A 57,671-nucleotide genomic window follows, 5' to 3' on the forward strand; every position below is an offset into this window, starting at 1 on the left:
TATGGCGAGGACGAGGTCGTGCGGATCGCCGTGATCCAGCGCAGCAAGGCCGCGGGGATGAGCCTCGAGCAGATCGCGGTGCTGCTCGACGACGGGAGCGCCGGAAGGCACCAGGTGCTGCAGCAGCACCTGGACGACATCGACCGGCGCATGGAGGAGATGCGCCGATCGCGGGAGATGACCGAGCACGCGATGGGGTGTCGCGCGCACGACATCGCCACGTGCCCTCGTTTCCGAGCCGGTGTGGACGACGTCCTGGCGCGGTTCTGAGGCTTCGTCAGACGCCTCCGTTTCCATCTCGCGCATAGGAAGCTCTGCGTAAACTCGGAGTCGTGCCAAGCGATTCGACGGTCCGTCCGATCCGCAGCGGCCGCTCCTCCCGCACCCGGCGCTCGCGTCGTGCGGTCGGTGCCGCGCTCGCTGCGGTGCTCGCCATCGGTCTGAGCGCGTGTGCTCCCGATCCGGTGAGTGAATCCTTCCTGAACGGCGAGAACACCGGCTATGTCGCGGCCGACGGCGCGATCGTGGAGATCCCCGCCGCCGACCGTGGCGAACCCGTGACGTTCGGCGGTGTCACCGAGACCGGCGAGAAGTTCGACAGCGCAGACGTCGCCGGACAGGTCACGGTGGTCAACTTCTGGTACGCCGGCTGCGCGCCGTGCCGCCTCGAAGCCGCCGACCTGGAGGCCGTGTGGCAGAAGTTCGCCGACGAGGATGTGTCGTTCGTGGGCATCAACACCCGCGATCAGGCCGACACCGCCGTCGCGTTCGCCGAGGAGTACGGCATCACCTACCCGAGTCTGATCGACGTCGACACCGCTGAGGCCAAGTTGGCGTTCGCCAAGGTCGTGCCGATCGCGGCCACACCCACCACACTCGTCCTCGACAGGCAGGGTCGTGTCGCCGCCAAGATCATCGGTCCGATCGACGGCCCGTCGATCCTCTCCACGCTGGTCAAGGACGCGCTCGCGGAGGACTCGTGAGTACCTCGGGAGCGTTGTGAACCCCGACGCGATCATCGGCTCCGGAGCCCTCTGGCTCGCGATTCCGGTCGCGATGCTCGCGGGACTCGTCTCGTTCCTGTCCCCGTGCGTCCTCCCGCTGGTCCCCGGTTACCTCGGGTTCCTGGGCGGTGCGGTCGCGCCCCGGTCTTCCACGATCGCCGGTGCGGAGGCGCAGACGACGACCCAGGCGACGGCGACCCGCGGTCGTCTCGTGATGGGCGTGCTGCTGTTCATCCTCGGCTTCACGATCGTCTTCATCGCCTACACGGTGCTCGGTGGAACGGTCGGTGTCTTCCTCCTGCAGTGGGGTGACCTGATCACCCGCATCCTGGGCGTGGTCATCATCGGGATGGGATTGGTTTTCCTGGGCCTGTTCGGGTTCGCGCAGAAGGAGTTCCGCTTCCATGTCGACTCGCGGGCCGGCATCGTCGGAGCCCCGCTGCTCGGTATCGCCCTCGGCATCGGCTGGGCCCCGTGCATGGGGCCGACGCTCGCCGCCATCATCGCCCTCTCCTTCAATGCCGGAGATCCGGTGCGTGCGGGCTTCCTGGGCCTCGCCTACTCGCTCGGACTCGGCATCCCGTTCCTCCTCGTCGCGCTCGGGTTCGGGTGGGCGACGAAGGCAGTCGGCTTCCTCCGTCGTCACATCCGCACGGTGAACGTCATCGGCGGAGTGATGCTGATCGTCCTCGGCGTCCTGATGGCCACCGGCCTGTGGACCGAGATCATGTCCCGGCTGATGGCGGTGATCGGCAGTGTCATCCTCCCGCTCTGATCGCGCCGCGAAATCCACCAGCCCCGAGAAGAACCCCCGCACAGAGAACACCATGACCGAGAACAAGGGTGCCGTGAACAGCGACTCCAGCGACCCGCTCCGCCCGTCCGACCACGTCGACGGCGACGACACGATCACCCAGCCGCGGCTCGGGTTCGTGGGTTGGCTGCGGTGGGGGTGGCGGCAGCTGACCTCGATGCGCACGGCTCTCATCCTGCTGCTCGTGCTCGCGATCGCGGCGATCCCCGGCTCGATCTTCCCGCAGCGGATGGCCGACCCGAACGGCGTCACGCAGTGGGAGCGCGACAACCCCGACCTGTTCCCGGTGCTCGACGGACTCAAGATGTTCGACGTGTACCTGTCGCCATGGTTCTCGGCGATCTACCTGCTGCTGTTCGCTTCGCTCGTCGGCTGTGTGATCCCGCGCATCAAGCACCACGCGAAGGCGCTGCGCGCACGTCCGCCGCGCACTCCCGCACGGCTGCAGCGGCTCGAGGACTACCGTGCGGTGACGCGAGACCCCTCTGCGGACTCCGGGACGAAGACCGGTGATGCCGATGCCGAGGCCGCCGCATCGATCGAGGTCGCGACGAAACAGCTCAAGGCACTCGGCTATCGGGTCGAACGCTACGACCGGGGCCGCACGTTCTCGGTCTCCGCGGAGCGCGGATACTGGCGTGAGACCGGCAACCTCCTATTCCACCTCGCGCTCGTGGGCGTGCTCGTCACGGTCGGCATCGGCGGCGGGTTCTCGTACACAGGTCAGCGCGTGCTCGTCGAGGGCGAGACTTTCGCGAACACGCTCCTCGACTACGACTCGATGAACCGCGGTCGGTTCGTGGGCGACGATGCGTTCGCTCCGTACTCGATGCGCCTCGACTCGTTCGACGTGACGTATCAGCCGTTCGGCGAGCCGGGTTCCGGGCAGGCGGGCGACTTCTCGGCGAACGTGACCGTGCAGGAGAACGGTGAGGAGCGCACCGGCGCGGTCAAGGTGAACGAGCCGCTCGCGGTCGCCGACGACGACGTGTTCCTGCTCGGCAACGGCTACGCGCCGACCGTGACCGTGCGTGATCCCGAGGGCAAGGTCGTCTTCACGGGCAGCACGCCCTTCCTCCCGCAGGACACCAGCATGACCTCCCTCGGAGTTCTCAAGGTGCCGGACGGACTCGCCGAGCAGGTCGGCCTGGTCGGGTTCTTCTATCCGACGACGGGCGTGCTCGACACCGGTGCGTTCTTCTCCGCGTACGGCGACCTCACCAACCCGACGCTGACGCTCGACGTGTACACCGGCGACTTGGGCATCAACGAGGGCGTGCCGCGCTCGGTCTACGTGCTCGACACCACGGGGATGACCAAGCTCACCGGCCGCACCACGGACGTCGAGTCGATCGAACTCACCCCCGGACAGACCGCGCAGCTGCCGAACGGCCTCGGTTCGGTCACCTTCGAGGACGACTCTCCCGCAGGTGCGACGGACGCCTCGCAGTCGGTGAAGCGCTTCGCCTCGCTGCAGATCCACCGTGATGAGTCCGGCGTCTGGGTCCTCGGCTTCGCGCTGCTCGCCCTCGGCGGTCTCATGATCGCCCTGTTCGTGCCTCGTCGACGCGTGTGGGTCAAGGCCACGGCACGCGACGGCGAGATCGCTCTGGAGTACGCCGCACTCGCCCGTGGCGAGGACCCGACTCTCGCTGCCGCCGTGGACGACCTCGTCGCAGGGCACACCCGACTGCTCGACGCGGCCGGAGGAACCACGGCGCGCTCCCCGATCGATGACACCGCGGACGAGTCCGCCGAGCCGGAGACCCCGGCGCCTGAAACCCGGAAAGTAGACTGACACCATGCTCGAGCTCAACGTGATCTCGCCGGTCCTGCTTTGGACGGCGATCGCGATCTACGCGGCGGCCTTCGTGGCCTACGCCTTCGATCTCGCGCGGCGCTCGCAGGCGACGGCCGACGCGCTCACCGTCCGCGAGCAGGTGCTCGTCGGAGCCTCTGGGGGGAGCGTCCCGGCATCCGGCGAGGCCTCCGGTGCGGTCGCCGCCCCGCAGCGATTCGTGATGGCGCGGATCGGCACCTCGCTGACGGTGCTCGGATTCCTCTTCCAGCTCGCCGCCACCGTCACCCGCGGCATCGCGGCGGGGCGCGTGCCGTGGGCGAACCTGTACGAATTCGCGATGATGGGCACGTTGCTCATCATCGCGGTGTACCTCGTGGTGCTCACCCGCATCGACCTGCGGTTCCTCGGCACTTTCATCACAGGACTCGTCGTCGTGCTGCTCGGCCTGGGGGCGACGAACTTCTACGTCGATGTCTCTCCGTTGATGGACCCGCTGAAGAGCGTGTGGCTCGTCATCCACGTGTTCGTGGCCTCCCTCGCGACGGCCTTCTTCGCCCTCGCGTTCGCGCTCTCGGTGATCCAGCTCATGCAGTCGCGTCGTGAGAGACTCGTCGGCGAAGGTGCCACGAAGACCGGTCCCGGCTTCCTCCGGACCTTCCCCAACGCGGTACGCCTGGAGAGCCTGGCGTACATGTTCACGATCATCGGCTTCATCCTCTGGACGTTCACCCTCATCGCCGGGTCGATCTGGGCCTACTACGCCTGGAGCCGTTTCTGGGGCTTCGACGTGAAGGAGACCTGGACGTTCGTGATCTGGGTCCTCTATGCCGGCTACATCCACGCCCGTGCGACCCGCGGCTGGCGCGGCAACCCTTCGGCGTGGCTGGCGATCGTGGGCTTCTCCGCCGTGATCTTCAACTTCACGATCGTGAATGTGTTCTTCAAGGGCCTGCACGCGTACTCCGGTCTGAGCTGACCCGACTCTCGTAACGACACCGAGACCCGTCCGCGGCACCATCCGCGCGGACGGGTCTCGTGCGTCCGGAGTATCGCCCCCGGTGCACCGATGCGCAGTTGTATGCTCATCGCAAGGGAGCGCCCACGGCAGGAGTCCCACATGCCCGTCCTCGTCGGAATCGTTGAAGATCATCCCGCGATGCTGTTCGGGATCGTGACCATCCTCAACCGCAGCGGCGGCATCCGTGTCGCAGCCAGCGGTGCGACCGCGAACGAGGTCGCGCGCCGTGCACGGAGGCTCGATGTGGTCCTGCTCGACCTCGCCCTCTCCGATGGTTCGACCCCGGCGGAGAACATCCGGACGCTCCAGTGCCTCGCGGCGAGCATCCTCGCGTACACCTCGGGGGACGAGTCGCAACGGCTCCGCGAGGCGGTGCGTGCGGGTGCCTCGGGGATGATCGCCAAGTCGGACTCGCTCGAGGTCATCACCGCGTCGGTGCGACGCGCTGCTCAGGGGCAGGTCGTGGCGACGACCGAATGGGCGGCAGCGCTCGATGCGGACCGCCGGTTCGTCGCTGCGCATCTCAGCCCCCGTGAGTCCGAGGTGCTGTCGCTGTACGCCTCCGGGCAGACCGCCGAGCAGGTCGCACAGGCCCTGTTCCTGTCGCGGGAGACCGTGCTCGATCACATCCGTCGCATCCGCGCGAAGTACGCCGCGGTCGACCGGGCGGCGCCGACGAAGGTCGACCTCTTCCGTCGCGCGGTGGAGGACGGACTGGTCCTGCAGCCCAGCTGATCCCGGCGGGAGGCGGTCAGCCCGTGAACGGCCAGATCAGGGGGACGTAGAAGACGGCGACGCCGAAGAACAGGATCATCAGGGGCCAGCCGAAGCGCGCGTAGTCCCCGAAGCGGTAGCCGCCGGGTTCCATCACCATCAGGTTCGCCGGCGTCGCGACCGGGGTGAGGAACGAGGCCGCACCCGCGATCGTGAGGGCCATCAGGAACGGCAGCACCGACGCCTCCATCGCGGCGGCGAGAGCGACCGCCACCGGGGCCACGATGAGCACGGTCGCGGTGTTGCTGATGAGCTGCCCGAGCACCAGCGTGATGAGCACGATCACCGCGACGGCGGCATGCGGGCCGGCCGTGCCCAGGAACGAGCGCAGGCCGTCGGCGATGAGCTGCGCGGCGCCGGTCTCCTGGAACGCGGTTGAGAGCGGGATCATGCCGGCGACCAGGATGACCGTCGTCCAGGAGATCGCCCGGTACGCCCGGGTGATCGACACCACCCTCGTCAGGATCAGGGCACCGGCTGCGAGGAGCCCCGCGATCGCGGCGGGCACGATGCCGGTCGCGAGCAAGACGATCATCGCGAGCAGGATCACGGCCGTACGCTTGGCACCGACTCCGAGCGGGACCGAGCGGCGCAGGGTGAGCGGCGCATCGACGACCAGAACTTCGTCGCGCTTCGAGGTGTGCCGGTGCAGGTCGTCCCAGGACCCGTCGAGGAGCAGCGCATCTCCCGCCTGCAGGTCGGTGCCCGACTCGTCGAGCGCCTCCTGCCCTCGTCGCACTCCGAGCACGACGAGATCGCCCGACGGCGTGCACATACCGGGGAAGACATGCAGGCCGATCAACACGGAACGCGGCGGCACCACGACCTCGGCGACCCCTCGCGACGCCGAGACCAAGGCGCGGTCGGGCGAGATCGCGTAGTCGGATCGCAACGTCGAGGCGAGGCGTTCGAGGTCGATCGGTGCCGACGCCGGGGTCCGTTCGGGCAGCAGCCGGTTGCCGAGCAGCAGGATGATGGCCAGTGTCCCCACCAGAAGCGGAAGCCCGGCGAGGGCGAACTCAAAGAACCCGAACGGGCGGGCACCGCTGTCGGCGGCGACCTCGGACACGATGATGTTGACCGGTGTGCCGGTGAGAGCGAGCATCGAGCCGGCGTGCGCGGAGAACGCGAGCGGCATCAGCATCTGAGACGGGCGGATCCCGGCGCGCGCCGCGACGACCACGACCAGGGGCAGGAGCGCGGCCACCGATCCGTTCACGCTGATCACCGCGGTCATCGCGGCGGCCAGCAGCCCGATCGTGAGGAGCAGGCGCGCGCGGCCGGTTCCGGAGCGGGCCACGACCTCCTGTCCGGCCCAGGCGATGATGCCCGTCGACTCCAGAGCCTCGCTCACCACGAACAGGGAGGCGATGAAGAGCACGGTCGGATCGCCGAACCCGGCGAGGGCGGAGGTCAGATCGAGCACCCCGGTCAGGTAGAGGGCGACCGAGACCCCGACGGCCACGACGCCGAGCGGGATGCGATTCGAGACGAACGCGATCACTGCGCAGAGCAGGATGACGAACGTCGCGATGATCGGGTCCACGGCCCCACGATAGGGCGACGCTCGCATCGCGGCGACCCCCCTAGTTCTAGGGGGTGGTCTTGTGGGAGCTTCTCGCTCGACAGGATCATGGGGACTATGGCTACGGAGAAGTCGTCGAGCACCCCCGATGCCGGGGACAAAGGGTTCCTGAACTGGATCGAGAAGGTCGGCAACAAGGTGCCGGATCCGACGATCATGTTCGTCTACCTGATCGGCCTCATCGCCGTGCTCTCCGCGGTCCTCGCGTGGATCGGGGTGTCGGTCACCGACGATGTCGTGATCCCCGTTCCGAAGGAAGAGTTCTCCCAGGTCAACGAGCAGTTCGGTGGCAACTGGCAGATCTATGACACCACCACCGGGATGCCCGCCGAGATCCCCGACTACACGATCGAGGAGCGCACCTTCGAGGTGCGCAACCTGCTCTCGATCGACGGCATCCGCTTCTTCTTCTCCTCCTTCGTCGACAACTTCGCGGGCTTCGGTGTGGTCGCCGTCGTGCTCATCGCGATGGCGGGCGTCGGTGTGGCAGAGCACGCGGGGTTGATGGGCGCGATGATCCGTCGCGTCGTGAAAGTGGCCCCGCGCCGTTGGCTCGCGTTCATCCTGATCTTCGTCGGTGTGCTGTCGTCGGTGGCGACGGATGCCGGCTACCTGATCCTCGTGCCGCTCGCCGCCGCAGCCTTCCTCACCGTCGGGCGGCATCCGCTGGCCGGCCTCGCCGGCGCATTCGCCGGTGTCGGCGCGGCCTTCGGGGCGAATCTCCTGATCACGCCCAGCGACAGCATGCTCACCGAGATCACCAATGAGGTGCTCGTCAGCGCCGGGATGCAGCCGATCGAGGTGACGCAGAACTTCTACTTCGGGATCGTGTCGACCTTCCTGCTCGCCACGGTGGCGCTCCTGGTGACGGTGTTCGTCACCGAGAAACGTCTGGGCTCCTACGACCGCAGAGACATGACGATCGCGGATGAGGCCGAAGGCGTCGACCACGATGCCGAGGCCCGCGGGCTGAAGTTCTCGTTCTGGGCGCTGCTGGGGTTCGTCGCCCTGGTCCTCGCGCTGACCCTGCCACCCGGCGCACCGCTGCGTGACCCGGAGACCGGCGCGATCATCGGCACGACGCCCTTCATGGCCAGCCTGGTGTTCCTCATCTCCCTCGCCTTCCTGGTGTGCGGCGTCGCCTACGGCGCGGGGGCGAGGACGCTGCGAGGCGGAACGGCCACCGTCCGTGCGATCGCCAAGACGTTCGCGAGTCTGGGCGGTCTGCTGGTGATGTTCCTGATGATCGCCCAGTTCATCGCGCTGTTCAACTGGACCAATCTCCCGACCGTCGCCGCGGTCTCGGCCGCCGAGCTGCTGGAGCAGGCGAGTGTCCCCGCCATCGTCCTGCTGCTCGCGTTCATCGTCGTGATCGTGATCCTGGACTTCATCCTCCCGGGGCTCGTGCCCAAGTGGGTGATCTTCGCGCCGGTGTTCATCCCGATCTTCGCGTCGCTCGACGTGGCACCGCAGACGCTCCTCGCCGCCTACCGGGTGGGGGACTCGCCCGTGAACGTGCTCACGCCGCTGATGGTCTACCTGCCGTTCATGGTCACCGTGGCGCAGCGTTACAAGAAGGAAGCGGGTATCGGCACCATCATCGCCCTGATGATCCCGTATGCGGTGTGGATGCTGCTCTCCTGGACGGCGCTGTACGTGGTCTGGTTCCTCCTCGGCATCCCCTGGGGCCCGGGCTCACCGGTCGACATCGCCGGCTGACCGACATCGCCGGCGGACGACGTATCCGAACAACCGCACAGAAGGAGCAGACCCCATGGACCGCAGACCCAACAAGCTGATCCCCGCCGATCTGAAGACCACGCCCGGGCTGGATGCCGTGGACACCGTGGATCTCCGGGTCGGTGAGATCGCCTCCGACGTCGAGGCGATCGGAGTCGGGGTGTACACCGACGGGGACGTTCCGGGTGAGCTCGGGTTCGACCGCGCCGGCCTGGAGGATGCGGGGTTCACTGCCGAGCCGGGGACCTCTCTGGTGCTGCCGCGCGCGGGTCAGCCGGATCTCGTCGCCGTCGGTCTGGGCGATCGGGCGGATGTCGGGCCGCGTGGCCTTCGCGATGCAGCGGCTGCTCTCGCTCGCGCCGTCCCCCGTCGGGCGACCCTGGGGCTGCGGATCGGCGACCTCGCGGGGGTGGAGGCAGGCGAGGCTGTGCGAGCGCTCGCCGAAGGGGCACTCCTCGCGCGCTACCGGTACACGGTGCTGAACGCGTCGTCGAAGCACGTCCCGCTCGCCGCCTTCACCGTGGATGTGCCGGGCGCGGACGGCGGGCCACTCGAGGTCGCACGCACGGCTGCCCGCGCTGGTGTCGTGGCCCGTGATCTGGCGAACACCCCGCCCGGTCACCTGACGGCGGTGAACATGGGCGAGATCGCGGTGGAACTCGGAGCGCGTTTCGGATTCGAGGTCGAGCTGTTCGACAAGCAGGCGCTCATCGATCTCGGCTGCGGGGGTCTGCTCGGCGTCAATCAGGGATCCGTGGAGGAGCCGCGCATGATCAAGCTCGTCTACACGCCCGAAGGTGGCGGCTCCGGCCACCTCGGCCTGGTGGGCAAGGGCATCATGTACGACTCGGGTGGCATCAGCCTCAAGCCCAGCGACCCGATGCATCTGCTCATGAAGATGGACATGGGCGGTGCTGCGGCCGTGCTCGGTGCCTTCGTCGGGCTGCGCGACGCCGGAGTCTCGACCAAGGTCTCGGGCTGGCTGATGTGCACCGACAACATGCCGTCCGGTACCGCGTACAAACTCGGTGACGTGCTCACGGCGCGCGGCGGCACCACGATCGAGGTGAAGAACACCGATGCCGAAGGGCGTCTCGTGATGAGCGATGCCCTCGTGCTCGCGACCGAGGACGGGGTGGACGCGATCGTCGACATCGCCACACTCACCGGTGCCGCATTGGTCTCTCTCGGCTCCGCGACCGCGCCGGTCTTCGGCAACGACCAGACGATGGTCGACCGGGTGCGTGAGGCCGCGGCGCTCGCCGACGAGCCCGTGTGGCAGCTGCCGCTCGAGCAGAAGTATCGCAAGCAGCTCGACTCGGACATCGCCGACATCGCGAACCTCGGTGGTCCCTTCGCCGGAGCCACGACGGCGGCGCTTTTCCTGCAGCACTTCGTGGGCGAGACGCCGTGGGCGCACATCGACATCGCCGGGACGATGCAGACCGAGAAGGACGACTCCTGGCGCACCGCGGGTGCCACCGGTTTCGGTGCGCGACTGCTGTTGGAGGCGGCCCGGAGCTTCACGCCGACCTCGTGAGCCTCAGCCGCCGAGGGGGATGCGAAAACGGAGACCGAAACACTCCGGCCCGGCGAGTCATGAATCGACGCGCCGGACCGGGAGCGGATGGTCTCCGTTTTCGCAGGGTGCTCAGGCCGTGGCGATGACCGCCCGCGCCGAAGTGGTCCGTCGGAGGGCGACGGCGAGGGTCGTGGCCACGAGCGACAGCACGCCCCACACGACCAGGGCTGCGACCGCGGAGCCGCTCGCGGTGATCAGTCCTGCGAAGGCCGGAGCGGTGGGCAGGACCGCGCCGAGTCCGGCCAGCCAATCGGGCACGGTGGAGATCAGACCCGTGGCGACCGCGAGCACACCGACGAGCGCCGAGATCCAGCGCCCCACACCGCCGAACAGTGCGACGAGTGCCTGGTTCACAGCGGCGAACACCACGCCGGCGAGCACGGCTGTGCCGGCGAAGGCCCACCAGGCGGGGGCGTCGTAGCTCGCGACGATCTGCACGATCAACGACACCAGTAGGCCCTGCCCTGCCCCGATCAGAGCAGCGGGTGCGAAGGCGCGCAACGTGAGCGTGGCAGACGAGCGTCGTGAGGTGAGGGTGCGGGCGGTGTGGGCGCGCATGACGAGGAAGGTCGCGAGTCCGCCGAACCACAGCACGACCGCGGCGAGCAGCGGGATCGCGGTCGGGCCGAAGATCGTGTCCATCGACGAGCTCGACGACACCGGATCGGCGATCACCGAGGCGAGGGACTTCGACTCGCTGTCGCTGAACGAGGGGAGTGAGTCGGAGGCCGTGCGCAGCCCGCCCGCGAGATCACCCGTACCGGTGGCCAGCGTGTCGAGCCCGGTCGAGAGCTCGGTGGCACCGTCGGCGAGGGCGGTGGCGCCGGTCGACAGCTGGGTGGCTCCGGAGGCGATGCCCCGCGCGCCCGTGGCGGAAGCGCTGATGCCCTGATCCGCGAGCTGGGTGAGCCCGGACGACAGCTGCGTGACACCGGCGCCGGCTTGGGACATCTGCCCGGCGAGGGTCGAGAACGTCCCCGGAAGCGCGGCGACTCCGGCGGCGACCTTCTTGCTGTTCAGGATGCCGGAGGCCGTGCCGGCGTCCGTCGCCACGGTTCCTGCCTCCGCGGCCAGGTCGGAGAGCTGCTGGCATTCCGCCGGGTCCGAGACCGGGGGCGTGCAGGCCGCGGCTGCTGCGGCCCCGAGCTTCTGAGCGAGGTCGGCCGAGCCGCTCGCGGCCGCTTGCGCCGACGAGGACGCGCTCTGAATCGCGCCGACCAGTTGCTTCGAGTCCTCGGCTCCGGACTGGAGCTGAGATGCCCCGGCTGTCAGCCCCGACCCGATCTGCGCAGCACCCGCGGCGGCATCCCGCGTCTTGCCCGCGATCGTGTCGAGTCCCGTGGCGAGTGACGATGCGCCGGTGCTCAGTTCTCCCGCACCGGAAGCGAGTTGGGTGGCGCCGTCGGGGATCGCGGCGGCTCCGATCGCGGCATCCCGCGCTCCGTTCGCGAGCTTCAACGCACCATCCGCCGCCTCGCCGATCTGGTCGCCGATCGTTGTGAAGCCGACCAGGATGTTCTCGGTCGTGGCCTCGGAGAGCATGGTGCCCATGCTCGAGGCGGCGACGTCGGCGATCTGGCCCGTGATGAGGTCATCGGCGACGAGGCCGTCGTCGGGTGTGGTCACGGTGATCGTGGCCTGCTCGGCCTTCCCGCCGCCGTCCGAGATCGCGGTGCCCGCGGAGGTGGCGGCTGCGGAGAACTCCTCCGGGATCGTGATGACGGCCTGGTAGGTGCCGTCGGCGAGTCCGTCGGTGGCGTCGTCCTGGTTGGAGATGACCCAGGTGAGGTTCGAGTCCAGGTCGTCCGATCCTTCGACCAGGCCCGAGGCGAGCTGGCGTCCGAGCGGGGTCACCTGCCCGTCGATGGTCACCGGATCGTCGAGGTTGACGATCGCCGCGGTCATCGAGTCCAGACGCTCGGTCGGGTTCTGCAGGGCCGCGACCAGGATGCCGCCGACCGCGGCAGGCAGGAGCAGCACTCCGAGAATCGTGAGCCACGTGATGGGTTTGCGGGAGCGGGCGCGCTCGATGGGGAGGGTCATGCGGTCACCTCGGTGGCTTTCGTCGTGTCGTCTTCAGGCCGAGGCCCCCGTTCTTCGTCGGCACCCCCGTCTGGATGCGGTGACTCGAGGGGGTGTCGACGCTCGGCGGGGGTGTCGACGGAGAGAAGCTCGGGGGCGGGACGGCCCGCGGCGGCGAGGAGGTCGCGCGCGACCTCGGGCGCGGTGGTCGTGAGGATCACGGCGATCGCAGCATCCGCATCCCGGAGTCGGGCGGCGATCTGATCGCGAGCGGCGAGGGGGAGCCTCTCGACGCCGTCGATCACGACCACCGCGGGTCGATCGCGCAGCGCCTCGGAGAGCTCGGATGCCGGGACCCCGGCATCCGTCGCGATCAAGGCGCCGACGTGTGCGCGCACCCAGGCCGCGCGTCCTGGCAGCAGATGCCCCGCCACCCGGAGGCGTCCCGCGTCAGGCGTCACCCGTCCTGCGATCGTCAGCGCCAGCGCACGCAACGCGGCACCGGAGCTCCCGGTCAGCAGCAGCGCTCCGCCCGGACGGACCCGGAGGTGCAGTCCGTCGATCCCGGCCTCCGTCAGCACGAGGTCGTCGGCGGCGACGATCGAACCGTCTCCCGGCCAGGCAGCGAGGTGCCGCTCGCGTTCCACCGCCTCGCCCTCGACGTCGACGCGGGGGAGGACCTTCTCCAGCCAGGCCGGGAGCTCCCAGGCGCGCTCGCCGAGGATGGCCATCAGCGCGGGGATCAAGGTCATGCGCACCAGGAAGGCATCGATCGCGATCCCGGCCGCGAGGCCCAGGGCGATGGGTTTGAGCGACGAGTCGCCCTCGGGGACGAACGCCACGAAGACGGCGAACATGATGAGGCCGGCCGCCGTGACCACCTTCGCCGACCCGGTGAACCCGCTGCGAACGGTGCGCAATGCGGCAGCGCGCCGCGTCGCCCGGTCGGGGCTCTTGGAGTCCGGGTCGTGCACGAAGTCCTCCCGCATGCGCGAGACGAGGAAGACCTGGTAGTCCATCGCGAGTCCGAACAGCACGCCCATCAGGATGATCGGCATGAAGCTGATGATGGGCCCGACCCGGGCGACGTGCAGGAGGTCGGCGAACCAGCCCCATTCGAACACGGCCCCGACGACGCCGAACGCCGCCACGATCGAGAGCAGGTATCCGGCGGCCGCGGTGATCGGCACCCACAGCGAGCGGAACACGATGGTCAGCAGGATGAGGGAGAGGCCGATCACGAAGATGCCGAACGGCAACAGGGCATTGCCGAGCTGATCGGAGATGTCGATGCCGACGGCGGTGAAGCCGGTGACCTTGAGGTCGATGCCGAACTCGTCGAACCACTCGTCGTGATGGCTGCGCAGTTCGCGGACGAGGTCGGCGGTCGCCGGGTCGTCCGGCGCCGTCTCCGGGATGATCTGGACGATGCCGGTGTCAGCGGTCTCGTTCGGCGTCGCGAGGGCGACTTCCTTGACGCCGGGCACCTTCGCGACGGCATCCCCGAGGTCTTCCATCAAGGTGAGCGGGTCGGTGGACGTGACGATCGTGCCCGTGAGGATCAGCGGGCCGTTGAATCCGGGTCCGAATTCCTCAGCGACGAGGTCGTAGTTCTGACGCGCTTCCGAGTCCTTCGGCAGCACCCCGGCGTTCGGGAGGGCGAGGTTCAGGCTGAGGGCGGGGATGGCCACGATGCCGAGGCCGATCACCACGGCGAGGGAGACGAGGAGGGGGCGCTTGGTGACACCGTTCACCCAGCGGGCACTGCCCTTGGCGCGGGCGGGAGCCGCGGGCGCGCTGTCGGGGTCGTCGCTCGCGTCCGTCTTCTTGGGCTTCGGTGCGCGCTTCGGCCGACCGGCCACTCTGCCCTTCATGAATCCGAGGAGCGCGGGGGTGAGGGTGACCGCGATCGCGACCGCGACGGCCACGGCGACCGAGGCGGCGATGCCCATGGTCGTCAGGAACGGGATGCCGGCGAAGCCGAGTCCGATCAGGGCGATGAGCACGGTGACGCCCGCGAACACCACGGCGGAGCCAGCCGTCCCGACGGCGCGCGACGCGGACTCCTCCGGATCGACGCCCTCGCGCACCTGATCCTGATGCCGCGCCATGATGAACAGTGCGTAGTCGATGCCGACCGCGAGCCCGAGCATGAGCGCCAGCAGCGGCGTGGTGGAGGAGACCGTGGCGAAGGCCGTCGCCGTGAAGATGCCTGCCATCGAGATGCCGACGCCGAGGATCGCCGTGAGGAGGGGAAGACCGGCGACGACGAATGAGCGGAAGGTGACGATCAGGACCAGCAGCGCGATGAGCAGACCGACCGCCTCGGTGAGCGTGACGCCCGGGATCGAGATCGCGAAGAGGTCGCCGCCGAGGGAGGTCTGTGCGCCGTCCGGGAGCTCGGAGTCCAGGTCGCCCACGACGGTGCGCAGTGCCTCTTTCGTGTCGTCCGAGACATCCGTGGACTCACCGTCGAACTGCACACGAACGATCGCCGCGGTGTCGTCGTCGTTGATCATCCCGCTGACCATCTCGTCGTACGGCGAGGTGGCCGCGAGGACACCGTCGAGGTCCGCGAGTTCGTCGACGGCCTCTTCGATGTGGTCGCGGTAGTCGTCATCCGTGACCTGATCGCCGTCGGCGGCCACCACGATGAACTGCGCGTTCGTGCCGCTCACCTGGGGGAAGGACCGGGAGAGCTGCTCCAGACCTGCCTGGGACTCGGTTCCGGGGATGGAGAAGGTGTTGTCCGTACCTGCGCCGAGCACGAGGGCACCGGCACCGGCGATGCCGAGCGCGAGGAGCCAGGACACGAGGACTCGCCACGGGTGACGGAACGACCAACGTCCGAGTGAGGACAGGAGTGTGGACACGCGTTCCTCCGAAGGGTGCGGGGTGGATACACAGGTGTATCCGATACATAGATGTATCGTAAGGTGACCCGCGCGGGTGAGTCTGTGTGCGGGGTGTGAATCGTGCGAGAGTGAAGGGTCAGGAGGTTTCGATGTCGACACCCGCAACCCGTAGTCGCGAGAACACGCGTGCCCGTCTACTGGAGGCGGCGGCGCAGGTCTTCGCCGAAGTCGGACTCGACGGTGCCTCCGTCGAGGCGGTCTGCGAGCGTGCAGGGTTCACTCGCGGCGCGTTCTACTCGAACTTCGAATCCAAGGACGAGCTCTTCCTGATGCTGGCGGCCAGCGTCTCCGAGGTGCGTGTGAGCGCGGTGCGTGCGCGTGTCGAGCAGCTCACCGCGGACGGCGCGCTCGCCGAGGGATGCGACCCCATCGAGCTCGTCCAGCAGATCATGGAGCTCGGAGGCGATGACCGCCTCGGCGTGATGCTGATGAGCGAGATCCGTATCCGTGCACTGCGTGACCCGGAGTTCGGCGCGGCCTATCTCGTTCAGGAGAGCGAGATGGTCGGGAGCATCGCGCAGATCATCGAGGACATCGTGTCGGCGGGGCCGTTGCAGTTGCGTCTGCCTGCGGAGACAGCGGCGCGGATGCTCATGATCCTCTGGGAGGGCATGACCGTGCGCGGTGCGATGGCAGGGCTCGACGACGCGCAGCTGCGGCATTCGGGCAGCGAGCAGCTCGGACGGCTCGTGCAGCTGTTCATCGAGTTGTAGCGGTCCCGGCCGCTCGTTCAATCCTCGGCCGACACGCCAGATGCCGGACCGTACCCGCGGAAGCGCCCGAGATCTGGCGTGTCGGCGGTGCCCCGGGTCAGTGCGCGGCGGCGGACAGCTCGTAGTGGCAGCGGGCGAGGCGGGCGAGCCACCATTCGCGTCGTTCGTCCGAGGCGGCGAGGCGGCTGAGTGCTTCCGCGTCCGGGGTCACGCGTCCGACCGGGATCGAGCCATCGACCGGACGCAGGTCGGCCACGTCGTCGAGGAACAGCGACGCCGTGCCGAGCCCGCAGTCATAGTCCAGCGTCGGAAGGGCGGCGGCGAGCGCGGCTCCCTGGGACAGGCCGATCGCGGTGTCCAGCGCGCTCGAGACCACGACCGGGAGCCCAGCAGCCGTGACGATCTGCAGGGCGTGCGTGATGCCGCCCAGCGGCTGGGCCTTGATCACGAGGAGGTCGGCGGCACCGGCGCGGGCGACCGCGAGTGGATCGGAGGACTTCCGCACGCTCTCATCTGCTGCCACCGGGATGCCCATGTACTTCACGCGCGTGCGGAGTTCCGTGAGCTCCGGAACCGTCGCGCAGGGCTGCTCGACGTATTCCAGGTCGTATTCACCGAGGGCGTGCACCGCGTGCTCGGCCTCGTCGACGTTCCAGGCGCCGTTCGCGTCGACCCGGATGCGTCCCTCGGGCCCCATCGCCTCGCGCACCGCCCGGACGCGTGCCACATCCTCGGTGAGGGTCTGCCCCGGCTCGGCGACCTTGACCTTGGCCGTGCGGCACCCCGTGAACCGCGACAGCAGCTCAGCCACGCGGTCGGCCTCGATCGCCGGGACGGTCGCGTTCACGCCGATCCGATCACGGAGCGGTTCAGGCTGGGGGCGCCAGGCGAAGTCGATCGCCGCGGCGAGCCAGGTCGAGGCCTCGACGTCGTCGTACTCGACGAACGGTGAGAACTCCGCCCAGCCTTCCGGTCCTTCGAAGAGGAGCGCTTCTCGCACATCGACGCCGCGGAAGCGACTGTGCAGGGGGAGGGCGACGACCCTGGCCGAGTCGAGCAGGTCTGCGAGCGGCGGGATCATGTGCCCATTCTGCTCCGTGGAGCATGCGGGCCGGTGTTCGTCGTCCGGGTGAGTCGTCAGGTCGGCATCGCGCTTCGATTGTCGATGTGCCATTGCCAATAGTGTGCGTCACACAGTAATGTGTTCGACATGAACGAGACGCTCGATACGCACCTGCAGGAACTGAGGCGCGGCACGGTGGTGCTCGCCTGCCTGCAGCTGCTGCGTGCGCCGGGGTACGGCTACTCGCTTCTCGAGCAACTCGAGCGCCGCGGCTTCGCGACGGACGCCAACACGCTGTATCCGCTGCTTCGCCGTCTGGAGAAGCAGGAGTACCTCACGAGCGAGTGGAACACCGAGGAAGCCAGGCCGCGCAAGTTCTACCGCACCTCCGAAGCAGGCATCCGGCTGGCCGACACCCTCACCGACGAATGGCGGTCACTCACGACCGCGATCACCTCTCTCACCACAGAGGAGAACTGACATGACCACGACGACCACGCTCACGGAGCGGTACATCAGTGCCACGATCCGCAGTCTCCGTCCCGACGCCCAGGACGACGTCCGTGCAGAGCTCGAGGCCTCCATCGCCGATGCGATCGAGGCGCGGGTGGACCAGGGCGACGCACCGGAGGATGCCGAGCGCGCGGTGCTCACCGAGCTCGGCGACCCCGGCGTCCTCGCCGCCGGCTATGCGGATCGCCCGCTGTACCTCATCGGTCCGCGGTTCTACCTGACCTGGTGGCGGCTGCTCAAGCTGCTGCTGATCATCGTTCCGGTCTGCGTCTTCGGAGCGGTCGCCCTCGGGCAGACCATCGCGGGTGCTCCGGTCGGCGAGATCATCTCCTCATCGATCCTTGCCGCCGGGGGCGCGATCCTCCACATCTGCTTCTGGACCACTTTGGTGTTCGTCATCCTCGATCGCACCGACAGCGCGACGGCGATCGAGAAGTGGGACCTCGACCAGCTCCCGGAGCCGAGCGAGAACGGTGTGGCGGGGCGGAACGATCTGATCGCATCGCTCGTCTTCCTCGGGATCTCCGTCGGCGCGCTCCTCTGGGACCGTTTCCGAGGCTTCGTCATCGTGGACGGCACCGTCGTGCCGATCGTCGATCCACAGTTGTGGCCCTGGGGGATCAGCGTCCTGTTCCTCCTGATCGCCGCGGAGGCGGTGTTCGCCGTCGTGCTGTTCCGCACGAGACGGTGGACGATCGGCCTGGCTGTGGTGAACACGATCCTCGCGCTGATGTTCCTTCTCTGGGTCGTCGCCCTCCTGCTCACGAACCAGCTCGTGAATCCGGACTTCCTCGCGCGGATCGCAGCTGCGGGCGGCGAGGGTTTCGCCGCGGGGCAGGCGGCATCCGCCGACGAGGGTGGCGTCTTCCGCATCCTCGCCGTGCTGTTGGGGTTCGGCTTCGCGATCGGTGTCGGCTGGGACATCGTCGACGGCTGGATCAAGACGGTTCGCGCACGCCGCGCCTGACATCACGGAATCCCGTACCGAGCGGGCCGAGGAATAGGCTGGATGTCGTGACCAGTGCATTCGTCTCCGACCTCTTCGACCCGGCCGAATGGGTGCTCGCGCCCGGGGCCGAAAGCTACACCGACATCACTGCGCACGTCTCGCACGACGGCGGAGTCGCACGCATCGCCTTCAACCGTCCGGAGGTGCGCAACGCGTTCCGCCCGCACACCGTCGACGAGCTCTACCGTGCCCTCGACATCGCCCGGCAGGATGCCCGCATCGGCGCGGTGCTGCTCACCGGAAACGGCCCGAGCCCGAAAGACGGCGGCTGGGCGTTCTGCTCCGGTGGCGACCAGCGCATCCGCGGTCGTGACGGCTACAAGTACTCGGACGCCGAGACGGCGGTCGTCGACGGTGCGAGTCGTGCCGCGGTCGGTCGTCTGCACATCCTCGAGGTGCAGCGCCTCATCCGCTTCATGCCCAAGGTCGTCATCGCCGTCGTCCCCGGGTGGGCAGCAGGAGGCGGGCACTCGCTGCACGTGGTCTGCGACCTCACGATCGCATCCGCGGAGGAGGCCCGCTTCAAGCAGACGGACGCCGATGTCGGCAGCTTCGACGCCGGCTACGGGTCTGCATACATGGCCCGCCAGACCGGTCAGAAGTTCGCGCGTGAGGTGTTCTTCCTCGCCGAGGAGTACTCCGCGCAGCGCGCGTACGAGATGGGCGCCGTGAATCGTGTGGTCCCGCATGCCGAACTCGAACGCGAAGCGCTGAAGATGGCCCGCACCGTGCTCACGAAATCGCCCACGGCGATCCGCATGCTGAAGTTCGCCTTCAATGCCGTCGACGACGGTCTGGTCGGACAGCAGGTGTTCGCCGGGGAGGCGACCCGCCTGGCCTATGGCACCGATGAAGCCGTCGAGGGCCGCGACTCGTTCCTCGAGAAGCGCGACCCCGACTGGTCTTCCTTCCCCTGGCACTACTGAGCCGGAGAGCAGCATGGTCGCACTGATCCCGACGGATGCCGAAGACCCGGCACAGCTGCGGGATGCCCTGGAACGCGCGTTCGACGGCGGCCCCGCCCTGGGACTCGGGATGGTCGCCGGAGCGCCCGAGGGGGTGGCCGACGGAATCGCGGCCGTCATCGCGACGTCCGGGTCGAGCGGGATCCCGAAGCGAGTCGCGCTCAGCGGTGAGGCGTTGCGGGCGAGCGCCGAGGCCACCGCGGCGCGGATCGGCAGCGGACGTTGGCTGCTCGCCCTCCCCGCCGGCTATGTCGCGGGGCTGCAGGTGCTCGTGCGCTCGATCCTCGCCCGCACCCAGCCGACGCGGATCGAGGGCCGCTTCTCGCCGGAGTCCTTCGCTCAGGCGACCTTCGAGATGATGCGCCCTTCGTCGCCGTCGGGCATCCCCGACCTCTACACCTCGCTGGTCCCGGCCCAGGTCGCGACGCTGCTCGATGCGGCGGAGGACACGGCGGTCCGCGCCGCGCTCACGGCGTATCGAGCGATCCTCGTCGGTGGGCAGGCGCTCCCGGAGCCCCTCCGCGAGCGGGCAGCCGACCTCGGAGTGCGTCTGGTGCGCACCTACGGCTCGACGGAGACCAGCGGCGGGTGCGTCTACGACGGTGTGCCGCTCGACACCGTGGGCGTGCGCGTGGTCGACGGCGAGCTGCGTCTCGCGGGTCCCATGCTCGCCGAAGGGTACCTCGGCGACGGGTCGCTGACGGCCCGGACGTTCGTCCACGACGAGCACGGGATCCGCTGGTACCGCACCGGCGACCTGGGCCTGGTGGAGGAGGGGATCGTGCGTGTGCACGGCAGAGCGGACAATGTGATCGTCTCGGGCGGGATCAACATCTCGCTCGATCGGGTGGAGCGCATCGTCCGTCGGATCGCGGGACTTCACGAGGCCGTGGTGGTCGGCGTGGAAGACGAGCGCTGGGGGGAGGCCTCGGTGATCGTCGCAGTCCGCGGCGAGGTCCTGCGGCGCAGCGAGTCCGAGCAGCTCGCCCACGCGCGCGACGCCGTCGAAGACGAGCTCGGCAGGCACGCACGTCCGGCCCGCCTGATCCTCGTGGACGAGATCGACGTCCTCCCGTCCGGGAAGCCCGACCGCGAGGCGATCCGGCGCGCCGTCGTCGAGTTGCACTGAGTGTCGCTGCCCTGCGCTCTGCCAGACTGAGCCGCATGGCCTCGTACACGCATGGACACCATGAATCCGTCCTCCGCTCGCACAACACGCGCGACATCGCGAACTCCGCGGCCTATCTTCGCCCACACCTCACCGCGGCGACGCGGCTTCTCGACGTCGGGGCGGGGCCGGGCACCATCACCGCCGACTTCGCCGGGATCGTCGCCCACGTCACCGCGACCGAGATCGATGAGAACGCACTGTCCCTGTCACGCGACCTCGCCGGCGAACGGGGCCTGACGAACCTCGCCTTCTCGATCGAGGACGTGCACGCCCTGAGCTTCCCCGATGCCTCCTTCGACGTCGTGCACGCGCACCAGGTGCTGCAGCATGTCGGCGACCCGGTGCAGGCACTGCGGGAGATGCGCCGAGTGACCGCTCCGGGTGGCATCGTCGCCGCTCGCGATGCGGACTACGCGGGCTTCATCTGGTTCCCGATCCTGCCCGAACTCGACCGCTGGCTGACGCTGTACCAGGCAGCCGCGCGGGCGAACGGCGGGGAGCCCGATGCCGGACGACGACTGTTGGCCTGGGCGCGCGCCGCGGGCTTCGAGGAGGTCACGGCGACGGCGTCCACCTGGTGCTACGCATCTCCGTCCGAGCGTGCGTGGTGGGGCGGGATGTGGGCCGACCGCATCCTCGAGTCGGCGCTCGCACGGCAGCTCGTCGACAGCGACCTGGCGACGCGGGCCGAGCTGCAGGAGATCAGCGACGCCTGGAAGCGCTGGGCCGATGACGGCGACGGCTGGTACCTCGTGCCGCACGGAGAGATCATCGCCCGCGTGTGACGAGCCGGGGATACATCCTGCGACGGATGCCCGCCCCCAGACCCTCGCGTAGCGTGGGGGAGTGATCCGCCCCCTGTCCCGCACGGCGCTGATCCTCGACATCGTCGGGGCGGCGCTGCTCTTCCTCGTCTTCGTCCCGATGTCGATCGTGTTCTACGGTCCGGGCACCGGGAACAGCGCGCTCGGGGGCGCGGCGGTCGTGGCCGTGGTCTTCGCCGCCGTCCTGATGTTCGGCGGTGTCGCGATCGGGCGACTCGCGCCCGGGCTCGCCCTCGCCGCCGCGTGGGCGGGCGCGATCCTCCAGATGCTGGCCGGATTCGGGCCGGTGCCGATCGACATCGCGATCCTGCTCGTGCTCTACGCCACGGCGGCCTGGGGTACTCGGCGTGTGCTCTGGTGGGGGTTCGGGTCCGCGCTTCTGGGCGGCCTCATCGCCGCGCTGTACATGGTGGTCGTCAACGGTGTCGCCTTCGGCACGAGCAGCGGCTGGGAGAAGGTGACGACGGGCACACTCCTGCTGGTGATCTCGGTCATGGCCCTCGGCTTCGCCTGGGTGTGCGGGTTGCTGTGGCGGGTCGTGCTGCGTGCGCGGCGCACCCGTGCGGCGCAGCTGCAGGCCGAGTCGCTCGCCATCGAGGAGCAGGAGCGGGTGCGCATCGCGCGGGACATGCACGACATCGTCGCCCACTCCCTGGCCGTCGTCATCGCGCAGGCGGACGGTGCACGGTATGCGGCAGCGGCGAAACCCGAGATGGCGACCGAGGCGCTCGGCACGATCGCGCAGACCGCGCGCGGAGCCTTGAGCGATGTGCGGATGCTGCTCACGCAGCTCCGGCACCGTCAGGGTGATGGTCCGCAACCGACCCTCGCCGACCTCGAAGCCCTGTTCGCGCAGGTCCGGCAGGCGGGAATCGAGCCGCGGGTCACGGTCGATCCCATGCCCCCGGGGGAGCCGCCCGGGGCCATCCAGCTCGCGGTGTACCGCATCCTGCAGGAGGCGCTCACGAACGCGATCCGGCACGGCGACGGCGCGGTCGACGTCCACCTCGCGTGGCTCGCGGACCGCGTCGACGTCGACGTGCGCAACACGGTGTCGCGCGACGCTGCCGTCGGTGTCGGGGGCCACGGCGTGATCGGGATGCGGGAGCGGGCGCAGCTCGTCGGCGGTAGTCTGCAAGCCGAGCGTCGAGGGGCGCAGTTCGTCGTCCATGCCACGCTTCCGATCGGAGCCGCCGAATGATCAGAGTCGTGCTCGTCGACGACCAGGCGCTGTTCCGTGCCGGTATCCGCATGCTCGTGGCTTCGCAGCCCGATCTCGAAGTGGTCGGCGAAGCGGGCGACGGGCGGGAGGCTCTCGAGGTCGTGCGGGCGACGCGGCCGGACGTGGTGCTGATGGACATCCGGATGCCGGTCATGGACGGGCTCACCGCGACGGCCGAGATCCTCGCCCGTCCGGAGCCTCCGCGCGTCGTCATGCTCACCACGTTCGACCTCGACGAGGCCGCCGCCCGGGCGATCCGGCAGGGTGCGAGCGGCTTCCTGCTCAAGGACGCCGATCCTGAGTTCCTGCTCGCCGCGATCCGCACGGTGCACTCCGGATCGAGCGTGATCGCGGCCGCGGCGACGCGCGACCTGTTCGCGCACTTCGCGGAAGCGCCGCGCCCGGTGCCTCCGCAGTACGACACGCTCACCGACCGCGAGAAGGAGATCTTCGCGCTCGCGGCACGTGGCTTGTCGAACGCCGAGATCGCCGGCCGGGAGTACCTCAGTGAGGCGACGGTGAAGACGCACATCAGCCGCATCCTCACCAAGCTCGTGCTGCGCGACCGGGTGCAGCTCGTGGTCTTCGCGTTCGAGCACGGCCTCGCCTGACCGTCGGTCGAGCACGGATCATCCTTGCGATGTACGCGGATGATCCGCCCGGGCGATGACCCGCAGGCAGCGACCGAAATAGCGTCGGAGGCATGGAGATCACGACCACCGACATGGGGCTCGCCGCCCGCGTCCAGCACCTGAAGAAGACCTACGGCTCGGGCGAGGGCACCGTCCGTGCGCTCGACGATGTCAGCGTGGGCATCCGCCGCGGACAGTTCACCGCGATCATGGGGCCCTCCGGCTCGGGGAAGTCCACCCTTATGCACATCATGGCGGGGCTCGACAGCCCCACGGAGGGCCGTGCGTGGATCGGCGACACCGAGATCACCGGGCTCGGTGACATCGACCTCACCATCCTGCGCCGCCGTCGCGTGGGCTTCATCTTCCAGGCGTTCAACCTCGTCCCCACGCTCGACGCACGTGCCAACATCATGCTGCCGTTCGAGCTCGACGGCCGGCGTCCGAGTGCGATCGAACGCGCCAGGATCGACGGTCTCATCGAGACCCTCGGCCTCGGCTCACGCCTGAACCACCGGCCCCATCAGCTGTCGGGCGGGCAGCAGCAGCGGGTCGCGATCGCCCGCGCTCTCGCCACCGCGCCCGACCTCGTGTTCGCGGATGAGCCCACCGGGAACCTCGACTCGAAGACAGGCCGAGAGGTGTTGCGTCTGCTCGCCACGGCGAGCCGGGAGCACGGGCAGTCCATCGCGATGGTCACGCATGACGCGATCGCCGCGAGTCACGCCGACCGCGTGCTGTACCTCGGAGACGGCCGCATCGTCGCGGACCACCCTCGGCAGACCGCGGAGGAGATCTCCGCGTACATGCTCGCCGCGGAGGTGGCCGCGTGACCGCCGTCGCGTCGGTCGTCCCCGAGAGTCGGGCGACCGGACCGCGTCTGGGCTGGCTGCGTGATCGCGGTATGGGGGCCAGCATCCTGGTGGCCGCACTGTCGGCCGCGTTCGGGGTGCTCCTCGTGGAGATCACCGCCTACATCGGCGCGGTCTTGCAGGCCGATCCGTTCATCGGCGACAGCGGGACGCTCGCGTTCGTCGTCGCGCTCCTGTCGGTGCTGCTGACGGTGGTCGCGATGTATGTCGCGGCGATCGTCACGGCGAACACCTTCTCGACGATCATCGCCGGGCGCACCCGGCAGATCGCTCTCCTCCGTCTGATCGGAGCGACGGCGCGCTCGCAGCGGGCCGAGGTGGGCACGCAGGGCCTCGTGGTCGGGCTGATCGGTGCGGGACTCGGCCTTCTCGCCGGACTCGTGCTGGCGGCGATCGGGGTCCAGGTCGGCGCCCAGTTCCTCGACAACGTCCCGACCTCCTTCTCCCTCGCGCAGCCGTTCGTGGCGCTTCCGGCGGTCGGTGTGGCGCTCACCACCTGGGCCGCAGCCTGGGCCGGCTCGCGACGCGTCCTCTCGGTGACCCCGCTGCAGGCCCTCGGCGGCGCCGTGGAGCGCACGCACGAAGAGGTCTCGGGCACGCAGGGACGACACATCGGCGCCTGGATCCTGCTCCTCACCGGTGCGGCACTGCTGGCCGGTGGGGTGGTGGTCGGCCTCATGACGCCCCTCGGCGTCGTGGTCGCCTTCTTCGGCGGGGTGCTCTCGTTCACCGGCCTGGCTCTCGGCTCCGTGCTGTTCATGCCGCCCGTGCTGCGGTTGGTGGGGCGGATGTTCGGGTCGAGCGCCACCGCGCGACTCGCCGCCGAGAACGCACTGCGGTATCCGGAGCGCTCGTCGCGGATGGCGATCGGCGTGGTGATGGGGGTGACCCTGGTGACGATGTTCGCCGTCGCGCTCGAGTCCGCGAAGCGTCTGATGATGAGCCAGGTCACGGGAGAGGTCCCCGACGAGTTCTTCGCCCCGATGGACGCCTTCGCCGCGATCATGATGGTGCTCGTGGCCGTCTCCGCCGTGATCGCCGCGGTCGGCCTCGTGAACCTGCTCACGATCGGTGTCGTGCAGCGCCGTCGCGAACTCGGTCTGCTGCGCTCGATCGGTCTGTCCAACGGGCAGGTGCGGCGGATGGTCCTCTTGGAGGCGACGCACATCACCGTCGCGGCGACGCTGACCGGACTCGTGCTGGGCGTCGTGTACGGCTGGATCGCCGCGCAGTCGCTCTTGGGATCCGTCCCGACCCTGCCCGACTTCGTCCCCGCCGGCCTCGTGGCACCGCAGATCCCGTGGATCCCGGTGGCGATCATCGTCGCCTCCACGGCCGTGCTCACCCTCGTGGCCGCGGCGACGCCCACCCGCCTGGCGACGCGGGTGGCTCCGGTGGAGGCGCTCGCGGCGGACTGACGCCTCTAGGCTGGTCGGATGCCGTCGCCGTTCGATCAGTCCACGTATCAGGTCCGTCTCGAGTGGGGAACCGCGGGCCTCGCCCGCCTCGCCCCCACCGACATCGTGGTGGTCGTGGACGTGCTGCGGTTCTCCTCCACGGTCATCGATGCGGTGGTGTCCGGCACGGAGGTCGGGCTGGCGGAGGCGGAGGGCTGGTCGCGGAACGGCGCGGCCGTGGCCGCGGCGGCAGCACCGGATGCGACCGTGCTGATCGGCGGTGTCCGCAACGCCTCTGCCGTGGCACGCGCGGTGCAGACGCTCCAGGAGCGGCGGCAGGCGCGTACCTCGGTCGCGATCATCGCCGCGGGGGAGGCCGACGCGGAGGGAACGCTGCGGTTCGCGGTCGAGGACCAGCTCGGCGCGGGGGCGATCGTCCTGGCGCTCTCGGATCGCGGCATCGATCACACGGCCCCGGACGCGGCGGTCGCCGCCGAGGGGTTCCGTGCCCTGCGAGGCGCCCTGCGGCACATGATCGGCGCGAGCGGGTCAGGGCGCGAGCTCGCCGGGGGCGTCGAGGCGACCACCCGCATCGAGGCAGCCGGTCTGGTGCCGACGTCGACGACGGACGCTGCCGTGCTCGACGCGGTCGACGTCGTCCCGGTGCTGCGGGCGGGGGCGTTCGTCCCGTTCGCCTGATCCCCCGGCACGGACTCGTGCGGCGAGGGAGGCTCCGGTTCGGCTCAGGGCACGTAGGGTCGTGGCATGAGGTACCTCCCCGCCGTCATCGTCGACATCGTGCTCGTGCTGGTCTTCGCGGCGATCGGCCGGGCCTCGCATGACGAGAACCCCGCCGGGTTCCTGCTCACCGCCTGGCCCTTCCTGATCGCGGTGCTCCTCGGGCATCTCCTCGCCGCTCTGCTCCCGGGCAGGCCGCGCCGCCCGTGGTCCGTGCTGTGGGGCGTGGTCGTGTGGATCGTGACGGTCGCAGGCGGAATGCTCATCCGCGTGCTCAGCGGTGACACCGCCGAGGTGCCGTTCATCATCGTCGCGACGCTGGTCCTCGGCGCGTTCCTCGTCGGCTGGCGCGGGATCGCGGCGTTGCTTCGCCGCCGACATGGCGCCGCCCCTCACCACGACCTCGCGGACTCGACCGAGCAGGGGGACTCAGGCGACCCGGTCACCTGAGTCGCAGTCAGCGCGGCATCTGCGCGGCGAGACGCACGTCGGACGAGATCTCGCGCCGCGTCCAGGCGAACAGGTGTCGGGCGTCGTAGGTGCGCGAACAGCGCGCGCAGGAAGTGGGGCGGGTCGGTCGGCGGTGGCGGTACGTCACGTGACCCGCGGGACAGCTTCCCACCCAGGGGGCGAGCTCGACGGCGGTCTCTCCGTGGTGCGTCGTGCCGCCGACGTATCCGAGGTCGCGGGCGACGCGCTTCCACGCCGGTCCGTGGGCCGCTGCGTGACCGGCGAGGGCGTGCGCGACCTCGTGCAGCAACACCTGGTGGATCTCGTCGTCATCGAACCGCGCGGCCAGATAGCGCGAGACCGTGATGCGCTGTTTCGTGTAGTCGCACTGCCCGGCACGGCGCTTGGCATTGTCGAAGCCGAAGGACCAGCTGTCATCGAGATGCAGCGTGATCAGTGCTTCGCCCCAGACGCGCACACGGTCGAGTTCCGCCATGCGATCAGGGTAAGCCATGCGACCGACATCGCGGTCGCGGGAGGACTCAGCCCGCGATGAGCTGTGAGGGACGATGCCGCTCGGCCGCTTCGATCGCGAGCAGCGCGGTCTCCAGTTCGCTGTCCTGTGCACCGGACTCGCGACGCAGGAACAGCGACTGCTTGAAGCTCTCCCGGGCGGTCTCGAAGTCCCCGGCGTCGTAGGCGTTCTTGCCGTGGTGCTGATACGCGAAGGCCGCGATCGACAGCCACCGTTGTCCCTCGGCCTCGGTCGCGCAGGTCGCCAGCTCCTGTTCGGCAGCAGCATGCGCTCCCCGATACTGCAGGATCGTCGCGTGCAGCACGCGAGCGCGGAGCACGTCCTTGCGGGTGCCGGCCATGCGCGCCTGGCGGACGGTCTCGTCGGCCAGCGCGAGCGCCTCATCCAGGCGGTCGAGCACTTTCAACAGCCAGACCCGCTCCAGCAGTGCGGGCAGGCTCCGCTGCCCCTCGATCTCCGCGAGACGGGTCGCGCACTCGTCGAGATCGACCACCTCGCGGAGGGTCTCCTGGTCGTATCCCCGGATGAAACTCATTGCTCTCCTTCCGCAGCGTCCCCGTCCAGTCTGCCTTCCGGTCGCGGGGTCGTCCCGGCGGCGCGCCCTGGTCGCCGCATCCGGCGTCGTCGCTGTGCCGGATAGGCCGGCTCAGCGCAGGAACAGCGAGGCGTCGGGACGCGGTGAGGCGACGGCATCCGCATCCGTGACGATGCGGGCGCCCTGGGTGAACGTCTCGACCTCGGCGCCTTGGGCGATCTTCGCGGGGTGGGGGCCGGCGGCGAGAATCCGCGGCAGCCATTCCGTCGGCAGGGGAGCGGCGGACGCCGCGATCACGAGGTTCCCGAATCGTCTGCCCTTGAGCACCTGGGTGTCGGCGAGCACGGCGACCTCCGGGAGGACCTCCGCGATCGTCGCCGTCTGGCGCCGGGCGAAGGCGAGGCCGGGACCGTCGGCGACGTTGACGAGGAGCACGCCGCCGGGAGCCAGCAGCTCCGCGAGCTCGCGGTAGAACTCGACGCTGGTGAGGTGTGCGGGCGTCTGTGCTCCCGAGTAGACGTCGGAGACGACGAGGTCGCAGTTCGTCCGCAGTGCGTTCGGGAGCTTCGTGACGCCCGCCCGCGCGTCGCCGATCCTGATCCGGATGGAGGCGCCCTTCGGCAGCGGGAGGTGCTCCCTGACCAGCTGTGCCAGCGGAGCCTCCAGCTCGATGACCTGCTGGCGGGAGCCGGGGCGCGTCGCTTCGATGTAGCGGGGGATCGTCATCGCGCCGGCGCCGAGGTGCACGGCGGTCAGCGGGCCTGCGGCGAGCTGGTCGATCACCGCCCCCATGCGCACGATGTACTCGAAGTGCAGGTGCGTCGGGTCGTCGAGGTCGACGTGCGACTGCGGGGTGCCGTCGACGATCAACTCGAAGCCCGTGGTGAACTCCGACGGCATGACACCGGCGATGCCGCCATGATCGAGTCGGGCCTGCGGGTGCTCGGTGTCGCGCGATCTCGTCCGGCCCATGGGCACGAGCCTACGCTCCGGGGAGGGGCTCAGCGCAGCTTGCCGTTGGCGCACGTCTCCTGCTCGACCGTCTGGCCGGAGATGGCCGGGTCGAGCGTGGCCCGCGGCGAGGGTGTCCCGGTGGGGGGCGTCTCGGTCGCCGGTGCCTCCGGATCGGTTCCCGGCGCGGGGTCGACGAGCTCGACGCCGCCGTTGTTGCTGGCCTTGCCCGTCAGCTGCACCGACTGGCCGGCCTTCAGCGCATCCCAGATCGTCGCGGCAGCCTCGCGGTTGGGGATGACGCGGTCGGGATCGTCCGGGTCCTCGAACACGGGATACTGCACGAAGACGAACTCGGAGAACGGCACATCCTTGATGGAGAGGGCGAGCTGGGCCAGACGCACCGGGTTGGCCAGCTGGTCGCTCGGGTCGATGTTGTCGACGACGGTGTTGGCGAGTCCGAGCACCTTGCCGGGGTCGGTGAGGACCTCGTCGCTCATGATCTTCTTCACCAGGCGCGACATGTACTGCTGTTGGTTCGACACCCTCGCCATGTCGCTCTCGTCGCCGACGCCGTGCCGCGTGCGGATGAACTGGAGGGCTTCGTAGCCGGAGACGGTGCGGGGGCCCGGCGCCCAGTCGAGAGCGGTGTGGCTGTCTCGGATGCCGTCGCCGCCGATGCACACCTCGACGCCGCCGATCGCATCGGTCACCTCCATCACGCCGTCGAAGTCGATCTTCGCGGCGAAGGGGATCTCCATGCCTGTGAGCTCGGTCACCGTCTTCGCCACGCAGGACAGTCCGGCTCGCTGGAAGATCGAGTTGATCTGCGTCTTGCTCGTGGCCGAGGCGACGGATCCATCGGGCAGGGTGCACTCCGGCGTCTCGAGCATCAGATCGCGGGGGAGCGAGATCGCCGTGACCTTGCGGGGTTCCGCCGACACGTGCACGAGCAGGTTCACGTCGTTGAGGATTCCGCCGTCAGCCTCGGAGCAGCGCTCACCCAGCAGGCCCGTCGACACCGCACCGCACTCGTCGGTCCCGATGATGAGCATGCTGAACTCGCCGGGGTAGGCACTGATCGACGGCGGCTCGACCTCCGGCGCACCCTCCAGCGTGACGGCACCGTCGTTGAATCGGTTGAAGTAGTCGGTCACGACGAAAGCGGCGACGGCGATCGCGGAGACGAGCACGACGCCCAGCGTGATCCCGGCGATCTTCAGGAAACCTCTGGCGGGCCCGGGAGAGGGGAGCGTCGCGTGGCGGGCGACCGTCGAACGGTCCTTGTCAGGAGTGCGGCGAACCATCCGGGGAGCCTACCGGGGGAAGCTGATGTTACGGCCACATGACGATTGTGGGAGCAACTTGCAGGGAATTAGTTAGTCGTGGATACTTTTTCCTAACCCCCGGTGAGTACCCGATGCTTTCCAGGACTTTCAAAGAGGAGATCCCCGCAATGCACAAGCGCATTCTCTCGGCCGTGGCGCTCGGCGCCGTGGCCACGCTCGCCCTCGCCGGCTGCGCCGGCGGCAGCGACACCGGTTCGGCCGACGGTGAGGGCAAGGAGCTCACCGTCTGGATCATGAAGGGCACCAACCCCGACGCGACCGCCTTCTACGACGACGTCTCGGCAGCCTTCGAGAAGGAGACCGGTGCGACGGTCAAGATCGAGGAGATCCAGTGGGCCGACGCTCACGATCGCTTCGTGACCTCCATCGCCGGTGGCACGACCCCCGACATCGCCGAGACCGGCACCACCTGGACCGCTGAGTTCGCCGACGCCGGAGCACTCCTCCCGATCGACGAGTACGTCGACGGTGAGAAGGACCTGCGCGGCGACCTGGTCGAGGGCCTCGAGGTCGCCGGCACCTACGACGGTGAGCTCTACGGCATGCCCTGGTACGCCGGCGTCCGCTCGCTCGTCTACCGCGCCGACGTGTTCGAGGAACTCGGTCTCGACGCTCCGAAGACGTGGGACGACATCGTCGCCGCGGGTGACGCGATCAAGGCGGCCAAGCCCGACATGCTGCCGTTCCCGGTTCCGGGTGACGCCGAGTTCCAGGTCTACCCCTGGGTCTGGGGTGCCGGCGGCGAGATCGCCACGAAGGACGGCGACACCTGGACGAGCGAGCTCGACAGCGCCGAGTCGCAGGCGGGCATCGAGTTCTACACGGGCCTGGCGACCGAGCACGGCTTCTCCTCCGCAGGTGCGACCACCTGGAAGGAGACCGACCTCCGCGACGCGTTCACGCAGGGCAACGTCGCCATGATGCTCTCCGGCTCCTGGACGCCGAACTCGCTCATCGAGGCGAACCCCGAGCTCGAGGGCAAGATCGGCGCCGCGGTCATCCCCGGCGAAGACGGCGGCATCGCCCCGTCCGTGCTGGGCGGATCGCACCTCTCGATCTTCAACACGACCAAGAACGCCGACCTGGCGTGGGAGTTCGTGAAGCTCGTCACCACCGGTGAGTTCGCCGAGCAGTGGTCGAACGAGACCGGCTACTTCCCGGGCGTGCAGTCCGCGATGGAGGAGGCCCTCGCCTCGACCGACCCGCTCGTCGCACCGTTCGCCGAGCAGATGGTCGACGGCGGCGCATCCGTGCCGGTCACCCCGAACTTCGGCGCCGTGCAGGCGAAGAAGACGACCAACTCCATGATCCAGGCCATCCTCAGCGGGCAGAAGGACGTCGCCACCGCGACGAAGGACGCCGCCGCCGAGATGACCGAACTGCTCAACCAGTAAGGAAGCATCCCTTCCATGTCGATGGTGCAAGCGCCACTGCCGGCCACGAAGGCGGAGTCCACCTCCGCCTCCGTGGCCGGCGGCCGGAAGCGACGCGGTCTCTCGATCGTCGCGGCCCGCCCCTGGCTCCTTCTCGCGCCCGGGCTGGCCATCCTCGCGGTGCTCATGCTCTGGCCGCTCGTCCAGGTGTTCATCTACTCGCTGCAGGACTACGGCCTGCGTGAGATCAACACCGGGGAGAACAACTGGATCGGCTTCGACAACTACGTCGAGGCGCTCACCAACCCGACTCTCTGGACGGTGGTGCTGCCCAACACGGTCGGGTTCGCCGCCGTCGCGGTGTTCGTCACCGTGGCCGTCGGCACGCTCGTGGCCCTGCTCCTCGCGCGCCTCGGCACGACCTGGCGGGTCATCGTCTCCAGCTGCATCATGGTCGCGTGGGCGATGCCCGCCGTGACCGGCACGTACGTCTGGACCTTCATCTTCGATGCCGACCGCGGCATCTTCAACCAGGTCCTCATGGACCTGGGGCTCATGAGCGATCCGGTCAACTGGTTCACGAACCAGTGGTCGTTCTACGCCATCGTGCTCCTCAACGTGGTCCACCACGGCTTCCCGTTCGTGGCGATCACCGTGCTGGCCGGCCTCCTCGGCGTCTCGAAGGAGATGCTCGAAGCCGCAGCGCTCGACGGTGCGGGCGCCTGGCGCCGCTTCTGGAAGATCATCTTCCCGACGCTCAGGCCCGTGTTCTCGGTCGTGATCATCCTCTCGACCATCTGGGACTTCAAGGTCTTCGCACAGGTGTACCTGATGCCCGGCGGCGGGGGTGGCAACCGTCAGGTGCTGAACCTCGGTGTCTGGTCCTACGTCGAGTCCTTCGGACAGAACCGCTACGGATTCGGTGCCGCTCTCGCCGTGCTGCTCACCCTCGTGCTCATCGGCATCACGATCGTCTACATCCGCTCCCTCATGAAGGAGGACGAGCTGTGAACCCGCGTCCGAGGCTCCGCTCCCGCATCGGCACCGGCATCGCGGTCGCCGCGGTCCTGATCTTCACCCTGTTCCCCGTCTACTGGATGGTCTCCAGCGCCTTCGACGCCAAGGCCTCCAGCGGCGGGCAGTCGTTGGTCCCCCAGGAATTCACGTGGGACAACTTCGCCTTCGTCTTGACCGAGGGCGGCTTCGGCACCTACCTCCGCAACTCGGCGATCGTCGCGCTCGTCACCGTGCTCGTCAGTGCGCTCGTGTGTCTGCTCGCCGCGGTCGCCGTCGCGCGGTTCAAGTTCAAGTTCCGCACCATGATCCTGATGATGATCCTCATCGTGCAGATGGTGCCGCTCGAGGCGCTCGTCATCCCGCTCTTTCTCCAGGTCAAGAGCCTCGGTCTGCTCAACAGCATCCTCGGACTCATGGTCGTGTACGTCGCGCTGTCCCTCGCGTTCGGCATCTGGATGCTGCGCGGCTTCGTGGCCGCCGTCCCCGTCGAGCTCGAAGAGGCGGCGTACATCGACGGCGCGAGCTGGTGGCGGATGTTCCGTTCGGTGCTGCTGCCCCTGGTCATGCCCGGTCTCGTCGCGACGAGCATCTTCAGCTTCATCACCGCGTGGAACGAGTTCATCTTCGCGATGACGATCCTCGGCGCGCAGACCGACCAGTACACGGTCTCGATCGGTCTGAAGTCGTTCTTCGGCCTCTACTCCAACGACTGGGGCAGCATCATGGCGGCCTCGACCATCATCACGGTCCCGGTCATGATCTTCTTCGTCCTCGTGCAGCGCAAGCTCGCCTCGGGCATGGTCGCAGGAGCGGTGAAGGGATGACCGACGAGCTCGAGCGCCTCGCGAACGGTGTGCTGTGGCCGGGATTCTTCGGCACCGAAGCACCCGAGTGGTTGCGCCAGGAACTGCGTGACGGCCTGGCCGGCGTGGTGTACTTCGGCCAGAACGTCGGCGAAGGACTCCCGGCCTTGAGCGCCGAGATCCTCGACGCGAACCCGAACGCCCTGATCGGCATCGACGAAGAGGGCGGCAGCGTCACGCGCCTCGAATCCGCCACCGGCTCCACCGTGCCCGGAGCCGCTCAGCTCGGGCTCCTCGACGACCTGGTCGCCTCGGAGCGGACCGGCGCGGAACTCGCCCGGCGGGTGCGTGCGGTCGGCGCGAACGTCGTGCTCGGTCCAGTCGCCGACGTCAACACCGACCCTCGCAACCCGGTGATCGGCGTGCGGGCCTTCGGTGACGACGAGGCGCTCGTCTCCCGTCACGTGGTCGCGACGATCGACGGCATCCAGGACTCCGCGGTCGCCGCGTGCGTGAAGCACTTCCCCGGCCACGGCGACACCCACCTCGACTCGCACCACTCCCTTCCCGAGATCACTCTCGACGTCGAGGAGTTCGAACGGGTGCACCTGGAGCCGTTCCGCGCGGCGGTCGATGCCGGCGTCGATGCCGTGATGACCGCCCACATCGTGGTCCCGGCGTGGGGCGAGCAGCCCGCGACGCTCAACCCCCGCGTGCTCGGAAAGCTGCGCGACTGGGGCTATGACGGCGTCATCATCACGGATGCGCTGGACATGGCCGCCATCCGCGAGACGGTCGGACTCGGCGGGGGAGCGGCGCTCGCCCTCGCTGCCGGGGCCGACCTCCTCTGCATCGGCAACCCGACCAACCCGGGTGACGCCGCGCTTGTGGACCAGGACGAACGGGACTTCCACGCCGCCAGGGACGGGATCGTCGCCGCGTTGCGCGACGGCTCGCTCTCCCGTGCGCGCGTGGAGGAGGCGGCCGCTCGCGTCGCCGCACTCGCCACCAAGCTGCGCGCCGCCGCAGAGCTCGGGCACGACGACCCGGACGACTACGACGCCGCGGAGATCGTGCGTCGGACGGTGACGGTCTCCGGCGATGCCCCCGAGGCAGCCACGGCCCTCGCGGTCATCGACGCGCGCCGCCGGTCGACCCTCGCCGTCGACAGTGCGGGATCGTACGTGGCGAATGCCCTCGCCGCAGACGGACTCTGTGTGCGCCTGGACGTCGCGTCCACCGACCTGCCGGAGCAGGACCGTGTGCTCGACGAGGTCACGGCGGCGCCCGGTACGACGGTGCTGCTGATCGACAGGCCGGACACGGATGCCGCGCAGCGCTCTCTCGTCGAGCGGACGGCTGTCCGTGATCCCGGAGCGGTCGTCGTCAACGTCGGTCTTCCGACGCGGAGTCCCCTTCCGCTGCCCACCATCGAGGTCGCCGCTGCCAGTAGGCTCGGTGCGCAGATGGCGAGGGAAGCACTCCTGGGGCGCTTCGCCGTGACGCAGAGGATGAACAGCGCCGGCTGAGACAGGACCCCCATGGACGATGACGTTCTCGCTCGGGTGCGACGCTCCCTTCCGAAGGTGAGTGCCGCAGAGGCACGGGTTGCCGAGACGATCCTCGGAGACCCCACGCTCGTCGTGGACCTCGCGATCAACGATCTCGCCCAGCTCTGCCGCACGTCCCTGTCGACGGTCGCCCGCTATGCCCAGTCCCTGGGCTACTCCGGGTACCGGGAACTCCGGGTCGCGGTCGCGCGTGCCATCACGCTCGCGCAGGCGCAGCAGGCGCGCTTCGGCCTGGACACCACGGCGATCGACAGGGAGGACGGGCCGACGGCCATCGCGGCCAAGCTCGCCGCGCAGGAGATCGACGCGATCGAGCAGACCGCGCTCGCCCTCGATGCCGATGCCCTCGACCGGGTCGCCCGCGCGGTGGTCGGTGCACGGCACATCGATCTCTTCGGGCAGGCGGCGTCGTCCCTGACGGCGCAGGACCTGCTGCTGAAGCTGTCTCGCATCGGATGCTCGGTCTCGCACTCCTCGGATCCGCATCTCGCGGTGACCGCCGCCGCTCTGCGCACCACCGGTGATGTGGCGATCGCGTTCTCGCACGGCGGCGAGACCGCCGAGACGATCCGTGCTCTCGACGTCGCGCGCGACGCCGGAGCCCTGGCGGTCGCGGTGACCAGCGTGGCCGATTCACCGGTGGCGCTCGCGGCGGATGTCGTGCTGCTCACGCACGCGCGGGAGTCGCCGTTCCGGATGGCCGCGATGTCGAGCCGTATCGCCCAGCTCGCCCTGGTCGACGTGCTCTTCGTCCGTGTCGTGCAGCACAGCGGCGAACCGGTGGCCGTGTCGTTGCAGCGCACGCACGACGCGGTGCCGTCGCGACGGAGGCCCTGAGGCCACTCTTCCTGGACCGAGGGCGTGTCAGTCGACGTGGTCGCGGGTGCTGACCAGCGCGCGCGTCGCGATGCGGTGTCCGCGGGCGAGGCTTCCCGTGAGCGAGAGTCCGGTGAGGACGCCGGCCAGGAATCCGGCGGCGAAGGCATCCCCGGCGCCGATCGTCTCGACGACCGGGGCGTCGAGCGCTTCACTCTCGGCACGTTCGGTGCCGTCGTAGGCGACGGCACCGCCGGAGTCGGTGACCAGCAGGTACCGGGGCTCGGGGAAGAGCGCACGGAGCTCCTGCGGGTCACTGGTCCCGAACACCGCCTCGGCGTCGGGACGGGTGCAGAACACGATGTCGGCCCGGCGGGTGAAGTCCGACACGACCGCCTTCCCCTCCGCCACGCGGCCACGCCACAGCGCGGGCCGCCAGTTCAGGTCGAAGCTGAGCAGACTGTCGGGACGCCGGTCGGCGAACAGCGATTCCTGCGCCGCGAGTGCCGATGCGGACAGGGCCGGGGTGATTCCGGAGGTGTGCACGAGTGCCGCCTCGGCGAGGAGTGCGGAGGTCCCCGGCTCGGCCAACGTCTGCGGGGACATCGCCGAGGCCGCGGAACCCGACCGGTAGTAGTGCATCGTGCCGTCGACCGCGCCATCCGCTCGCGGGGCGAGCTCCTTCACATAGAGTCCGGTCGGCGCATCGGCGTCGACCTGCACCGCGGAATCGTCGACGCCGTGGGCGCGCAGCTCCGCCGTGAGGAAACGACCGAACCCGTCATCGCCGACGCGCGAGACGACGGCGGTGCGGATACCGGCGGATGCCAGAGCGATCGCGGTGTTCCACTCGGCTCCCGCGAGGGAGCGGTGGAAGGTCCGGCAGTCCTCGAGCGGTCCCGCGGCGGCCGCGACCAGGGCGACCATACCTTCTCCGAAGCAGACGGCGAGCGTGGGGGAGTCGGGCACGATCTGGACACTACCGGATCGACGCCGGTCGCGCCGATACCGGATTGCAACCTGGATGCGTTTGGTATCTGAGGATCCGCTGGGTACCGTCTAGTCATCACCGTCCCCGAGGCGAAGAGGCTTCGGGACGCGCAAAGAAGCGCCCGACAGGGAAGGTCACACAATGCACCAATCAGTCAAGCGTCGGCGAGGTCTCATCGCCGCAGCCGGAGCCACGATCGCCGCTCTCGCCCTCGCCGGGTGCGTCGCGAGCGAACGAGGGGATGACGGCGCCGAGGGCTCCGGCGACGTGGACGGGACGTTCGTCTTCGCGGCGTCCTCCGACCCGGCGAGCCTCGACCCCGCGTTCGCGCAGGACGGCGAGAGCTTCCGCGTCTCGCGTCAGATCTTCGAGGGTCTCGTCGGCACCGAGCCCGGCACCGCCGACCCCGCGCCGCTCCTCGCCGAGAAGTGGGAGTCGTCCGAGGACGGCATGTCGCACACGTTCACGCTCAAGGAGAACGTGACCTTCCAGGACGGGACGCCGTTCAACGCCGAGGCCGTGTGCGCCAACTTCGACCGCTGGTTCAACTGGACCGGTCTGGCCGCCTCTGAGGCCTTCGGCTACTACTACAACAAGCTCTTCAAGGGGTACGCCTCCAACGCGGCGGATGCCGTCTACAAGTCGTGCACCCCGGACGGCGACTACTCGGTCACGGTCGACCTGAACAAGCCGTTCGCCGGCTTCGTCGCTTCCCTCTCGCTGCCCTCGTTCGCCATGCAGAGCCCGTCGGCCATGCAGGAGTTCGGCGCCGACGACGTCAGCGGTTCTGCCGAGGCACCGCAGCTGTCCGAGTACGCGATGGGACACCCGGTGGGTACCGGGCCGTACCAGTTCGAGGAGTGGGCACCGGGCGAGCAGGTCACGCTCACGGCCTACGACGACTACTGGGGCGATGCCGGTCAGATCGACGAGATCATCTTCCGCACGATCGATGACCCGACCGCCCGCCGCCAGGCACTCGAGTCCGGCTCGATCGACGGCTACGACCTCGTCGGCCCCGCCGACACCAAGGCCCTCGCCGACGACGGGTTCACGATGGTCTCGCGCCCGCCGTTCACGATCCTGTACCTCGCGTTCAACCAGGCCGTCCCGGAGCTCCAGGACCCGAAGGTCCGTGAGGCGCTGTCGTACGCCGTCGACAAGGACGCCCTGATCAGCCAGGTGCTCCCCGAGGGCACGCAGAAGGCGATCGAGTTCGTCCCCGAGGTCGTCAACGGCTACAACCCGGACGTGACGACCTTCGACTACGACCCCGAGAAGGCCAAGTCGCTGCTGGCCGAGGCGGGCTACGACGAGGCGAACCCGCTGAAGCTGACGTTCAACTACCCGGTCAACGTCTCTCGTCCCTACATGCCGGACCCCGAGCAGATCTACACGGTCCTGTCGTCGCAGCTCTCCGAAGTCGGCGTCGAGACCACCCCGGTCTCGGAGGAGTGGGTCGAGTACCTCGACCGCACCACCGGCACGGCCGACCACGGCATCCACCTGCTGGGCTGGACCGGTGACTACAACGACACCGACAACTTCGTCGGCGTCTTCTTCGGACAGAAGAGCTCCGAGTGGGGCTTCGACAACCCGGAGCTGTTCCAGAAGCTGACCGAGGCGCGCGGCGTCTCCAACCTCGAGGAGCAGACCGCGCTGTACGAGGAGATCAACGAGATGGTCGCCACGTTCATCCCCGGTGTCCCGCTCGCACACCCGGCGCCGACCCTGGCGTTCGACCCGCGCGTGGAGAGCTACCCGGCCAGCCCCGTGAACGACGAGGTCTTCACCGACATCGTCCTCACCAAGTAGGCCTGACCGTGTGATACGTCGAGCCCCGGTCCCGCGCACTCCGCGGGACCGGGGAGCGGCGTACCTTCCGATCGACGGAGATCTTCGTGCTGCGCACCATCGGCAGGCGACTGCTGTTCCTCATCCCCACCCTGTTCGGGCTCAGCATCCTGCTGTTCGCCTGGGTCAGGGCCCTTCCCGGCGGCCCCGCGGTCGCCCTCCTCGGTGAGAAGGCCACCCCCGAGGCCATCGCCAGGGTCAACGAGCTGTACGGCTTCGACGAGCCGATCATCCAGCAGTACTTCACCTGGATCGGCCGACTCCTGCAGGGCGACTTCGGAACGTCCATCCAGACGAACCGGCCGGTGACGGAGGAGTTCCTCCGCCGGTTCCCCGCGACGCTGGAGCTGAGCGTCATGGCGCTCATCTTCGCGGTCGGCATCGGTATCCCGCTGGGCTACTGGGCGGCCCGCCGTCACGGCAAGTTCACCGACCACGCATCGGTCGTGCTGAGCCTCGTCGGCATCACGATCCCGGTGTTCTTCCTGGCGTTCATCCTGAAGTACGTGTTCGCCGTGCAGCTGGGCTGGCTGCCGTCTGACGGACGACAGGATCCTCGAATAGACGCCACGCATCCCACGGGGTTCTATGTGTGGGACGGCATCATCACCGGTGAATTCGACGCCGCATGGGACGCGATCCTGCATCTGATCCTGCCGGCCCTCGCGCTCGGGACGATCCCGCTCGCGATCATCGTGCGCATCACCAGGGCGAGTGTGCTGGAAGTCCAGAACGCGGACTACGTGCGCACCGGCCGGGCGAAGGGCGTCGGTTCTCCGACGCTGCGCAACCGCTTCATCCTGCGCAACGCCATGCTCCCGGTGATCACCACGATCGGCCTGCAGACCGGACTCCTGATCTCCGGGGCGGTGCTCACCGAAACGGTGTTCGCCTTCCCCGGCATCGGCTCGTTCCTGGCGAGGGCGATCTTCACCAGGGACTTCCCGGTCCTTCAGGGTTTCATCATCTTCATCGCGATCGCGTACGCGCTGATCAACCTGGCGGTCGATGTCTCCTACAGCTTCATCGACCCGAGAGTGAGGGTGCAGTGATGTCCCTCTCCATCGTCCGAAAGGAGGCGGTCGCATGAGCATCCCTCTTCCGCCCGCCCAGGGGCCATCGGCAGAGAGCGGCGGCGGCATCGACACCGTCGCGATCGCGCAGGCCGACCTGAAGAAGAGCTCCGGCGGATTCTGGCAGGACGTGTTCCGCCGCCTCCGTCGTAATCCCACGGCCTGGATCGGCGCCGTCATCGTGCTGCTGTTCCTGCTCGTCGCCGCACTCTCTCCCTGGCTGGCTCCGTACCCGGAGACGGCGCTTCCCGGGGCGAAGTACATCACGCCGACCCACATACCCGGTCCGGGGGAGCTGCCGGAGTTCCCGCTCGGCCTCGACCGGTTCGGCGGAGACGTGCTGTCGAAGCTGATCTGGGGCGCGCAGGCATCACTCCTGATCGGTGTCATCTCCACCGCGATGGGCCTTGTCGGCGGCATGATCCTCGGCCTCATCGCCGGGACGTTCGGCGGCTGGGTCGACACCGTGATCATGCGCGTGGTCGACATCATCCTCTCGGTGCCGAACCTGCTGCTCGCGGTGTCGATCGCCGCGATCCTCGGACAGACCCCGTTCGCGGTGATGATCGCCATCGGTGCGTCCCAGGTGCCGATCTTCGCGCGGCTGCTCCGTGCGTCGATGCTGCAGCAGCGTTCGAGTGACTACGTCCTGTCGGCGCAGACGCTCGGCCTCGGCCGCGGCAAGATCACCATGTCGCACGTGCTCCCCAACGCCATCGGCCCCGTGATCGTGCAGGGGACGCTGACGCTCGCGACCGCCGTGATCGATGCGGCGGCGCTGTCGTTCCTCGGTCTCGGCGGCGGCGGCCCCGCGACGGCCGAGTGGGGGCGCATGCTCACCTACGCACAGTCCGAACTCGCGATCGCCCCGTGGCTCGCGTTCCTCCCCGGCATCTGCATCGCCGTCACGGCGCTCGGCTTCACCCTCCTCGGCGAGGCGTTGCGCGAGGCGATGGACCCGCGGACGAGGGCGCGATGAACGCACGCGACGAAGGCGCGACGCGCGCCGTGAAGGAGAATCAGATGTCGACCGAGCCGTTGCTGTCCGTCCAAGGACTCGCCGTGGACTTCGCCACCATGGACGGGGTCGTGCACGCCGTCGAAGGTGTCGACCTCGAGATCCGTCCGGGCGAGACCGTCGCGATCGTGGGCGAGTCCGGTTCGGGCAAGTCGACCACCGCGATGGCGATCATCGGACTGCTCGCGGGTGGCGGGAAGGTGGCCTCCGGGAGCATCCGGCTCGATGGGAGGGACATCACGCACGCCTCCGAGAACGAGCTGCGCACGATCCGCGGCCGGGACATCGGTCTCGTGCCGCAGGATCCGATGTCGAACCTGAACCCGGTGGCCAAGATCGGCACGCAGGTCGCCGAGACGCTGCTCGCCCACGGTCTCGCGACCCGGCAGGATGTGCAGGCCAAGGTGGTGGAGGCACTCACGGCCGCGGGCCTTCCCGACCCGGAGCGGCGTGCGAAGCAGTACCCGCACGAGTTCTCCGGCGGCATGCGCCAGCGCGCGCTCATCGCGATCGGTCTGGCGTGCAAGCCGCGACTGCTGATCGCCGACGAGCCGACCAGCGCCCTGGATGTGACCGTGCAGCAGACCATCCTCGATCAGATCGGGCAGATGACCCGCGAGCTGGGAACGGCCGTGCTGCTCATCACCCACGACCTCGGGCTCGCCGCTGAGCGCGCGGAGCGCGTGATCGTGATGCACCGCGGCAAGGTCGTCGAGCAAGGTGCCGCGCGGCAGATCCTGGAGGATCCGCAGCATCCGTACACGCAGTCGCTGGTGAAGGCCGCTCCCTCGGTCGCCGCCGCCCGACTGCGGCCGGAGGCCTTCCGGGTGCAGGAGCGCACCGCAGAGACGGATGCCGCAGAGACGGATGCCGCCGGGACCGTCCCCGCCGACAACATCGTCGAGATCGAGAACCTCACCAAGGTGTACCCGGTGCGCGGGCGTGGCGAGGACTTCGTGGCCGTCGACGACGTGTCGCTGGTCATCCCGCGCGGGGAGACGGTCGCGATCGTGGGGGAGTCCGGCTCGGGGAAGACCACGACCGCGCGCATGCTGCTGAAGGTGATCGAGCCCACGAGCGGACTGATCCGCTACGAGGGCAAGGACATCTCGGCGCTCTCGCGGGCCGAGACGCGCGAGTTCCGCCAGCAGGTGCAGCCCATCTTCCAGGATCCGTACTCGAGCCTGAACCCCATGTTCACGATCGAGCGCCTGATCGCCGAACCGCTGGAGTTCTACAAGAGGGGCAGCGGAGCCGATCGACGCAAGCGCGTACGGCAGCTGCTGGACGACGTGGCGCTGCCGCAGTCGATGCTGCGTCGCTACCCGTCCGAGCTGTCCGGAGGCCAGCGGCAGCGCGTCGCGATCGCGCGGGCCCTCGCCCTCTCTCCCGACGTGATCGTCTGCGACGAGCCGGTCTCGGCACTCGACGTGCTGGTGCAGGACCAGATCCTCACGCTGCTCGGCGACCTGCAACGGGAGTACGGACTGAGCTATCTGTTCATCTCCCACGACCTCGCCGTGGTGCGACTGATCAGCGACTACGTCTGCGTCATGAAGGACGGCAGGCTCGTCGAGGCGGCGACCTCGGAGGAGATCTTCACCAACCCGCGGGACCCGTACACGCGGCGACTGCTGGCCTCGATCCCCGGCAACGAGCTGAACATCGCGTCCTGAGAGCACCGGGCCAGGGCTCATACCGCAGCTTCCCACATTGGTCAAGGACTGCGCTTGCCATGTCGCACAATCGTGCGTATAGTTGGTAGTTGCGCTCGCTCCTCCCTGCCCTCATATGGTGGTCGGCATTTCGTTGAGTTCTCGAGCGCACACTCCACCTGACGACAAAGGAATCGAGAAGCCCTGCGGGGCTCACGGAGGTTATTCCCTTGGCTGCTGCTCGCAACGCATCCACATCCACCACCACCAAGAACGGACGCGGAGCTTCCCGTCTTTCGTTCGCCAAGATCTCCGACACGCTGACGGTCCCTGACCTTCTCGCTCTGCAGACCGAATCCTTCGGTTGGCTGGTCGGCAACGACGCCTGGAAGGCGCGCGTGGCCGAGGCCAAGAAGCAGGGGCGCACGGACGTCAACGAGAACAGCGGTCTGGGCGAGATCTTCGAGGAGATTTCCCCGATCGAGGACCTCGGCGAGACGATGCAGCTGTCGTTCACGAACCCCTACCTCGAGCCGGAGAAGTACTCGATCGAGGAGTGCAAGGAGCGTGGCAAGACCTACGCCGCTCCGCTGTACGTCGAGGCCGAGTTCATGAACCACCTCACGGGTGAGATCAAGACCCAGACGGTCTTCATGGGCGACTTCCCGCTGCAGACCGACAAGGGCACGTTCATCATCAACGGTTCCGAGCGCGTCGTCGTCTCGCAGCTGGTCCGCTCCCCGGGTGTCTACTTCGACAAGACCCCCGACAAGACGTCCGACAAGGACATCGTGTCGGCGCGCGTCATCCCGAGCCGTGGCGCATGGCTCGAGTTCGAGATCGACAAGCGCGACCAGGTGGGCGTGCGCGTCGACCGCAAGCGCAAGCAGTCGGTCACCGTCTTCCTCAAGGCGCTGGGCATGACCAGCGAGGAGATCCTCGCCGAGTTCGCCGGCTACACCTCGATCGAGGAGACGCTCGCGAAGGACACGATCGTCACGAAGGAAGATGCGCTCCGCGACATCTACCGCAAGCTCCGTCCGGGCGAGCAGGTCGCCGCCGAGGCCGCCCGCGCCCTCCTGGACAACTTCTACTTCAACCCGAAGCGCTACGACCTGGCCAAGGTCGGTCGTTACAAGATCAACCACAAGCTGGGCCTGGACCAGCCGCTGACCTCCTCGGTGCTCACCGTCGAGGACATCGTGGCCACGATCAAGTACCTCGTCCGCCTGCACGCAGGCACCGAGGAGACCTTCACGGGCATCCGCGGTGGCAAGAAGGCCGAGATCCGTCTCGCGACCGACGACATCGACAACTTCGGCAACCGTCGCATCCGCGCGGTCGGCGAGCTCATCCAGAACCAGGTCCGCACCGGTCTCTCCCGCATGGAGCGCGTCGTCCGCGAGCGCATGACCACGCAGGACATCGAGGCGATCACGCCGCAGACCCTGATCAACGTGCGACCCGTCGTCGCCGCGATCAAGGAGTTCTTCGGAACGTCGCAGCTGTCGCAGTTCATGGACCAGAACAACCCGCTCGCAGGTCTGACGAACAAGCGTCGTCTCTCCGCGCTCGGACCCGGTGGTCTCTCCCGTGACCGCGCCGGCGTCGAGGTCCGTGACGTCCACCCCTCGCACTACGGCCGCATGTGCCCGATCGAGACGCCGGAAGGCCCGAACATCGGTCTGATCGGTGCGCTCGCGACCTTCGCGCGCATCAACTCGTTCGGTTTCATCGAGACCCCGTACCGCAAGGTCGTCGACGGCGTCGTGACCGAGCAGATCGACTACCTCACGGCTTCCGAAGAGGTCGACTTCAACATCGCGCAGGCGAACGCCCCGCTCGATGCCAAGGGTCGCTTCATCGAGAGCCACGTCCTGGCCCGCCCCAAGGGCGGCAGCGGCGAGGTCGACATGTTCCTGCCGGAAGACATCGGCTACATCGACGTCTCCCCGCGCCAGATGGTGTCGGTCGCGACCTCGCTCGTGCCGTTCCTCGAGCACGACGACGCACAGCGCGCCCTCATGGGTGCCAACATGCAGCGTCAGGCCGTCCCGCTGCTGCGCAGCGACTCGCCGCTCGTCGGAACCGGTATGGAGGGCTACACGGCCATCGACGCCGGTGACGTCCTCACCGCCGAGAAGGCCGGTGTCGTCTCCGAGGTCTCCGCAGACCGCGTCGTCGTCATGCTCGATGAGGGCGGGACGCAGGAGTACCACCTCCGCAAGTTCGACCGCTCGAACCAGGGCACGTCGTACAACCAGAAGGTCGTCGTCAACGCCGGTGAGCGCGTCGAGGTCGGAGAGGTCATCGCCGATGGCCCCGCCACCGAGAACGGCGAGCTGGCCCTCGGGAAGAACCTCCTCGTCGCGTTCATGACGTGGGAGGGCTACAACTTCGAGGACGCGATCATCCTGAGCCAGGACCTGGTGAAGGACGACACCCTCTCCTCGATCCACATCGAGGAGTACGAGGTCGACGCGCGCGACACCAAGCTCGGCAAGGAGGAGATCACCCGTGACCTCCCCAACGTCAGCCCGGAGCTGCTGAAAGACCTCGACGAGCGCGGCATCATCCGCATCGGCGCCGAGGTCCGCCCCGGCGACATCCTCGTCGGCAAGGTCACGCCGAAGGGTGAGACCGAGCTGTCGGCCGAGGAGCGTCTGCTGCGCGCGATCTTCAACGAGAAGAGCCGCGAGGTCCGCGACACGTCCCTGAAGGTGCCTCACGGCGAGCAGGGAACCATTATCGCGGTCAAGGAGTTCAACGCCGAGGACGGCGACGACGAGCTCGGCTCCGGTGTCAACCGCCGCGTCGTGGTCTACATCGCCCAGAAGCGCAAGATCACCGAGGGTGACAAGCTCGCCGGCCGTCACGGCAACAAGGGTGTCATCGCGAAGATCCTCCCGATCGAGGACATGCCGTTCATGGCGGACGGCACCCCGGTCGACATCGTCCTGAACCCGCTCGGCATCCCCGGTCGAATGAACTTCGGCCAGGTGCTCGAGACCCACCTCGGGTGGATCGCGAAGCAGGGCTGGAAGGTCGAGGGCACCCCGGAGTGGGCCGTCCGTCTGCCGGAGGAGGCCTTCGAGGCTGCTCCCGGTACGAAGGTCGCCACCCCGGTGTTCGACGGTGCGAGCGAGGAGGAGATCGCTGGTCTCCTCGACGCCACGACCCCGACCCGCGACGGTGTGCGCCTGATCGACTCGAGCGGAAAGGCCCAGATGTTCGACGGCCGCTCCGGCGAGCCGTTCCCGGCCCCGATCTCCGTGGGCTACATGTACATCCTGAAGCTGCACCACCTGGTCGACGACAAGATCCACGCACGTTCCACGGGTCCGTACTCGATGATCACCCAGCAGCCGCTCGGTGGTAAGGCGCAGTTCGGTGGACAGCGCTTCGGTGAGATGGAGGTGTGGGCCCTCGAGGCCTACGGCGCCGCATACGCGCTCCAGGAGCTCCTCACGATCAAGTCCGACGACATCCTCGGCCGCGTCAAGGTGTACGAGGCGATCGTCAAGGGCGAGAACATCCAGGAGCCCGGCATCCCCGAGTCCTTCAAGGTGCTCATGAAGGAGATGCAGTCGCTCTGCCTGAACGTCGAGGTCCTCTCGGCTGACGGCACACTGGTGAACCTCCGCGACACCGACGATGAGGCGTTCCGCGCCGCGGAAGAGCTCGGTATCAACATCTCCAGCCGCTTCGAGGCCGCCTCGATCGACGAGATCTAATCCGCGGGTGTGCCCGGGGGTCCAACTCCCGGGCACACCGAAGCAGACTTCTCAAACAGAATTTCCGACACAGGAGAACTAGTGCTCGAGTCCACAACTTTCGACGAGCTTCGCATCGGCCTGGCCACCGCAGAGAACATCCGCGCGTGGTCCTACGGTGAGGTCAAGAAGCCCGAAACCATCAACTACCGCACTCTGAAGCCGGAGAAGGATGGTCTCTTCGGAGAGCAGATCTTCGGCCCGTCCCGCGACTGGGAGTGCGCCTGCGGCAAGTACAAGCGCGTCCGCTTCAAGGGCATCGTCTGCGAGCGCTGCGGCGTGGAGGTCACCAAGAGCTCCGTTCGTCGTGAGCGCATGGGTCACATCGAGCTCGCTGCTCCGGTCACCCACATCTGGTACTTCAAGGGCGTGCCCTCGCGCCTCGGCTACCTGCTCGACATGGCACCGAAGGACCTCGAGAAGGTCATCTACTTCGCCGCCTACATGGTCATCTCGGTCGACGAGGAAGCTCGTCACCGCGACCTGGGCACGCAGGAGAACAACATCCGCCTCGAGCTGAAGACGCTCGGCGACCGTCGCGACGCCAAGATCGCGGAGCGCCTGGCCAAGCTGGAGGAGGAGCTCGCTGCTCTCGAGGCAGAGGGTGCCAAGGCTGACGCCAAGAAGAAGGTCAAGGACGCCGCTGAGAAGGAGATGTCGCTCATCCGCAAGGGTGCAGACGACGCGATCCTGAAGCTGGAGCGCGTGTGGGAAGACTTCCGCACCCTCGAGGTCGGTGCCCTGCGCCCGGAGGACGACGTCTTCCACGAGCTGCAGGACCGCTTCGGCCAGTACTTCGAGGCCTACATGGGCGCCGAGTCGATCCAGCGTCGCCTCGCGGCGTTCGACCTCGTCGCCGAGGCGGAGAACCTGCGTCTGCAGATCTCCGAGGGCAAGGGCCAGCGCAAGATCCGTGCGATCAAGCGCCTCAAGGTCGTCAGCTCGTTCCTCGAGACCGGCATGAGCCCGGCCGCGATGGTCCTCGACGTCGTCCCGGTGATCCCGCCGGAGCTGCGCCCGATGGTCCAGCTCGACGGTGGCCGCTTCGCGACTTCCGACCTGAACGACCTCTACCGTCGTGTGATCAACCGCAACAACCGTCTTCGTCGTCTGATCGACCTCGGTGCCCCCGAGATCATCGTCAACAACGAGAAGCGCATGCTGCAGGAGGCCGTCGACGCACTGTTCGACAACGGTCGCCGCGGTCGTCCCGTCACCGGTACGGGTAACCGTGCCCTGAAGTCCCTCAGCGACATGCTGAAGGGTAAGCAGGGTCGTTTCCGTCAGAACCTGCTCGGAAAGCGTGTCGATTACTCCGGCCGTTCGGTCATCATCGTCGGCCCGCAGCTGAAGCTGCACCAGTGCGGTCTGCCCAAGCAGATGGCGCTGGAGCTCTTCAAGCCGTTCGTCATCAAGCGCCTGATCGATCTCGGTCACTCGCAGAACATCAAGGCTGCCAAGCGCGCCGTCGAGCGCACCCGTCCCGAGGTCTGGGACGTGCTCGAGGAGATCATCCGCGAGCGTCCGGTGCTGCTCAACCGTGCACCCACCCTGCACCGCCTGGGTATCCAGGCGTTCGAGCCGCAGCTCGTCGAGGGTAAGGCCATCCAGCTGCACCCGCTCGTCTGCGCGGCGTTCAACGCCGACTTCGACGGTGACCAGATGGCTGTGCACCTGCCGCTCTCGGTCGAAGCTCAGGCCGAGGCCCGCGTGCTGATGCTCGCGTCGAACAACATCCTGAAGCCGTCCGACGGTCGTCCGGTCACCCTGCCTTCGCAGGACATGATCATCGGTCTGCACCACCTGACCACGGTCAGGGAGGGTGCGGTCGGTGAGGGTCGTGCGTTCGGTTCGGTGGGCGAGGCGATCCTGGCCAAGGACGAGGGCACCCTCGACCTGCAGGCGAAGATCCGCATCCGCATCCCCGGTCTGACCTTCCTCGAGGGCGAAGCTCCCGAGGGCTACGAGCGTCACGGTCTCGTCGACGCTTCGCTGGGTCAGGCGATCTTCAACGACACGCTTCCCAAGGGCTACCCGTTCGTTCGCGAGCAGGCCGACAAGAACAAGCTGTCGCAGATCGTCAACAAGCTGGCCGAGGAGTACCCGAAGGTCGAGACGGCCGCGTCGCTGGACCGCATCAAGGACGCCGGTTTCTACTGGGCCACGCGCTCCGGTGTGACCGTCGCCCTGAGCGACATCCTCACGCCGCCGAACAAGGGCGAGATCGTCGCCGGCTACGAGAAGCAGGCCGCGAAGGTTCAGTCGCAGTACGAGAAGGGTCTGACGACCGACTCCGAGCGTCGCCAGGAGCTCATCAAGATCTGGACCGAGGCAACCGACGAGGTCCAGGCCGCGATGCGGGCGAACTTCCCGGAGGACAACACCATCAACCGCATGGTGTCCTCGGGTGCTCGTGGTAACTGGCTGCAGATCCGGAACATCGCCGGTATGCGTGGTCTGGTGAACAACCCCAAGGGTGAGATCATCCCGCGTCCGATCATCTCCTCGTACCGCGAGGGTCTGTCGGTGGCGGAGTACTTCATCGCGACGCACGGTACCCGTAAGGGTCTGGCCGACACCGCTCTGCGTACCGCCGACTCGGGTTACCTGACCCGTCGTCTGGTGGACGTCTCGCAGGACGTCATCATCCGCGAAGAGGACTGTGGCACGTCGAAGGGCCTCGAGCTCCCGATCGCCGCTCCGAACTCGCAGGGTGAGCTCGTGCGCGACGCGAACGTCGAGAACTCGGTGTTCGCTCGTACGCTGGCCTCCGATGTCGTGAGCGCGTCGGGCGAGGTGCTCGCCGCTGCCGGTGACGACGTGGGTGACGTGCTGATCGACAAGCTCGTCGGTCTCGGTGTCGAGAGCATCAAGGTGCGCTCGGTCCTGACCTGCGACTCCGCCGTCGGTGTCTGCGCGCAGTGCTACGGCCGTTCGCTCGCGACCGGCAAGACCGTCGACATCGGCGAGGCCGTCGGCATCATCGCGGCCCAGTCGATCGGTGAGCCCGGTACCCAGCTGACGATGCGTACCTTCCACACGGGTGGTTCGGCATCGGCGGACGACATCACGCAGGGTCTTCCCCGTGTGCAGGAGCTCTTCGAGGCGCGTACCCCCAAGGGTGCGTCCCCGATCGCCGAGGCCGATGGCCGCATCACGATCGACGAGACCGACAAGGGCAAGAAGGTCATCCTCACGCCCGACAGCGGCGACGAGCCCGTGGTCTACCCGGTGCTGAAGCGTGCCACGCTTCTCGTCGAGGACGGCCAGCACGTCACCGTCGGTCAGCCCCTGCAGGTCGGCACGCTCGACCCCAAGGAGATCATGCGCGTCATGGGTGCTCGCGAGGTGCAGCGTTACCTCGTCGGCGGCGTCCAAGGCGTGTACCGCTCGCAGGGTGTGCCGATCCACGACAAGCACATCGAGGTCATCGTCCGTCAGATGCTCCGCAAGGTCACCGTCGTCGATCACGCCGACACGACTCTGCTCCCGGGTGAGATGGTCGACCTCAAGCGCTACCAGTCGATCAACCGCGAGGCTGTGTCCGAGGGCAAGCGCCCCGCGTCCGGCCGTCCGGAGCTGATGGGTATCACGAAGGCGTCGCTCGCGACCGAGTCGTGGCTGTCGGCCGCCTCCTTCCAGGAGACGACCCGCGTGCTCACCGAGGCTGCGATGCAGGGCAAGCGTGACCCGCTGGTCGGTCTCAAGGAGAACGTCATCATCGGAAAGCTCATCCCTGCCGGCACCGGTCTCTCGAAGTACCGCGACGTCACGGTCGAGGCCACCGAGGAAGCCAAGAGCGAGCGCTACCCGAACCGGATCTTCGCATCCGACGGTGCGTACGCTGACGGCGACTTCGGCTACGTCGACTTCGACGCGTTCTCGACGGACGACATCACGCCCGGTACCTACAACTGAGTGAGTGCTGAGTGAGAAGGCCCCAGGCGATTCGCCTGGGGCCTTCTTCGTGTCCGGGGTGGGCGGGGGCCGCGTCACGCGTGCTGAAGCGCGCACGTCTGTAGGAGTTCGCACGTGCTGAAGTGCGCACGGTCTGAAGGAGTTCTCGCGTTCTGAAGGAGAGCATTCCCGAAAGGCTCCTTCTCTTCGAGAGAGCTCCTTCAGAGTTGACGGCGTTCCCCGTGCGACCCGCGGCGCGATAGTGTCGGCGGGTGAGCAACGACACTACTTCTGCCGTTTCCGTGGTCGTGATCGGCGACGCTTTGATCGACGAGATCCGGGACGACGCCGGGGTACGAGAGCTCGTCGGCGGTGCGGCACTCAATGTCGCTGTCGGTCTCCGACGTCTCGGCGTGCCGACGACGCTGATCGCGATGGTGGGCGACGACGAGGCCGGTGGGCACATCCGTGAGTACTTGTCCGACCAGGGGGTGCGTCTGATCGCGAGTGAGGCTCCGCTCGGCTCGTCCCGGGCGATCGTGCAGCGGGCGGCGAACGGCGAGCCGCAGTACGTCTTCAATGAGGCCGCGCAGAAGCGCAGTGTCCGCTACTCCGACGAGGCACGTCACGCGATTGCCGACGCCGGTCTCGTCGCGATCAGCTGTTTCCCTTTCGATGTGCCGACCGAGGTCGATGCGCTCGTCGACGCCCTGGGTGACGCACGCGTGGCTGTCGATCCCAACCCGCGAACGGGCATGCTCAGCGACCGGGAGGAGTTCGTCCGCGGGTTCGAGCGCCTCGCTGCTTCGGCGGCCATCGTCAAGGTCGGAGCAGATGACGCGGCGATCCTCTACGACGGTGACCTCGACGCGTTGCGCGCGCGTTTGCGGGGGCTCGGCGCTGCGGCCGTCCTTGCGACCGCGGGTGCCGACGGCGCGACGATCGATGCGGATGCCGGAATCGTCTCCGCGCCGATCGCGCAGCTTCCCGGTGCCGTGATCGACACCGTCGGTGCGGGAGACGCGACTCTCGCCGCGGTGTCGGACGGCCTGGTCGCGGCGTCTCCGTCAGACGTGGGGGAGTGGGGTTCGTTGCTGCGGCGAGCCATGGATGTCGCTGCCGCGACCTGTCGCGCCGAGGGTGGTCTGCTGCGGACGCCCGAGTCGCTCGCAGATGCCGGACGCGGTGTGAACGGCAGCTGACCGTTCGATTTCTTGCACCCGCCTCGGGCGGGTATGCTTGTCTCTCGTGCCCCCGGTTGGCTGTTCAAGTCGGACGGGTGCGCTCTGGCGAGTTACCCAAGCGGCCAAAGGGATCTGACTGTAAATCAGACTGCTCTGCATTCGGGGGTTCGAATCCCTCACTCGCCACCACCACCACCTCCGCGCGATCGATCGCGAACAGAAATGCCTCCGGCCCCGGAGGCATTTCGCATTTCACGCCTGCGACGCCCATCTCCCGCGGCAGAGGGGTGAAGCGCCACTGAACTCCTCGAGAACAGACACTGCCGCCAATGCCGGGTGCCTCGGCGCGGCACCAGTAACGTGGTGTGCTTGAGACAAGCCGGGTCCCGGTATACAGCCAAGAGGATACATACACAATGAACGCATCTCGCTCCGTCACCGCCGCTTCCATCGCGCTGCTCGCGCTCCTGTTCACCGGCTGTGCCGCCGGCGCCTCCGACTCGGGCAGTGACGCGAAGCCGGAGTCGGCGGACAAGCCGGCCGCGACGCAGACCAAGGAAGAGGCCTGCGACATCATGGTCACGAGCCTCTCGGACCTGCAGTCGCTTTCGTCGGTCGACACGTCGGACCCGAACGCTGCACTGGCCGCCTTCAAGGAGGCTCAGGGCAAGATCGACGACGCGGCGAAGCAGGTGTCGAACGACGAGGTCAAGCCCTCCGCCGATGATTCCGCAGCCGCCCTGAAGGGGTACGTCGACTTCCTCGACCAGGCGAGCTCCGACCCGGCGAACGTGGACGTCTCGAAGATGAGCGAGCACGTGCAGGCGCTCACCGACAGCATCACCGAGCTCTCCACGGTCTGCTCCTGACCGTCCGGGCCGAGAAGGGGATCCTCACGGATACGCGTGACACCGGAGCCCCTTCTCGGCCACACTGAGTTCCATGGGATCAGCGTTGACCACCATCGGACTGCCCGTCGCCCTCGGCATCATCATGCTGGGGCTCGGGCTCAGCCTCACCCTCGCCGACTTCGCGCGGGTGCTGAAGCAGCCGAAGGCGGTGATCATCGCCCTGCTGTGTCAGCTGGTGCTGCTGCCGGCCATCTGCTTCGGCCTCGTCCTCGCGTTCCAGCTGCCACCGATCCTCGCTGTCGGCATGATGATGCTGGCGGCGTCGCCGGGCGGGACCACGGCGAACCTCTACAGTCATCTGTTCCGCGGTGACATCGCCCTGAACATCTCGCTGACCGCCGTGAACTCCGTGATCGCCGTGATCACCCTCCCGATCATCACGAACTTCGCGATCGCGTACTTCCAGCCGTTCGACGACCGACTGGGGCTGCAGTGGTCGAAGGCACTGGAGGTGTTCGCGATCGTGCTGCTTCCCGTTGCTCTCGGCATGATCGTGCGACGCTTCTGGCCGAAGTTCGCCGCCGGCATGGACAAGCCGGTGCGCATCGCCTCCGTCGTGATCCTGGTCGTCGTGATCGCGGGCGCCGTGGCATCGAACTGGACCCTCCTCGTCTCGAACTTCACCCAGCTCGCCCTGATCACCGTGCTGTTCTGCCTGATCAGCCTCACGGTCGGCTTCTTCGTCCCGCGGATGCTCCGCGTCGGGAAGCGCCAGGCGATCGCGACGTCGTTCGAGATCGGCATCCACAACGCCACGCTGGCGATCGTGATCGCTCAGTCGGTGCTCGGATCGGTGGAGCTGAGCCTCCCCGCCGCGGTGTACGGAGTGCTGATGTTCTTCATCGCGTTCGGCTTCGGGTTCCTGATCCGAGACCGTCACGCGGTCCCTGCCCCGGTGGCTCCCTCGCCCTGAGAGGGCTTGACCTCGAACGCACGCCTGGTTTAGCATCTGATAAATCGATTTAACAGCGGCCCGAGGTGATCTGGTCGCCACACGACGGAGTGAGGTGAACGCGATGGGCAGAGCGCGGATCTCTGATGTCGCCGCTGCAGCCGGCGTGTCGGTCACGACCGTGTCGCTCGTGCTGAACGATGCCGAGTCGCGCATCTCCGAGCAGACCCGCGTCCGTGTCCGTGCGGCTGCAGAGGCCGTCGGCTACGCCCCCAGTGCCGTTGCCCGAGGGCTCCGCACGCAACGCACCCGCATCGTGGGACTCCTGTCCGACCAGATCGCGACGACCCCGTTCGCAGGCCGCATGCTCGCCGGCGCACAGGACGCCGCGCGCGAGCACGATCACCTCCTGCTCTTCATCGACACCGGCGGCGACGCAGACATCGAAGCGGATGCCCTCCGCGCCTTGGCGGCACAGCAAGTCGACGGGATGATCTACGCCTGCATGTGGCACCGCGCGGTCGACGTTCCCGCCGGGCTCCCTCGAGGCTCGGTGCTGCTCGACTGCTACCCCGAGGGAGGCGGCTTCCGCAGCGTCGTGCCCGATGACCGCGTGGGCGGTGCGGCCGCGGTGCGAGAGCTGCTCGCCGCCGGACACCGCCGCATCGCGTACCTCGACACCGACGACCCCGAGCCCATCGCCTCGCGACTGCGTCACGAGGGCTACCTCGAAGCGCTGGCCGAGGCGGGCATCGAGGTAGATCCCGCGCTCCATGTGACGGGGGAGACATCCGCGCAGGGCGGGCGTGCGGCAGCCGAGCGGTTGCTCGATCTGCCCGAGGACCAGCGTCCGACCGGCATCTTCTGCTTCAACGACCGGATGGCGATCGGCGTCTACGCCGCGGCACACCATCGCGGCCTCGAAATCCCGCGCGACCTCTCGGTCGTCGGCTACGACGATCAGCAGTTGGTCGCCGCAGAAATGGATCCACCTCTCACCACCATCGCTCTGCCCCACTACGAGATGGGTCGCTGGGCGATGGAGGTCGCGCTCGGCGTCCGCGCGGAGGGGGATGAGGACGCCTCGCACCGAATGGACTGTCCCGTCATCCGACGGGATTCCGTGGGCCCGCCGCCGGCGCATGTCGCCAAACAGAACCGACGACGGGCTTCACACACAACCGAAGGGCCGCGCTCGGCGGCTCCCGATCAGGTGCCCGACGTGGGCGTCAGGCACCAAGAATAGGAAACCACAATGACGCGCAGAACGTCGCCGATCTTCGTGGCGGCCGGGTTGGTGACAGCCCTCGCCCTCACAGGATGTGGACAAGCAGGTCAAGGCAACACGACCGGAGAAGACGGTCGAACGCAGCTCACGATGTGGACGCACTCGGCGGGGAACGCCGCGGAGCTCGCCGTCTACGAGAAGATCATCACCGATTTCAACGCCTCACAGGACGAGTACGAAGTCGTGCACGAGTCCTTCCCGCAAGGTGCCTACAACGACGCGATCGTCGCTGCGGCGGCCTCGGGAGACCTTCCCTGTCTGCTTGACCTCGATGGGCCGATCATGCCCAACTGGGCGTGGGCGGAGTACCTCCAGCCGTTGGAGATCTCGACCGAGATCACCGACAAGCTCCTCCCGACGGCGGTGGGCGTGTGGGACGGCGAGATCTACTCGGCCGGCTACTGGGATGCGGCGCTGTCGATCTTCGCGCGCAAGTCGGTGCTCGATGCCAACGGCATCCGCATCCCCTCGACGGATCAGCCGTGGACGGCCTCCGAGTTCGATGCCGCGCTGTCGACGCTGCAGGATGCCGGCTACGACACCCCCATCGACATCGGTGCGGAAGACACCGGCGAGTGGTGGCCGTACGCATACTCCCCGCTGCTGCAGAGCTTCGGCGGCGACCTGATCGACCGCGACACGATGCTCACCGCGGACGGCGCGCTGAACGGCGACGCCGCCGTGGAGTGGGGCACCTGGTTCCAGAACCTCTTCGCCGAGGGCTACGCGAGCAACGCGGGCACGATCGGCAACCAGGAGTTCGTCGACGATGAGGTGGCGCTCAGCTACACCGGCGTGTGGAACGCGCTGGCATCCGTCGAAGCGATCGGCGATGATCTCCTGATCCTGCCGCCGCCCGACTTCGGCAACGGCCCGAAGATCGGTGGCGGGTCGTGGCAGTGGGCGATCTCTTCGGGCTGCAACGACGCCGATGGCGCCCGGCAGTACCTCGAGTTCAGCTTCAACGACGAGTACATCACCGAGTTCGCCGACAACCAGATCGTCATCCCGGCGACGGAAGCCGCTGCGCAGGCGTCGGAGTACTTCGGCGATGACGGTGTGCTGCGCCCGTTCGTGGAGCTGTCGCAGAAGTACGCCGTGCTGCGGCCGGAGACTCCCGCCTACGCCGTGATCTCGACCACGTTCGAGACGGCGGCGAAGAACATCATGAGCGGCGCCGACGTCACGGCGACCCTCGACCAGGCCGTCGCGGACATCGATGCCAACATCGCGTCCAACGACGGGTACGGATTCCAGTAGACGGTGACGGCGGAGGTGGGGGCGCGGGCGACCGCGTGCCCACCCCGCCGCGCTGCTCCACCCGCTCCTGAAAGACGCATCGATGACCGTCACACCTCCGACGGCGGGGGCCGAGACTCCTCGGCGCTCCCTCCGCTCCTTCCGCTCCAGCCGTGGACGCGAGACGTGGGCAGGTCTGGGCATGGTCGCACCGGCCGCCCTCCTGCTCACACTGTTCCTCATCGTCCCGGTGGTCCTCGCGTTCACTCTCTCCTTCACGAATGCGAGGCTCATCTCGCCGAACCCGCCTCGCTTCGTCGGGGTAGACAACTTCATTCGCGCCTTCACCGCTGACCCGCTCTTCGTGCAGTCGATAGGCAACACGGCGATCTTCGCGCTCATCGTCGTACCCGTGCAGGCCGGCCTCGGCCTCGCGCTCGCGGTGCTCGTGAATCGAAAGCTCCGCGGCACGACGTTCTTCCGCGTCGTGTTCTTCATCCCCGTCGTGACCTCGATCGTCGTCGTCTCGATCCTGTGGAAGTTCCTCTATCAGGATGACGGGCTCATCAACTCGATGATCGACGCCGTGACGTTCGGGTTGTGGAGCGGGAACGATTGGCTCAACGACCCCTCGACGGCGCTTGGCGCGATCATCGTCATGTCGATCTGGCAGGCCGTCGGGTTCCACATGATCATCTGGCTGTCGGGGCTGCAGACGATCCCCGAAGAGCTCTACGAGGCGGCGCGCATGGATGGCGCCAGCCCGTGGCGCCAGTTCACCAACGTCACGTGGCCGGGGCTGCGCCCGACGATGGTGTTCGTGCTCGTCACCATCACGATCGCCGCCCTCGGGTTGTTCGTCCAGATCGACGTCATGACCCAGGGAGGTCCGCAGGGCGCCACCTCGACGGTCGTCTACCACGCGGTGCGCAAGGGCTTCGGTCAGCAGGAGATCGGCTACGCGGCCGCGATCTCGCTCATCTTCTTCGTGGCCGTGCTCATCATCGCGCTCATCCAGCGTCGCATCACCCGGGAGAAGGACTGATGGCCGCCACCGTAGACAACCACACCGAGACGGGGCGGCCGGCGTCGCGCTCCGCCCGCGCCCCGCGCACGGCTGCTGCGGGCCGCAGATGGGGCACGGCGGCGACCTATATCGCCATGTCGGTGCTCGCTGTGATCTTCCTGTTCCCGCTCGTGTTCATGTTCGTGTCGAGCCTCAAGCCCGACGCGCAGATCCTGCAGGACCTCGACTCTCCGCTCGCCTTCCTCCCCGTCGGCGACATCAGCCTCGACAACTACTTCGGGGTCTTCGACCGGGTGCCGGTCGCGCAGTTCATGTTCAACTCGGTGCTCGTGACGGTGCTGACCGTCGGGCTCGGGCTCATCGTCAACTCGATGGCCGGTTTCGCCCTTTCGCGGCTTGCATGGCGCGGCCGGCTCGTCGTGCTCGCCGTCATCATCGCGACCCTCATCGTGCCGTTCGAGACCATCGCGGTGCCGATGGTCTACTGGGTCGCCCAGCTGCCCACACTCGTCTTCGAAGGCGGCGTGCTCAAGTACGACTTCGGCTGGTTGAACACCTACGAGGTGCAGATCGTGCCGTTCATCGCGAATGCGTTCTCCATCTTCCTGTTCACGCAGTACTTCTCCACGATCCCGAAGTCGCTCGACGAGGCTGCGCGGATCGACGGGGCGAGCTGGTTCAGGATCTACCGCCGCATCATCGTGCCGCTGTCGGGCCCGGCATTCGCGACGGTCGCGATCCTGACCTTCCTGCCTGCATGGAACCAGTACCTGTGGCCGCTCATGGTCGTGCAGCGAGAGAACCTCCGGCCCGTCATGGTCGGCATGCAGTACTTCTTCCAACTCAACACCGCCTGGGGTGAGGTCATGGCGTACACGTCGATGATCACGATCCCCGTGCTCATCGTCTTCCTGATCTTCCAGCGCGCCTTCGTCAGCTCGATCGCCGCGAGCGGAGTGAAAGGGTGAAAGGAAACACCGTGTTCGACCTTCCCGATTCGTGGGTATGGGACTTCTGGTTCGCCGACGACGGCGAGCAGTACCACCTCTTCTTCCTCTACGCCTCGCGCGCGCTGCACGACCCGGAACGGCGCCA

The 57,671-nt window shown here is 68.0% G+C and carries 48 protein-coding genes and 1 tRNA gene (2 of these 49 only partly in view); 40 read left to right on the forward strand and 9 right to left on the reverse strand.

The window, feature by feature from the left end:
* The 6 genes from E0W80_RS06420 to E0W80_RS06445 all read left to right on the forward strand — a co-directional run.
* Positions 1-270, forward strand: partial view of a MerR family transcriptional regulator gene (locus E0W80_RS06420; RefSeq protein WP_047520711.1) — the 3' portion only. The gene continues 135 nt to the left of window position 1, outside the view; only the last 270 of its 405 coding nucleotides appear in the window; the start codon falls outside the window, past its left edge; the stop codon is at positions 268-270.
* A 62-nt stretch (positions 271-332) separates the two neighbouring features.
* Positions 333-983: a TlpA disulfide reductase family protein gene (locus tag E0W80_RS06425; protein WP_131491771.1), complete on the forward strand. Its 651-nt coding sequence runs from the start codon at positions 333-335 to the stop codon at positions 981-983.
* 16 nt (positions 984-999) lie between these two features.
* A complete protein-coding gene (locus E0W80_RS06430) occupies positions 1,000-1,779 on the forward strand; it encodes a cytochrome c biogenesis protein CcdA (protein ID WP_131491772.1) in 780 nt (259 codons plus the stop codon).
* Positions 1,780-1,831: 52 nt separating this feature from the next.
* On the forward strand, positions 1,832-3,616 hold the full coding sequence (locus tag E0W80_RS06435; RefSeq protein WP_227991992.1) for a cytochrome c biogenesis protein ResB: 1,785 nt from the start codon (positions 1,832-1,834) through the stop codon (positions 3,614-3,616).
* Positions 3,617-3,620: 4 nt separating this feature from the next.
* Complete coding sequence (gene ccsB / locus E0W80_RS06440) at positions 3,621-4,595, forward strand: c-type cytochrome biogenesis protein CcsB (RefSeq protein ID WP_131491774.1); 975 nt, start codon at positions 3,621-3,623, stop codon at positions 4,593-4,595.
* Positions 4,596-4,736: 141 nt separating this feature from the next.
* Complete coding sequence (locus tag E0W80_RS06445) at positions 4,737-5,372, forward strand: response regulator transcription factor (protein ID WP_165875410.1); 636 nt, start codon at positions 4,737-4,739, stop codon at positions 5,370-5,372.
* Positions 5,373-5,388: 16 nt separating this feature from the next.
* Here the strand turns inward: E0W80_RS06445 and E0W80_RS06450 are convergent, their stop codons facing one another.
* A complete protein-coding gene (locus tag E0W80_RS06450) occupies positions 5,389-6,957 on the reverse strand; it encodes an SLC13 family permease (protein ID WP_131491776.1) in 1,569 nt (522 codons plus the stop codon).
* Positions 6,958-7,053: 96 nt separating this feature from the next.
* Between E0W80_RS06450 and E0W80_RS06455 the strand changes: the two genes are divergently transcribed.
* Both E0W80_RS06455 and E0W80_RS06460 read left to right on the forward strand, forming a co-directional pair.
* Positions 7,054-8,715 carry an AbgT family transporter gene (locus E0W80_RS06455; RefSeq protein WP_131491777.1) on the forward strand — a complete coding sequence of 554 codons (1,662 nt, stop codon included), beginning with the start codon at positions 7,054-7,056 and terminating at the stop codon, positions 8,713-8,715.
* A 55-nt stretch (positions 8,716-8,770) separates the two neighbouring features.
* Positions 8,771-10,276, forward strand: coding sequence for a leucyl aminopeptidase (locus E0W80_RS06460; RefSeq protein WP_131491778.1), 1,506 nt, complete (start codon positions 8,771-8,773; stop codon positions 10,274-10,276).
* Between the two features lie 111 nt (positions 10,277-10,387).
* Here the strand turns inward: E0W80_RS06460 and E0W80_RS06465 are convergent, their stop codons facing one another.
* Together E0W80_RS06465 and E0W80_RS06470 are read right to left on the reverse strand one after the other, a co-directional pair.
* Positions 10,388-12,361, reverse strand: a complete 1,974-nt coding sequence (locus E0W80_RS06465) for a YhgE/Pip family protein (protein WP_131491779.1) — start codon at positions 12,359-12,361, stop codon at positions 10,388-10,390.
* Entirely contained in the window at positions 12,358-15,213 is a 2,856-nt protein-coding gene (locus E0W80_RS06470; protein ID WP_131491780.1) for an efflux RND transporter permease subunit, read from the reverse strand. Before E0W80_RS06470 ends, E0W80_RS06465 begins: the two co-directional genes overlap by 4 nt.
* Positions 15,214-15,344: 131 nt before the next feature.
* Here E0W80_RS06470 and E0W80_RS06475 point away from each other — a divergent pair, with 131 nt between their 5' ends.
* Positions 15,345-15,968, forward strand: a complete 624-nt coding sequence (locus tag E0W80_RS06475) for a TetR/AcrR family transcriptional regulator (RefSeq protein ID WP_047520733.1) — start codon at positions 15,345-15,347, stop codon at positions 15,966-15,968.
* A 97-nt stretch (positions 15,969-16,065) separates the two neighbouring features.
* Here the strand turns inward: E0W80_RS06475 and E0W80_RS06480 are convergent, their stop codons facing one another.
* The gene (locus tag E0W80_RS06480; protein WP_131491781.1) at positions 16,066-17,049 is read right to left on the reverse strand and encodes an o-succinylbenzoate synthase; all 984 of its coding nucleotides are present in this window, start codon (positions 17,047-17,049) and stop codon (positions 16,066-16,068) included.
* A 129-nt stretch (positions 17,050-17,178) separates the two neighbouring features.
* Here E0W80_RS06480 and E0W80_RS06485 point away from each other — a divergent pair, with 129 nt between their 5' ends.
* The 11 genes from E0W80_RS06485 to E0W80_RS06535 all read left to right on the forward strand — a co-directional run bounded on the left by E0W80_RS06485 (position 17,179) and on the right by E0W80_RS06535 (position 26,824).
* On the forward strand, positions 17,179-17,511 hold the full coding sequence (locus E0W80_RS06485) for a PadR family transcriptional regulator (protein WP_047520874.1): 333 nt from the start codon (positions 17,179-17,181) through the stop codon (positions 17,509-17,511).
* Between the two features lies 1 nt (position 17,512).
* Positions 17,513-18,511 carry a permease prefix domain 1-containing protein gene (locus E0W80_RS06490; protein ID WP_131491782.1) on the forward strand — a complete coding sequence of 333 codons (999 nt, stop codon included), beginning with the start codon at positions 17,513-17,515 and terminating at the stop codon, positions 18,509-18,511.
* Between the two features lie 47 nt (positions 18,512-18,558).
* Positions 18,559-19,479 (forward strand): 1,4-dihydroxy-2-naphthoyl-CoA synthase, encoded by a 921-nt coding sequence (locus tag E0W80_RS06495; protein WP_131491783.1) that lies wholly within the window; start codon positions 18,559-18,561, stop codon positions 19,477-19,479.
* Positions 19,480-19,492: 13 nt separating this feature from the next.
* Positions 19,493-20,647: an AMP-binding protein gene (locus E0W80_RS06500; RefSeq protein WP_205802313.1), complete on the forward strand. Its 1,155-nt coding sequence runs from the start codon at positions 19,493-19,495 to the stop codon at positions 20,645-20,647.
* 35 nt (positions 20,648-20,682) lie between these two features.
* Positions 20,683-21,474, forward strand: coding sequence for a class I SAM-dependent methyltransferase (locus E0W80_RS06505; protein ID WP_131491784.1), 792 nt, complete (start codon positions 20,683-20,685; stop codon positions 21,472-21,474).
* A 61-nt stretch (positions 21,475-21,535) separates the two neighbouring features.
* Complete coding sequence (locus tag E0W80_RS06510) at positions 21,536-22,714, forward strand: histidine kinase (protein WP_047520744.1); 1,179 nt, start codon at positions 21,536-21,538, stop codon at positions 22,712-22,714.
* Entirely contained in the window at positions 22,711-23,346 is a 636-nt protein-coding gene (locus E0W80_RS06515) for a response regulator transcription factor (protein ID WP_047520746.1), read from the forward strand. The genes E0W80_RS06510 and E0W80_RS06515 overlap by 4 nt, the downstream gene beginning before the upstream one ends.
* 92 nt (positions 23,347-23,438) lie before the next feature.
* A complete protein-coding gene (locus E0W80_RS06520) occupies positions 23,439-24,200 on the forward strand; it encodes an ABC transporter ATP-binding protein (protein WP_047520748.1) in 762 nt (253 codons plus the stop codon).
* Complete coding sequence (locus tag E0W80_RS06525) at positions 24,197-25,657, forward strand: ABC transporter permease (RefSeq protein ID WP_131491785.1); 1,461 nt, start codon at positions 24,197-24,199, stop codon at positions 25,655-25,657. Before E0W80_RS06520 ends, E0W80_RS06525 begins: the two co-directional genes overlap by 4 nt.
* An 18-nt stretch (positions 25,658-25,675) precedes the next feature.
* On the forward strand, positions 25,676-26,335 hold the full coding sequence (locus E0W80_RS06530; protein WP_131491786.1) for a 2-phosphosulfolactate phosphatase: 660 nt from the start codon (positions 25,676-25,678) through the stop codon (positions 26,333-26,335).
* A 66-nt stretch (positions 26,336-26,401) separates the two neighbouring features.
* Complete coding sequence (locus E0W80_RS06535; RefSeq protein WP_047520759.1) at positions 26,402-26,824, forward strand: DUF3054 domain-containing protein; 423 nt, start codon at positions 26,402-26,404, stop codon at positions 26,822-26,824.
* A gap of 7 nt (positions 26,825-26,831) precedes the next feature.
* Here the strand turns inward: E0W80_RS06535 and E0W80_RS06540 are convergent, their stop codons facing one another.
* The 4 genes from E0W80_RS06540 to E0W80_RS06555 all read right to left on the reverse strand — a co-directional run bounded on the left by E0W80_RS06540 (position 26,832) and on the right by E0W80_RS06555 (position 30,152).
* A complete protein-coding gene (locus E0W80_RS06540; RefSeq protein WP_047520761.1) occupies positions 26,832-27,320 on the reverse strand; it encodes a SprT-like domain-containing protein in 489 nt (162 codons plus the stop codon).
* 46 nt (positions 27,321-27,366) lie between these two features.
* Entirely contained in the window at positions 27,367-27,894 is a 528-nt protein-coding gene (locus tag E0W80_RS06545) for a hypothetical protein (RefSeq protein WP_047520763.1), read from the reverse strand.
* 111 nt (positions 27,895-28,005) lie between these two features.
* Positions 28,006-28,866 carry a fused MFS/spermidine synthase gene (locus tag E0W80_RS06550; RefSeq protein WP_131491787.1) on the reverse strand — a complete coding sequence of 287 codons (861 nt, stop codon included), beginning with the start codon at positions 28,864-28,866 and terminating at the stop codon, positions 28,006-28,008.
* Positions 28,867-28,895: 29 nt separating this feature from the next.
* The gene (locus E0W80_RS06555; RefSeq protein WP_131491788.1) at positions 28,896-30,152 is read right to left on the reverse strand and encodes an LCP family protein; all 1,257 of its coding nucleotides are present in this window, start codon (positions 30,150-30,152) and stop codon (positions 28,896-28,898) included.
* 149 nt (positions 30,153-30,301) lie between these two features.
* Between E0W80_RS06555 and E0W80_RS06560 the strand changes: the two genes are divergently transcribed.
* The 5 genes from E0W80_RS06560 to E0W80_RS06580 are packed head-to-tail and all read left to right on the forward strand — an operon-like array spanning position 30,302 to position 35,795.
* The gene (locus E0W80_RS06560) at positions 30,302-31,588 is read left to right on the forward strand and encodes a sugar ABC transporter substrate-binding protein (protein ID WP_131491789.1); all 1,287 of its coding nucleotides are present in this window, start codon (positions 30,302-30,304) and stop codon (positions 31,586-31,588) included.
* A gap of 15 nt (positions 31,589-31,603) precedes the next feature.
* Positions 31,604-32,578, forward strand: coding sequence for a sugar ABC transporter permease (locus tag E0W80_RS06565; RefSeq protein ID WP_047520770.1), 975 nt, complete (start codon positions 31,604-31,606; stop codon positions 32,576-32,578).
* Positions 32,575-33,408, forward strand: a complete 834-nt coding sequence (locus E0W80_RS06570) for a carbohydrate ABC transporter permease (RefSeq protein WP_047520772.1) — start codon at positions 32,575-32,577, stop codon at positions 33,406-33,408. The genes E0W80_RS06565 and E0W80_RS06570 overlap by 4 nt, the downstream gene beginning before the upstream one ends.
* Entirely contained in the window at positions 33,405-34,916 is a 1,512-nt protein-coding gene (locus tag E0W80_RS06575) for a glycoside hydrolase family 3 N-terminal domain-containing protein (RefSeq protein WP_131491790.1), read from the forward strand. Before E0W80_RS06570 ends, E0W80_RS06575 begins: the two co-directional genes overlap by 4 nt.
* 12 nt (positions 34,917-34,928) lie before the next feature.
* Positions 34,929-35,795, forward strand: a complete 867-nt coding sequence (locus tag E0W80_RS06580; RefSeq protein ID WP_131491791.1) for a MurR/RpiR family transcriptional regulator — start codon at positions 34,929-34,931, stop codon at positions 35,793-35,795.
* Between the two features lie 27 nt (positions 35,796-35,822).
* On the opposite strand, the gene E0W80_RS06585 is transcribed toward E0W80_RS06580, so the two are convergent.
* Positions 35,823-36,743 carry a sugar kinase gene (locus tag E0W80_RS06585; protein ID WP_131491792.1) on the reverse strand — a complete coding sequence of 307 codons (921 nt, stop codon included), beginning with the start codon at positions 36,741-36,743 and terminating at the stop codon, positions 35,823-35,825.
* 163 nt (positions 36,744-36,906) lie between these two features.
* Between E0W80_RS06585 and E0W80_RS06590 the strand changes: the two genes are divergently transcribed.
* From E0W80_RS06590 to E0W80_RS06660, 15 genes are all read left to right on the forward strand, one after another.
* A complete protein-coding gene (locus E0W80_RS06590) occupies positions 36,907-38,580 on the forward strand; it encodes an ABC transporter substrate-binding protein (protein ID WP_047520780.1) in 1,674 nt (557 codons plus the stop codon).
* An 86-nt stretch (positions 38,581-38,666) separates the two neighbouring features.
* Entirely contained in the window at positions 38,667-39,671 is a 1,005-nt protein-coding gene (locus E0W80_RS06595) for an ABC transporter permease (protein WP_047520782.1), read from the forward strand.
* Positions 39,672-39,705: 34 nt separating this feature from the next.
* Complete coding sequence (locus E0W80_RS06600; protein WP_131491793.1) at positions 39,706-40,671, forward strand: ABC transporter permease; 966 nt, start codon at positions 39,706-39,708, stop codon at positions 40,669-40,671.
* The gene (locus E0W80_RS06605) at positions 40,668-42,386 is read left to right on the forward strand and encodes an ABC transporter ATP-binding protein (RefSeq protein ID WP_131491794.1); all 1,719 of its coding nucleotides are present in this window, start codon (positions 40,668-40,670) and stop codon (positions 42,384-42,386) included. The genes E0W80_RS06600 and E0W80_RS06605 overlap by 4 nt, the downstream gene beginning before the upstream one ends.
* Positions 42,387-42,595: 209 nt before the next feature.
* Positions 42,596-46,099 carry a DNA-directed RNA polymerase subunit beta gene (locus tag E0W80_RS06610; RefSeq protein WP_047520785.1) on the forward strand — a complete coding sequence of 1,168 codons (3,504 nt, stop codon included), beginning with the start codon at positions 42,596-42,598 and terminating at the stop codon, positions 46,097-46,099.
* 81 nt (positions 46,100-46,180) lie between these two features.
* On the forward strand, positions 46,181-50,056 hold the full coding sequence (gene rpoC / locus E0W80_RS06615; RefSeq protein WP_047520787.1) for a DNA-directed RNA polymerase subunit beta': 3,876 nt from the start codon (positions 46,181-46,183) through the stop codon (positions 50,054-50,056).
* Positions 50,057-50,307: 251 nt separating this feature from the next.
* Positions 50,308-51,237, forward strand: a complete 930-nt coding sequence (locus E0W80_RS06620; RefSeq protein WP_131491795.1) for a PfkB family carbohydrate kinase — start codon at positions 50,308-50,310, stop codon at positions 51,235-51,237.
* Between the two features lie 86 nt (positions 51,238-51,323).
* Positions 51,324-51,408 (forward strand) — tRNA-Tyr (locus E0W80_RS06625).
* Between the two features lie 227 nt (positions 51,409-51,635).
* Positions 51,636-52,088 (forward strand): hypothetical protein, encoded by a 453-nt coding sequence (locus E0W80_RS06630; RefSeq protein WP_131491796.1) that lies wholly within the window; start codon positions 51,636-51,638, stop codon positions 52,086-52,088.
* Positions 52,089-52,161: 73 nt separating this feature from the next.
* Positions 52,162-53,043 carry a bile acid:sodium symporter family protein gene (locus E0W80_RS06635; protein ID WP_131491797.1) on the forward strand — a complete coding sequence of 294 codons (882 nt, stop codon included), beginning with the start codon at positions 52,162-52,164 and terminating at the stop codon, positions 53,041-53,043.
* Positions 53,044-53,146: 103 nt separating this feature from the next.
* Positions 53,147-54,268 (forward strand): LacI family DNA-binding transcriptional regulator, encoded by a 1,122-nt coding sequence (locus E0W80_RS06640; RefSeq protein ID WP_131491798.1) that lies wholly within the window; start codon positions 53,147-53,149, stop codon positions 54,266-54,268.
* A 9-nt stretch (positions 54,269-54,277) separates the two neighbouring features.
* Entirely contained in the window at positions 54,278-55,570 is a 1,293-nt protein-coding gene (locus tag E0W80_RS06645; RefSeq protein ID WP_047520795.1) for an extracellular solute-binding protein, read from the forward strand.
* A gap of 82 nt (positions 55,571-55,652) precedes the next feature.
* Entirely contained in the window at positions 55,653-56,594 is a 942-nt protein-coding gene (locus tag E0W80_RS06650) for a sugar ABC transporter permease (RefSeq protein ID WP_131491799.1), read from the forward strand.
* A 116-nt stretch (positions 56,595-56,710) separates the two neighbouring features.
* A complete protein-coding gene (locus E0W80_RS06655; protein ID WP_227992057.1) occupies positions 56,711-57,544 on the forward strand; it encodes a carbohydrate ABC transporter permease in 834 nt (277 codons plus the stop codon).
* 11 nt (positions 57,545-57,555) lie between these two features.
* Positions 57,556-57,671, forward strand: partial view of a glycosyl hydrolase family 32 gene (locus E0W80_RS06660; protein WP_131491854.1) — the start only. It continues 853 nt past the right edge of the window; only the first 116 of its 969 coding nucleotides appear in the window; it begins with the start codon at positions 57,556-57,558; the stop codon falls past the right edge of the window.

Source organism: Microbacterium sp. PI-1 (assembly GCF_004337555.1).
GTDB lineage: Bacteria > Actinomycetota > Actinomycetes > Actinomycetales > Microbacteriaceae > Microbacterium > Microbacterium aurugineum.

Excerpts from the sequence above, each read along its gene's own strand:
- E0W80_RS06460 (WP_131491778.1), top strand. The coding sequence starts at position 8,771 with ATGGACCGCAGACCCAACAAGCTGATCCCCGCCGATCTGAAGACCACG.
- E0W80_RS06605 (WP_131491794.1), top strand. The coding sequence starts at position 40,668 with ATGAACGCACGCGACGAAGGCGCGACGCGCGCCGTGAAGGAGAATCAG.
- E0W80_RS06545 (WP_047520763.1), bottom strand. The coding sequence starts at position 27,894 with ATGAGTTTCATCCGGGGATACGACCAGGAGACCCTCCGCGAGGTGGTC.
- E0W80_RS06505 (WP_131491784.1), top strand. The coding sequence starts at position 20,683 with ATGGCCTCGTACACGCATGGACACCATGAATCCGTCCTCCGCTCGCAC.
- E0W80_RS06555 (WP_131491788.1), bottom strand. The coding sequence starts at position 30,152 with ATGGTTCGCCGCACTCCTGACAAGGACCGTTCGACGGTCGCCCGCCAC.
- E0W80_RS06475 (WP_047520733.1), top strand. The coding sequence starts at position 15,345 with ATGTCGACACCCGCAACCCGTAGTCGCGAGAACACGCGTGCCCGTCTA.
- E0W80_RS06560 (WP_131491789.1), top strand. The coding sequence starts at position 30,302 with ATGCACAAGCGCATTCTCTCGGCCGTGGCGCTCGGCGCCGTGGCCACG.
- E0W80_RS06535 (WP_047520759.1), top strand. The coding sequence starts at position 26,402 with ATGAGGTACCTCCCCGCCGTCATCGTCGACATCGTGCTCGTGCTGGTC.
- E0W80_RS06490 (WP_131491782.1), top strand. The coding sequence starts at position 17,513 with ATGACCACGACGACCACGCTCACGGAGCGGTACATCAGTGCCACGATC.
- E0W80_RS06640 (WP_131491798.1), top strand. The coding sequence starts at position 53,147 with ATGGGCAGAGCGCGGATCTCTGATGTCGCCGCTGCAGCCGGCGTGTCG.
- E0W80_RS06455 (WP_131491777.1), top strand. The coding sequence starts at position 7,054 with ATGGCTACGGAGAAGTCGTCGAGCACCCCCGATGCCGGGGACAAAGGG.
- E0W80_RS06465 (WP_131491779.1), bottom strand. The coding sequence starts at position 12,361 with ATGACCCTCCCCATCGAGCGCGCCCGCTCCCGCAAACCCATCACGTGG.
- E0W80_RS06550 (WP_131491787.1), bottom strand. The coding sequence starts at position 28,866 with ATGGGCCGGACGAGATCGCGCGACACCGAGCACCCGCAGGCCCGACTC.
- E0W80_RS06590 (WP_047520780.1), top strand. The coding sequence starts at position 36,907 with ATGCACCAATCAGTCAAGCGTCGGCGAGGTCTCATCGCCGCAGCCGGA.
- E0W80_RS06575 (WP_131491790.1), top strand. The coding sequence starts at position 33,405 with ATGACCGACGAGCTCGAGCGCCTCGCGAACGGTGTGCTGTGGCCGGGA.
- E0W80_RS06650 (WP_131491799.1), top strand. The coding sequence starts at position 55,653 with ATGACCGTCACACCTCCGACGGCGGGGGCCGAGACTCCTCGGCGCTCC.
- E0W80_RS06655 (WP_227992057.1), top strand. The coding sequence starts at position 56,711 with ATGTCGGTGCTCGCTGTGATCTTCCTGTTCCCGCTCGTGTTCATGTTC.
- E0W80_RS06645 (WP_047520795.1), top strand. The coding sequence starts at position 54,278 with ATGACGCGCAGAACGTCGCCGATCTTCGTGGCGGCCGGGTTGGTGACA.
- E0W80_RS06435 (WP_227991992.1), top strand. The coding sequence starts at position 1,832 with ATGACCGAGAACAAGGGTGCCGTGAACAGCGACTCCAGCGACCCGCTC.
- E0W80_RS06600 (WP_131491793.1), top strand. The coding sequence starts at position 39,706 with ATGAGCATCCCTCTTCCGCCCGCCCAGGGGCCATCGGCAGAGAGCGGC.
- E0W80_RS06630 (WP_131491796.1), top strand. The coding sequence starts at position 51,636 with ATGAACGCATCTCGCTCCGTCACCGCCGCTTCCATCGCGCTGCTCGCG.
- E0W80_RS06530 (WP_131491786.1), top strand. The coding sequence starts at position 25,676 with ATGCCGTCGCCGTTCGATCAGTCCACGTATCAGGTCCGTCTCGAGTGG.
- E0W80_RS06520 (WP_047520748.1), top strand. The coding sequence starts at position 23,439 with ATGGAGATCACGACCACCGACATGGGGCTCGCCGCCCGCGTCCAGCAC.
- E0W80_RS06485 (WP_047520874.1), top strand. The coding sequence starts at position 17,179 with ATGAACGAGACGCTCGATACGCACCTGCAGGAACTGAGGCGCGGCACG.
- E0W80_RS06515 (WP_047520746.1), top strand. The coding sequence starts at position 22,711 with ATGATCAGAGTCGTGCTCGTCGACGACCAGGCGCTGTTCCGTGCCGGT.
- E0W80_RS06500 (WP_205802313.1), top strand. The coding sequence starts at position 19,493 with ATGGTCGCACTGATCCCGACGGATGCCGAAGACCCGGCACAGCTGCGG.
- E0W80_RS06540 (WP_047520761.1), bottom strand. The coding sequence starts at position 27,320 with ATGGCGGAACTCGACCGTGTGCGCGTCTGGGGCGAAGCACTGATCACG.
- E0W80_RS06565 (WP_047520770.1), top strand. The coding sequence starts at position 31,604 with ATGTCGATGGTGCAAGCGCCACTGCCGGCCACGAAGGCGGAGTCCACC.
- ccsB (WP_131491774.1), top strand. The coding sequence starts at position 3,621 with ATGCTCGAGCTCAACGTGATCTCGCCGGTCCTGCTTTGGACGGCGATC.
- E0W80_RS06480 (WP_131491781.1), bottom strand. The coding sequence starts at position 17,049 with ATGATCCCGCCGCTCGCAGACCTGCTCGACTCGGCCAGGGTCGTCGCC.
- E0W80_RS06635 (WP_131491797.1), top strand. The coding sequence starts at position 52,162 with ATGGGATCAGCGTTGACCACCATCGGACTGCCCGTCGCCCTCGGCATC.
- E0W80_RS06580 (WP_131491791.1), top strand. The coding sequence starts at position 34,929 with ATGGACGATGACGTTCTCGCTCGGGTGCGACGCTCCCTTCCGAAGGTG.
- E0W80_RS06445 (WP_165875410.1), top strand. The coding sequence starts at position 4,737 with ATGCCCGTCCTCGTCGGAATCGTTGAAGATCATCCCGCGATGCTGTTC.